We start from the raw sequence: 57671 nt of genomic DNA, 5'->3' as shown, positions 1-57671 counted from the left end.
AGCGGCATTAGACGAGGATATTGATGCGCCTTATTCTTGTCAGGGTGGTATTTGTAGTAGTTGTTTAGCACGGATAAAAGAAGGCGAAGCAACCATGCGACAAAACAATATTTTAACCGAAAGCGAAGTGGCTGAAGGTTTAATATTAACTTGTCAAGCGCAACCTACAACATCAAAAATAGTAATTGATTATGATGATGTTTAAAAGATTCTTCTTTTAAATTTAAATAATAGATTTTATTTTGTCTACAACCGTTTCTGGCGCAATACTTCCTGAAGCCTTTTGATACCCTTCGGGGTATTTGTTTCCGTAAACCGATGTTGGTATTTTTGGGAATTTTGTTCTGTCAGACAGTAATGCATAATCTTCAGGTTGATTAAAGGGTGCAAACCCAGCAAAAGGATGGGTAACGCCCCAAATTGTAACAACCTTCACACCTAACATAGCGGCTATATGGGCATTTCCTGAATCCATGGAAAGCATGACATCTAAATTTGAAATGATGTCTAATTGTTCTTCAAGTGAATAGTTTCCGGCTATATTTTTAACATTTTTAAAGGTTTTTTCAAACTCCGTCAAACTATTTATCTCCTTTTCGCCACCACCAAATAATAGAATTTGATACTCTTGAGAAAGAGTTTCGATAACACGCTTCATAGCATCTAAAGGATACATTTTTCCTTCATGCGCAGCAAACGGAGCAATACCAATAATTTTTAGTTTAGGATTGACTGCATCTTGAAGTTTAGAACTCAGCGTTGCTTTTTTGGGAAACGTCGGGTTTGATAAATCAACAGGAAAGCCCAATTGTTCAAACACCTTAGCATATCGCTGATGTGTTGTTTTAAGTGGTTTGAATATGTTCCCTGACGTTAGTGCCTTTTTTTCGGCTCGACCTTTATCTATTTGAACAAACTTATAGCTTGACAGTAGCCGTTTTAAAATATTTGTCCGCAACACATTATGCAAATCGGCAATCACATCAATCTTTTTAGCCTTTAATTGTTTTGCTAATTTATACAATCCTAAAATGCCTTTATGCTCCTTATTTACACGAGCAGGGAACATAGATACATTGGGTAAATCCCTAAAAAAGGGGCTATACAATTCTCTTGTAAGTACTGTAATTTTTAGGTTTGGATAGCCTACACCTAAAGCTCTTAATACAGGAACTGTCATCGCCACATCTCCCATAGCTGACAATCTAATAACGAGTATGTGGTTGGGTTTAGACATAGAAATTTAAAGCATGACATACAGAACAACACGTCGATATGCTCCGTGTGCGAATTTAGGATGACAGGCTACTATTTTTGAGAACGCAAAACTGGATTTAGTTCATCGTCATTATACATTTTCATTTGCTTGTACACTTTCATGTATTTGTCTCCTTTTTCAATATCAGATAATAACGTGTCAATAGCCGTTGATAAATCTACACGTTGCTCTAATAATATATCTAGCTTAGTTTGACAAGCTTCCCTATGCGCATCAGAAGCATCTGTACGTGTTGCTTCTTCATTCATATGGTATATTTTTAAAGCTAATATTGATAATCTATCAACTCCCCAAGCAGGGCTTTCTGTATTAATCGTTGCTCCCTCTTTGACTGTAACGTCTTTATATTTATTCAAAAAATAACTATCAATATACTCCACCATATCGGTTCTATCTTGATTAGATGCATCAATTTTTCGCTTTAAAGTTAAGGCTTCAACGGGGTCTATTTTCGGGTCGCGAATAATATCTTCATAATGCCACTGAACCGTGTCTATCCAACATTTTCTATATAATAAATGTTCTAATAAATCACTTTCGTCATACTTGTTTGTAAAAGGTTGGTCAACGGTGTTAATAATGTGATATTGATTAATAACGTCCTGAAAAATAGCATTCGCTTTAGTTGTAAACATGATGTATATATTTTAAAGACGTAAAATTACACAAATTATATAAGAAACTTATAAAAACCAAACCTCTTGTTTTACGTTCAACTTTTTTAAAAAATACAATGTATAAACACATATATACTTCAATTTAGTTAACTTTACTATTCAAAAAAAACACGTATCTATTCATGCATATTCATAACTTATCGCAACAAAATTCAGTCTTAAATACCTTTATTTCAGAAATTAGAGACGTTACTATTCAAAAAGATCAAATGCGCTTTAGAAGAAATATAGAACGTATTGGAGAAGTCTTAGGGTATGAATTAAGTAAGTCATTACATTACAAAACATCTGTTATAACCACGCCTTTAAGCGACTGTCGAATGCGTGTTATTGATAATGATATTGTGCTTTGCTCCATTTTAAGAGCCGGTATTCCGCTTCATAATGGATTGCTTAATTATTTTGATATGGCCGAAAATGCCTTTATATCGGCATACAGACATCACCCTGACTCGTCCGATAACTTTGAAATTATTGTGGAATATTTAGCGTGCCCAGATTTAAAAAACAAAACTCTTATTTTGGCAGACCCCATGTTAGCCACTGGCAGATCTATGGTAACTGCTTTTGAAGCGTTAAAACCTTTTGGAACCCCTAAAGACATTCATTTGGTAAGTACAATAGGCGCTCAGGAAGGCGTTGATTACGTAGAAGAATACTTCGATAAACATACGCATTTATGGATAGCTGCTATAGATGAAACCCTTAATGAAAAAGGATATATAGTGCCTGGTCTTGGAGATGCAGGTGATTTGTCTTTTGGTGATAAATTACAGCACTAATAACACTAAAGAAGCCACAATTAATAGAATTAAAAAGCCTTCTTTAAACCATTTTTCTTCTATATTTTCAATATAATTTGTTATCACTATAGATAGCGGCGCAAATAAAAATAAAAACTCACTGCCATCTTTTTGAGGTGCTAAAATCGTTACAACAAACGCAATTATTAGGACAATAAAAATCAGTTTAAAAGAAGGTCTTAACGCTTTTTTCTTATTGTTAGAAATCTTCACATAAAAAAAAGATGCCCATATACCAAACGACAATAATATAGTAATAGCAATTAAAAATTGTGCTGTGTCATAATTAGTATAATTATAACTAACTCCGGTCGTAAAATGAAAAACCTTAAAAAAATCATCATAAAGAATAATAGAAACGCTCGTTGCTATGATAAAAACAGTAGCTAAACCTGCAAAAGGAATAATCCAGTTTTTTATTCTGTTATCTGTATATAAAAGTAGCGCACTAAAGATTAACACGAAAAATAAAATGGCCCAAAAGTAAAATAAGGCGGCAATGGCAAACCAAATAGCTGCATCAAATAATTTACTTTTATTCTGGTTTGGTGTTCTTAAACTTAAGGTTCTTCTTAAACCTAATAAAACAAAAATATTAGAAAAAAGAATATTCTCACCTATTGTAGTTTGTGGAATCATGAGAAAGAACAACCCAAATAATAGAATTTGGTAATGATTATTATTAGTTAGACTGTTTTTACTAACAATAAAATTAAACGCAAGAATGATAAAACAACATAAAAAAAACAACCCTGTTTGTTCAAAAAAAGTTGTGATTGACATTAACTCTTTAAATAACATGATATTAGCCTTGGTAAAAGCTACCATCATGATAAAAAAAACAATGACAAAATTTATTGGTTTAGATTTACTAAAAATACTTGTAATCATTAACTCTTTTTGTATTTTTGCTCCGTAAATATACTAACATTGAAACTCAATTTGAATAAAATAGTTCTTGAAATATCTATTTTATCAATTAAAAGTAACTTGAGATATTAAAAAAATAAACTATGAAAGATTTCTTTTATGCTATACAAGATTTGTTTGTAAATGTATTGTTTGCTCCTTTTGATGCTCTAAGATCATTAGAACTTGATAGCTGGTGGGCTGCAAATTTTATGTCTTGGATATTCATATTAATTGGATGTGCTGCATTTACCTATTGGATGCTACAACTGAAAAAATTTGGTAACGAATAGCCAATTAAGAAGCTAAGCAGTCTTTCAAATTTATAAATCGAAACCGATATCCTTACGATAATACATCTTATCAAACTGTAGTTTTTCTATACTTTGGTAAGATTTTTTTATGGCCTCTTGGTACGTGTTTCCGTAAGATGTAATTGCCATAACACGTCCGCCAGACGTTACAACCTTTCCATTGTTAATAGTTGCCCCCGCATGAAACGGAATAGAATCCACAACGTTTTCTATACCAGTAATTTCTTTTCCTTTTTCGTAGGTTTCAGGATAACCGCCAGACACCAACATAATGGTTGTTGCCGCACGCTCGTCAATTTCAATGTTTATTTTATCAAGAGTTCCGTTAGCCATAGCCTTCAGAATGTCTACAAAATCGTTTTTTAGTCTTGGCAACACCACTTCGGTTTCTGGGTCTCCCATTCGAACGTTATACTCAATCACTTTAGGGTCGTCTCCCACTTTAATCAATCCAATAAACACAAATCCCACATATGGTAAATTATCTTTTTTAAACCCTTTAATGGTTGGTTTTACTATACGTTCTTCAATTTTATTAAGAAATTCATCCGTTGCAAACGGTACTGGAGACACAGCTCCCATACCACCAGTATTTAATCCTGTATCACCTTCACCAATACGCTTGTAATCTTTGGCAGTTGGTAATATTTTGTAATGTTCGCCATCGGTTAACACAAAGCAGCTTAGTTCGATACCATCTAAAAATTCTTCAATCACCACTTTCGTACTTGCTTGTCCAAATTTCGCATCCACTAACATGCTTTTTAATTCCGCTTTGGCTTCTTCTAAATCATTCAGAATCACCACACCTTTTCCTGCAGCTAAACCATCGGCTTTCAACACGTATGGGGAATTCAAAGTTTCTAAAAATGCATAGCCTTTTTCAACCGTTTCTTTTGTGAAACTTTCATAAGCTGCTGTTGGAATATTGTGACGATATAAAAACTCTTTAGCAAATTCTTTACTACCCTCTAATTCCGCAGCCTTTTTTTGTGGCCCGATAACAGCCACACGCTTTAAATCGTCATCATTTAAAAAGAAATCGTGAACACCCAGAACCAATGGGTCTTCGGGCCCAACAACCACCATGGTAATCTCTTTTTCTAAGACTAATTCTTTAATCGCTTTAAAGTCTGTAACACTAATATTGACATTCGTTGCAATATTAGATGTTCCTGAATTTCCAGGAGCAACAAACAGGTTGTCGCATAAAGGGCTTTGTGCAATTTTCCAGGCAAATGTGTGTTCTCTTCCGCCGGAACCAAGAATTAGAATGTTCATTGTATTATGTTTTTCTTTTGAATGGCAAAAATAAAATTAATGACCCTAATTCACGAATAATTTTTATTTACTTTACAAAAAATACACATTATTTTGAAATTGTTTGATCTTTCTTTAAAACTTAACGGATTTCCTATAAAAGAGGCTCGAAAGGCGTTAACATCCATTCAAAATATTGATGAGACCGATTTTGAAACCTACATTAATCAGAAAAAAGAGGAGATTGTAAACCATCATCTAGAGCATAATTCGTTTTATAAATCCTTTGCAAAAAACGCGAATCCTAAAGACTGGAATCGTATTCCCGTGATGACGAAACGGCATTTGCAACAACCTTTAAACCATCGGCTTTCAGAAGGTTTTCATATTAAAAATGTGCATATTCATAAAACCTCGGGCTCTTCTGGCGACCCTTTTATTTTTGCAAAAGATAAATTTTGTCATGCTTTAACTTGGGCTGTTTTTCAAGACCGATTTAGTTGGCTGGATATTGATTTAAACACCTCTAAACAAGCGCGATTTTATGGTATTCCATTACATAAAAAAGGCTATTACAAAGAACGTATTAAAGATGCTTTGGGAAATCGGTTTCGCTTTTCGGTGTTTGATTTAAGCGATAAGCAACTTCAAAAAAACCTCGACAAGTTTAAGACAACGTCCTTCGATTATATAAATGGTTATACGAGTGCAATTGTTCAATTTGCTAAATTTTTAAAAAACGAACATGTTATTTTAAAACATGTTTGTCCGTCGTTAAAATACTGCATTGTGACTTCTGAAATCCTTTTTGAAACCGATAAAACCCTTTTAGAAACCCAATTAGGGATTCCTGTAATTAATGAATATGGTGCCGCCGAATTAGGATTGATAGCCTTTCAAAACAAACACCAGGAATGGATTGTCAATTCAGAAGATTTATTGGTTGAAATACTCGATGATGATGGTTGTATTTTACCCTATGGAGAAGAAGGTCGCGTTGTTATTACCTCGTTGTACAATAAATCACATCCGTTTATTCGCTACGATTTGGGCGATATTGCGATGCTTTCAAAAAAAAGCACCCCTAAAAAACCAATTTTAGAAAAGCTTATTGGACGCACTAATGATATTGCCGAATTGCCTAGCGGAAAAAAAGCGGCGGGTTTAACCTTTTACTACATTACCAAAAGCATTATTGAAGACGATGGAAACGTCAAAGAATTCGTTATCGAGCAACATACACGAAGTAAGTTTAAAATTAAATATACTAGTGATAAAGCACTTTCATCTGAAAACAAAAAACACATTCTAACAGATATAGAAACCTATCTTGAAAAAGGACTTTCTGTGGAATTTGAAAAGCTTGACCAAATTGAACGAACGAAAAGCGGTAAACTACAACAATTTAAGAGTTTTTTGTAGAAACTGTTTGTTTCGATTTCATAAAAAAATGTTCTATTAAAAATTGAACAAGATGATAAACAGACTTCACCGTTGAAAACCCTAAGCCTTTTTTATACACCCAATAGTTGTATTTTAAAAGATCAAACTTATTTGAGGACATAGAATCTTCTCGAACTCGATAATATGCTAACGATTTCAGAAGGCTTTTAGCGGGTTTCCCGGACCTTTTAATAGCTTCTAGCCACAACAACCAATCTTGACGTTTACGAAGGTTAGGCGTTGTTATTTCGCCTAAAACCTCAGCGTTATAGATTCCTGTTAAATTACCAATATAATTACTCTTTAAAAGTTTGTGATATGTTAAAACAGGAAGTGCTTTCACGGTTTTGTGTAATGAATTCCCTTTTTCGTCTATTAACTCGTAGCTTGAAAAACATACATCACACCTATCATCGGTCATAAATGAAATCTGTTTCTCTAATTTTTCTGGTTTCCACAAGTCGTCAGCATCTAAAAACGCAATATAACTACCTTTGGCTTCTAAGATTCCCTTATTCCTAGATAGAGCTGCTCCTAAATTTTTTTCATTCTTAAAAAGAATAATATTTGAATATTTTGAGGTAAGTGTCTGAGCTATTTCTAATGTTCTATCTGTAGAACCATCGTCTATTAAAAGCAATTCCCAATTTGTATACGTTTGATTTAAAACACTGTTTACAGTTTCAGAAAGATACGTCTCTGAATTAAACATGGGTGTTATGATAGAGACTAATGGTTCCATTATAATTGATTAGTATGCTTTTTCTTCTCCCTTAAAAGCATTTAATAGCGTTTGTAATGCGATTTTTAAATCTAATAGGATTGACCAGTTTTCAATATAAAAAATATCATATTTCACCCTATTAATAATATCTTTATCTGTTTCTATTTCACCTCTAAATCCGCTAATCTGCGCTAAACCTGTAATTCCAGGCTTTACAAAATGCCGTACCATAAATTTATCCACTTTTTCAGCATATAAGTTTGTATGTCTTACCATATGTGGCCTAGGACCAACAACAGACATATCTCCAAAGAGCACATTAAAAAATTGAGGTAATTCATCAATGCTTGTTTTACGGATAAATTTACCCACTTTAGTGATTCGCATATCACCTTTAGTAGCTTGGTGTAAATGCGCATCCTTATTCGGTGTCATAGACCTAAATTTATAACAATCAAATTCATTATAATTAAATCCGTTTCGGGTTTGTTTAAAAAATATAGGGCCTTTGCTTTCCAATCTAATTAATATTGCCAGAATAGGTGTTAACCATGATAATAAAAAAACAATAATGGCTGAAGACAATAAAATATCAAATGCTCGTTTTATAAATTTATTAACTGGGACTTGCAACGGAATATCTCGTAATGATATTATTGGAATATAATCATAATACTCATAGGTTAATTTTTTTGCATAGATATCTTTGTTATCAGGAATAAATTTTAACTGCCTTAAATTGTTGTCTGCAAAATAAATTAATTTATTGATTTGCTTATTAGATAGCTCTGCCACTGAAGCATATATTTCATCCACCTCATTTTCGATAATATATGAGAAACATTTTTGAATAGAAAACTCATCGTTAATCACGAATTGCTTTTTAAACTTAAAACCGAAATCTAATCTTTTATTAAAAATACTTATAAGCTGTCTTGTTTTATCGGTATCACCAATAACAACAACGTTTCTTAAATTACCTCCTAAAGCAGCTCTATATCTGTTTAATAAATAAAAAATTAAAAACTTAAAAAATGTTATGGCAAACGCTACATATAGCAAATATTCCGCAAGCGCAAGCCGGCTAATATTAGGTTGTTTAAAAACTCCAATAAAGGCATACAAAATAATAGCAAAAAACACTATTTGTCTTGTAATAAGTGTCATAACTTGAATGATCTTCGTATACCGTTGTACTTCATAAAAGTCATTTTTAAATGAAATAACAATCCATAAAGCAGATATATAAAGACTAAACAAGAGGGTATTTGTCATGTTTATATCAAACAAAAAGACGGCTCCGTTTATTATCCCTAAATCTACGAGATAAGACAACGGTTTTAAATACTTAGAATATCGTCCTTGTTTAAATGTTTTCATCTGTTACTATTTATTGCTTTTTAACGGACAGATGGAATGCCTGCTTATCATGTCGATTGGTTTGCAACTTATTAATGGGCATTTCAAATTACTTTTTTATGTGTTTTTTAAAATCTTTGTGCTCACTCTTATACAAGGCCTCTTTTGACAAGGTTTTAAAATAATCGAACGTTATTTGCATGCCAGTTTCTCTAGTCACATTAGGTTCCCAATGTAATAGTTTTTTAGCCAATGAAATATCTGGCTGACGTTGTAAAGGATCATCTTGGGGAAGCTCTTTATAAATGATTCTTTGAGTTGTTCCCGTTAATTTAATAATCTCTTCAGCAAATTCCTTAATGGTTATTTCATGTGGGTTTCCAATATTAACAGGGTAGGCATAATCACTTAATAATAATCGATAAATCCCTTCCACTTGGTCATCCACATAACAAAAAGAGCGTGTTTGAGAGCCATCACCGAAAATAGTTAAATCCTCTCCTCGTAAGGCCTGCCCCATAAAGGCAGGAATTACACGTCCATCATTCAATCGCATTCTTGGTCCGTATGTATTAAAAATACGTACAATTCGTGTTTCTAAACCATGAAACCGATGATACGCCATAGTAATGGCTTCCTGGAACCGCTTCGCCTCATCATAAACACCGCGAGGACCTATCGTATTTACGTTTCCATAATAATCTTCAGATTGAGGATGCACTAATGGGTCTCCATACACTTCAGATGTTGAAGCAATTAAAATTCGTGCTTTTTTTTCCTTGGCGAGCCCTAATAAATTATGAGTTCCTAAGGATCCCACTTTCAACGTTTGAATAGGTATTTTTAAATAGTCGATAGGACTTGCTGGAGACGCAAAATGTAAAATATAATCTAAACGTCCTTCAACTGAAACAAACTCAGTTACATCATGCTCAATAAACTCAAAATTTGGATGACTGAGTAAATGCACGATATTCCGTTCTTCTCCGGTTATAAAATTATCCATCCCAATAACAAAGTATCCTTCAGAAATAAAACGGTCACATAAATGTGATCCTAAAAACCCAGCGGCACCAGTAATGAGTACTTTTTTCAATAGTTTTACCTTTTGATTATGAATTTTGCTAACAGTACAAATTTAATGGAATAACTTTAAAGTTATATCTTCTTTTGGGTAAACATTTTTTTGTTTCTTTTGTGAAATCCTTTTCTGAGATTCTTCACTTCATTCTGAATGACAATGAAAATCCTGTTGCCATGTCAAATTGGGTGAGACATCTCAAACATACTCCTTAAGAGATTCTTCGCTGCGCTCTGAATGACAATAAACAAGAACGCTGTCATTCAGAAGAAGCATAACGACTGAAGATTCTGAAATATTCTCAATGCTTTAATTTGAGATTCTTCGCTGCGCTCTGAATGACAAAAAGAAAGAACACTGTCATTCAGAAGAAGCATAGCGACTGAAGAATCTCTATATGTCATCATTCAAAAAAATCCAAGATGAATTAAACTCGGTAATTAATGCTTCTTTTTTAGCTCTACTCCATCCTTTAATTTGCTTTTCCCTTTTTATAGCTTCATCTATTTCAAAAAAATGCTCGTGATACACTAAATAATAACATTTATATTTTGCTGTGAATGCTTTAGAAAAAGGAACTGGATTTTTGTGAAAATACAACCTGTCTTTGAGGTCATTGGTAACTCCTGTATAAAGAACTCTCTTTGTTTTATTTGTTAAAATATAAACAAAATAATTATGTGTCCCAATCGTTTTCAAAATTTGAATGTACTGAAATTATACAAAACATAGATTCTTCGCTGCGCTCTGAATGACATGGACGAGATTCTTCGCTGCGCTCTGAATGACAATAAACAAGAACACTGTCATTCAGAAGGAGCATAACGACTGAAGAATCTGAAATATTCTCAATGCTTTAATTTGAGATTCTTCGCTTTGCCGTGAAAGACATTAAGACCCAGTTCCAATTTTATAACACACAAAACCTATTTTTTCTAACGCTTTGATATCTAAAATACCTCTCCCATCAAAAACGAAAGCAGGTTTATTCATGTTGTCATAAATCTTTTGCCAATCATAGGTTTTAAATTCATCCCATTCTGTTAAAACAGCTATGGCATGAGAGTCTTTACTAGCTTTATAAGGATCATTTTGAACTTTTAATAAGGTTCTATTTTCTTTATCACTTCGTGTATTCAAATACTCTAAATCAGCATACATACGTTCCTCCGTTACTTTAGGGTCATACACTTCAATACAAGCCTGTTCACTCAACAAATTATCAGCCACTTTAATGGCTGCCGATTCCCGCGTATCGTTGGTGTCTTTTTTAAACGCCCAGCCAAAAAATGTTATTTTTTTACCTGAAACTGTATTGTAAAGCGTACTCACTATGTTATCTGAAAAACGTTGCTTTTGATGGTCGTTCATTATTATGACTTGCTCCCAATAATCTGCTACTTCATCTAACCCATAGGTTTTGGCAATATACACTAAGTTTAAAATATCTTTTTGAAAACAAGAGCCTCCAAAACCAACAGAGGCTTTTAAAAATTTGTTACCTATTCTGGAGTCCATTCCTATCGCTTTGGAAACTTCGTTAACATCTGCACCCGATTTTTCACAAAGTTGAGACATGGCGTTAATAGAGGATACTCGTTGGGCCAAAAAGGCATTAGCCGTTAGCTTAGACAATTCTGATGACCATACATTGGTGGTTAGAATACGCTCTTTAGGTACCCAATTGGCATATACATCAACCAAAGCCTGTATAGCTTTTTCACCTTCTTCTGTAGTATCACCACCAATTAAAACGCGATCTGGAGCTAATAAATCTTCAACCGCTGTTCCTTCTGCTAAAAATTCAGGATTAGAAAGTATTTGAAATTTGACCCCATTCCCTGTATGTTCTAAAATATTTTTGATGGCCGATGCTGTCCTCACCGGAAGTGTTGATTTCTCTACGACTATTTTATCTTGTTTAGAGACTCTTGCTATCTGACGCGCGCACAATTCAATGTACTTTAAATCGGCGGCCATTCCCTTACCCTTCCCATAGGTTTTGGTGGGTGTGTTAACCGACATAAAAATCATATCGGCTTCGTCAATGGCTTTATCGATATCAGTTGAAAAAAACAGATTTCTTCCTCTAGCTTCTTCAACAATTTTGTCTAAACCGGGTTCGAACACGGGCAGTTTACTTAAGTCTTTATCATTCCAAGCAGCTATTCTAGAAGCATTAATATCAACAATAGTTACTTTTATATGTGGGCATTTTTGGGCAACAACCGCCATGGTTGGGCCTCCTACGTAGCCTGCACCGATGCAGCAGATGGTTTTAATGTGCATTTTATTAAAATTTAAACAAAAATAAGGAAGTTCATTAAATATACTTTGCTACCAACATCAAATTAACTTTATGTTTCATCAATAGCTATAAAATTTAAGTTACTAGACTGCAAGACAGAAGAATTTGTTTCCTATATGTAATGAATAGGTTTAAGTAAGCTTTGGTATTCCTTTACTACGGGTGAACCTGCCCTTATGGTCTAATACATCTTATACCTTTTATAGCACCGCTATACATTGCATACCATAGTGCGATTGCACTGCCTCCTGTTTATTTTGTGTTGTTTCAACTAAACTCATTCCCAACCAAACAGTTAAAGCGACCTTACTATCTATATTCATATTTGTTTTAACCTGAAGTTGGATGCTTTGGGATTGGTCGTTTAAAGATTCTACTTTTGATTCTATAGTGAACCCTAAGCCATTTTGTTCTGCACACATTGGTTCATAGGTTTCTAATGTTTTATTCCAATTTTGGGGTGCTACCAAACCTACTACTGCTGTATAAACAACTTGCCTATCGCTTTTTGTGTATTTTTTTAACTTATCATGAGCATGTCTTTGAATCGTGATGGTTACCATATTGCGTTCTGCATTAGTAGTAACGTCAAGTATTAATGCCCTGATTTGATTAAACGATTTTTCTTTATGTAATTGAAATCCTATAAGGCTTTCTGGATCGTTAAAAAGATTTGCTTCTCTTTGTCCTTTAGTTCCTTCACCTTTTTGAATAATTTTGCGGCAAACACCAGTTAACCGACTGTGCATATAGCTATCCTTAAAAGCTTTGGCAACAGAACCTAAACCGATACTAATAGATTTAGTAAGATATACGGCAGCTGCAAATTCTTGATTATTACCTTTTACTTGAATGAATGCAGGATCGTTATTAATGCGCTCTTTAGAAGGCCCCACTGCTTTTCGGACGATGTCTTCTCCATTTAGTTTGTAGTAACATAACCCGTTAAGCGTTCCCTTAAGTTTTATAATGCCTTTTTGTTTAGCCATTAACACTTTTAAATTTTATAAATATGTCTTTAAATTAGATACCGAAAGCGTCTAACTATTACTTAAGTACTAACCTTGAAACGCATTTATAGATGCCTTAACTCAATCATCGTTTCTTTTATATGTGGTCATTTTTCAGCAAAAACTGCCATGGTTGGGCCTACTTCGTAGCCTGCTCCAATGCCGTAGATGGTTTTAATTATCATATATTTATATTATTTATGCAAGAATAAGTGCTTAAAAATAGTAGAAGAAATCACTTATCAATTTTATTAATTCATTTTTTTAGGTGATTTTCCATGCTTTTCTGGAACTCAGATTATTCCTTTTTAGCGAAATATGATACCTACAACAAGCCTCCTTTCGTTCATCTATTAATGGCTTTAATTCTATGTCCATGAGCAAGTTTACATCAATAGTAAATAACTCTTTCATAAATAGTTATTTTGACACAAACATTTGTTAGACTATGTATGTTAATGAACGTGTAAAAAAAATAAAGGATTAAAAATAACTTATAAATATTTAAATAGCTTAAGATATTTTTTTGAAATGCCTTCCCATTGATAATTCGCCTTGACATGATTATAGCCTTTATTTGCCATTTCATAGACGTATGAAGGATTATTTTCACAATACTCCCACTTTTTTAATAAATCTTGATAATTTAACTTATCAAACGCTATCCCAGACGAATTAATGGTCTGTAAGTTTTCATCAATACCATTTACCAAAGTACAAACTTTAGCTCCCATTGCGGCCAAAAGTGATGGAGAAGTACCCTCTAATTCACTTGCAGAAATATATAAATAAGAATTAGAAAGTAATTCTTCGTACTCATTATTATATAGAAACCCTGTCATGATAATATTATAATTTGCTTCACCTTTCTTAAACAAATCATTCCTATAACTTGTTTCTGTAGTGTCGTCACCAATTATAACAAGTGGCTTATTTGTTTTTAGTTTTAAGTATGCATCTATTAAATGATGTACACCTTTTTCAGGAACTAATCGCCCAATAAAAATATAGTATTCCTGCCGTTTGAGATTATATTTGTTTAAAAATTCTCCTGAAAACTCGTTTTTGTATATAAATTTGGCTCCATACTCAATTATTTCTGATTCTATACCAAATTTTTCTTTATAAAAATTATAAACTTCTTGGTTGTCTGTAATAATTTTATTGGAAAATTTAACAGCTAGATTAGCTCCTAGTTTATGAAAAAATTTTGCTATAAAACCCCATTTTTCTCGTTTCCATTCAATTCCATCAACTGATATTATAACTTTCTTTCCAAATAACTTTAAAAAAGGGATAAATATTCCATTACCCGAGTTATACAAATGAATATATCTATATTCTGAATGGAAGAAGATAAGGTTTATAATAGAAAAAAAAGTATGCGATAAGGTTTCTATTCCTTTTATCGGGATCGAACCTACATAAGTCAATTTTACCCCAGAAACTGCTTCTAATTGATTTTCATAATGAGATTTTCGGCAATATACAAGTACGTCATGACCAATAGCCACCCAATGTTTAGTTGTATGTTCTGCACAGGTTTCAAACCCTCCATAATTAGCTGGAAGACCTCTTATGCCTAAAACGGCTATTCTCATCTAATTATGATTTATTTAAATCCGCTATAAACACTTGGGCATAGTCTTTTAATGCTTCTTTCCAGTGTGGCATAAAATTGATTCCTCTTGCATTAAGCTTCATGTTTACCAGTTTTTCTGATGTTGGCCTAGGCGCAAAATATTCAGTTTTGAAGTAATCTGAACTTACTTTTGTGATTTTTAATTCATCTTTTAATCCTAAAAGGTCAACAAGCTCAACAGCAACCTCATATCTACTACAATCGCCTTCACAAACCTGATTATAAACACCATAAAGTTCAGTTTCAACAACTTTAAATATCCCTTCAGCAAAACTGAGCGTATATGTGGGTGTTCCTAATTTATCATCAACAATAAACAATTCCTTTTGTCCAAACTTAATTTGCTGATAGATTAAATTAATAAATTTTTTGTCTTTATTTGGCCCTCCTCCCATCATCCAGCCTGCTCTGAAAACAAAAAACTTGTCTAGATAGCTTTTTATAAAAACTTCTCCATGATATTTAGATTTAGCATAAATACCTAATGGGTTTGGTGCATCAAAGTCATTGTAAAGATCTTGTTCTCCATCTACAATTCCTGCCGTACTTATATAAACCATAGGAACGTCCAGTTTTTTGGATATTAAAGCTATATTTTCTGCTCCAAGGGCATTCGTTAGCCATGAATTTTCTGCATTTTTTTCACAGAATTCAAGATCAGTAAGCGCAGCTAAATTGATAATTAATTCTGGTTGAAACGCTATTATGGATTCTTCCATTTGTTTGTAATCTCTTACATCTGCATATTCTAGCCATTCAATATTAAGGTCAATATCTGTTGCTTTAACATTACACCTTTCAGAAAAATAAGCATAAACAGCTCTTCCAAGCATTCCTCCACATCCTGCAATATATACTTTAGTACTCTTCTCTAATTTCATAATATTTTAAATTATTGTAGATTTAGCTACAAATATAATTTTAAAAAATATCTATCACTAATTTTTTTACTTACAAATTTTATGCTTTCTCCTATATTTACTAAATCTTTTTGGAGTTTTAAGAAGACAAATGAATTGAGTATAATATTGATTTTGTTTTTTATTTCGGAATTTCTAACAAAATTATTAGACTTTTATGGCGTTGAGCATTATAGAGTAGGTATTGTAATAAAAATGATGTTTTTATGTTACGTTTTTGCTCGAAAATTAATATCATCTTCTCTTTTTGGGGCATTAGTCATATTGGGCTTACTCTTTTTCTTCTCACAACTAGGCATTGATACCGGATTATCTCTAAAAGAAAAACTACTAGAAAACCTATTATACTTTGCAAAATACACCTTTATTTTTGTTATGGCAGACTATATAAGCCAATTGAATTTTAAAGACATTCAAATACATAAAGCACTCACTATAATTCTTTTTTTTTTGAGGATAAACTTTATTGCGATATTAGTAGGTATTCTATTTAAACTAGATTTGTTTCGTACCTACGGACATGATCGATTTGGATATAATGGTATAATTCAAATGAATAGTCATGCATCTTATATCTATTGTTTTGCTACTATTTATGTAGTTTACAACTATCTTAAGATAAAAAAAATCACATTAGATTTTTGGATTATCATCATTAGTGGTTTATTAATTGGTACTAAAACGCTTTACTTTTTCTACGCTTTAGTGGGTGTATATCTAATTTTTCATCTTAAACTTTATAAAAAGTTTACATTTTATATTTTATTCTTACTTCTAGTGGTAGCAATCTTTCTTTCAATTGACATCTTAAGTCTTTTTTTATCAACTCATTTAAAACCTTTTGTGATTCTCTATAATGACTATGGATTTATAACAGCAATTACTTCAACAAGAGATTTGTTATTAATGGAGACTTTAAATTTAGCTTCTCAATATGACTGGTCATTTATCAATTACTTAATAGGTGGTGGATTTTTTAATATATTAAGAACAGAAATGGCCTTTGTTGATCTATTCTTTTTTTGGGGAATTATTGGAATGGTTTTATACTTAAGCCTTTATTATAAATATATCATAAGGCATTACTTGTATAACGCCTTTTTAAAGTATGCCATTTTTAGCGTGTTATTGTCTGCTTTTTTTGGTGGTAACTATTTCACTAATGCTGTAACGGCAATATATATTTTGGTTTTTTCAAACTTTTTTACGCTCGAGAAAATCAAAAACTCAAACAACTAAGGTTTAACCCATATAGTTGTATTTGTTATACCATTTGTGGTTTTAACCATTAGCCAAGATTCAAGTGCTTCATGAAGTGGATTATATCTTTCTCTTTCTGAATTATCAAGAACAAATATCCCTCCACTTTTAAGCTTATCAATTGAGTTTAATCCAGAACGAACTCTCGCTCTACCATCAATTATTACAAAGTCAAAAAAACCATCAGGATAATCATTAACCTTGTTATAATACTTCTCAAAGGTTTTTTTAGATTCTTGTTCATCATGCTCGTTGAGGTAAATATCCAAATCGTCTTTGTTATAATCAACATGCTCTTTTGGAAATAAAAAATAATCCACATTTTCTATGTTGTTTTCTTTTAATCGATTTTGAACTAATTTATACCATTCTTCGTTATGCTCAATGCTTACTAATTTTTTTATTCTTTTAGAAAAATAAAGAGTGCTACGTCCACTACCATACTCTAAACCAACCATATCATCTTTTAAAACTCTATCAAAAAATATTATTGAGGCTGGGCTAGTCCAAGGCCTTTGAGGGTAAAGGAAGTTAAATAGTTTGTAATGTGCTTTTACAAATGGGGTCATTATTTGATAGAATGCATATTTAGCTTTATTTGATTTACTAGTAGGATAATAATTGTTAACCAGTAAAAAATTTGAGGCTATTTTTTTTGCTAATTTTATGTAATCATCAGTCATGCTAAATTATTGTTGTTTTAGATTTTGTGCAACTTGCAAAAAATTTAATTCACAAATTCTTTTTTTGATTTTTCGGTTTTTTTAATGATAATAAGGAATAAATAATTATAATTATTAAGTCTATACCAACAACAAAATAACTAAAAATAAAAATATTTTCAGCGAAAAGAAGAAGTATAACTTTAATAACAAATGAAAAACCTAAAACAAGAACATTGATATTAATTTTATTGTTGTAATTGTTATTTAAAATGAAAAAATATGTGAATGGAGTGCACAGAAGAGATAGTGAAATGATACTTAATATTTTAGAACCTTGAATATAACTGTCTTTGTAAAATATTGAATAAATGACATCTGAAAAAAAATACAAAAACACCACGCTAAAAAAACTAACTGCAGCAATATTAAATAGATTTTTCTGTTTCTCTTTTGAGGTCATTACATAGTGCTTTTTTAATCCAATCAATATCAAGGCAGTAAAAAATAAGTATGCAGAATTATAAAAATTATCTGCTGAAGAATATAGTCCAGAATCAAACTTGCTAAACCTAAAATTAGCAATAATAATCTCTACTCTCTTCAAACCCACCAAAAACAAATACATTAGCAAATAGCTCTTTGTTTCCTTTAAGATATCAATCATCTCCTTGAGCGTAATCGTAGGTCTTATTATTAAAGGAATTTGTTTTTTAAAATACATGAACGACAAGGAAAAACCAAGTAAAGCAGTTATGAGTAATACCACAAAAATGGTGCTTAAGTTAACTTTTGAAATCGAAAAATACAATGCTAACAATATAAGAACTCTAATTAAGGGTTCTAAAACAATGGTAACTATATCTAATTTTACTTTACCTTGTGTTCTTGCTACAATTTTAAAGAATGCCGTTAATAAAATAAATAAAAACGAAATAGAATAGAGTAAAACATAAATGATATCCCCTTGTTTTAATACACCAACAACAAAACAAAGAATAATAATTGTAATCAATGAAAATGTCACTCTACTAACCAGATAATGACCAAGGTTTTCTAACTCATCCTTAATGCTTTTGTTGATTATAAAATAACTTATCCCACCATCCATAAAGACAGAAGCCCAAGCTACAATTGATACCACATAGTAGTATACACCAAACTCTTCAACACTTAAAAGTCTTGTAATTATAATTACACCTATAAAACTTAATGCTTTTGTGAAAAGTTCAATAAAGGGGACTACTTTATTTATATGTTTAAATAGACTTTCTTTTACCATTTATAGGTGACTATTATTACTTAAATCCATTTACAACGCCGATTATTATTTCCGATATTTAATGATTTTAGCAGGTACTCCACCTACAATTGCTAATGGCGGAACATCTTTACTCACTACTGCTCCAGCTGCAATTATTGCGCCATCACCTATTATAACACCAGATAAGATTACTGAGTTTGCGCCAATCCAAACATCATTTCCAATAGTGGTGCTCTTTCTTGTTTCTCCTTGATCTTTAATTGGGATATCAAAACGATCGGAATTATGGTTTTCAGAAAACACACTAACTCTTGGTCCAAAAATAACATTATCTCCAATCTTAACTGGTCCTCTTACTCCAATGAAGCAATAGTGATTTATTCCTACATTATTTCCAATTTGTAAAGACTCACCTATTAATCTTAAAACACCTGTACATTCTATAATTGCATATTCTCCTAAAGAAAAATTATCACCTATTACAATTCCTTTATTTGATAATGCATAAATATGACTGTTCCGTTTTAAAAGTAAATTTTTTCCACACTTTATTTTGTTTTTAAATGATATTTTCGCTCCTTTTTCTTTGAAGATAAGTCCCTTAGAAGATTTTAAAAAGGGCTTGATAAAAATCATTCCTTTTGCTAAAGCAACCGATTTATTGAAGAGAATTAAAATGGTATCCCAAGTCGAAAAACTTTGGTTTACATCATAATTTTCACCTTTAATTTTTGAAACAATTTTTGTAAATAAACTTCGGCTCATACTTAAGTTAGTAATGATTCATAAATCTTAACAACTTTGGTTAAATGTTGTTGTTTAGACAACGTATCAACATAAAATTTATACGCTTGTTGCCTTAAAGCTTCTGTATAGAGCGAATCAACTCTTAATAGTTCGTCTTCTAATGTTTCTTTATTCGTAAAATCAAGTATAAAACCGGTTGCACCATCTTCTATTAACTCTTTAAAACCACTATGGTTTGCACCAATCACTGGAACACCTAGTGAAAATGATTCGACAATTGTCATAGGACAGTTTTCAAACCATTTAGAAGGTTGTATTACATATTTAGCATTGGCTATTATAGAAAACAATTCTTCTCCATATTTAGGACCAAGATATGTAATATATTCAGATTGTTTAATTTGCGATACTTCATCTCCATTACCAACAATATAGAGATTTAGTTTTAACTTTTCTAATATTGGAATGATATCAATAATCCCCTTTTCTTTTGATACTCTTCCGTAGTATAAAAAATACGAATCTTTATTATTAATAAGTTCTTTTTGATTAAGTAATACATCAACAAAATTTGGAATTACTTCAATTGTTTGGTTTACTCTTTTACTTACTAAATTCTTTAAAAACTGACTTGGACTTATATAATGATTAATATATTTATTATAATAATTTAATCCATGATAAAGATAAGACTCTAAGGCTCCTATAGTGCTTTTAAATAATGAATTATCAAAGCATTTGTCTTTAATACAGTTTGAAAAACTTCCTTCTACACACTTAACACATGTAGATTCTCTTTGAAAATTATACAATCTGTGATAAGGGCAAACCATTTGACTATCATGAATAGTTTGTACAACTTTAATGTTTCTTTTGTGAAATACTTTTAAAATTGAAGGTGTAAGTTGAAAATTATAATTATGAATGTGCACAATATCTGGCATCCATTGATCTAAGAAATAATTTATTTTCTTAATATTTTTCTTCGAATAAATTGTATTGTGAGTAGCTGTTATTTTTTGAATACTTGAAAGCTCATAAAACTCTATACAATCTGCAAAACAATCAAATTCATCTTCAATTATATTTTTAGAATGTTTCATTCCCCAAAACTTGACCTCATGACCAAGTTCTTTAAGAGCTTCAGATAGTTTAAACATATAGGTTTCTGCGCCACCCATATTGTATAAAAATTTATTGATTTGTAAAACTCTCATTAGTGCTATATTTATTGATTTGGAAATGCTTTAATTAACTTTTCAATCCAAAATTTTGAAGACACTTTATCTACATAATCCAAATATTCTGTTCTGTCAATAGTTTCAATATGTTTCAAAAACTCATAAATATCTTCTGTCTTCTGTAGTAAAAACTTTTTATCTTGAATATAATCTTCTTCTGTTCCATCAGCTCCATAAAGACAGAGTACAGGTAATCCATACAGTAATGATTGTAATATTGCCAACCCTCCATCTCCTGGTAACACAAATAAATCACTTTTAAAGTAAAACAGCTTTAGCGTTTCTTTATCATAAATTGGCCCATGAAAATTTACTAGACTACTTTGATATTCACTTTTCAACTCTTCCAACTGATTTCCTCCTCCGACAATATCTAAAGTGTACTGACGATTATTATTATCAGAATTTAAGGTGTTGACTTGGTCTATTAATTCTTGTATTCTTTTGCGTTTTTCTACAACACCAACGTATAATAATCTAACTAAATTAGTATTAAAATTATAATTTAAGATTGATGTCTTAACCTCATTCCTAATCTTCTCAAAATACTCCGTATCAATAGTATTTAGGTTTGTAAAGGCATTTTTTCCGCCCATATACTTTCTTAAATATTTCTCACCTTTTGAAGAATATGCCATTTGTTTGTCTGTCAACAAAACCAATGGCTTAATAACAGTGTCAATAAATTTTCTTCGTAGTGTTCTCTTTGATGGAGAGTATCCAGAATCCCACCAAATTATATGCTTATTCAATATTTTAGCAATAGGAATAATATAACTGTTATTAAGAACGTTCGTTGTACCTTCAATAATCAAAAAATCATAAGATTTAATCAATTTAATGATACTTGGATAAACAAACAAACTCGTTGATCTAGATTCGCCAGTATAACCAACTTTCCATGATTTTAATTCATAAATCTTTAAGTTTTCAAAATCGTCAATATTATATTTAGCTTTCTTTAATGTTCCTTTGACCTCTCCAACAGACGTCACTATACCAACTTCTAAAAAGTAATCACAAAGACCTTTTAGGAGTTCTAGCCTATAAGATGTGATTACCCTCTGAACAATTAATACCTTTTTTGATTTAAACATAACTAAATATTACTTTGCTTTCGTGTTGCCAAAACTATTGAAATAGGTAAGAAAAATGCATACAATTGAATTCCAAATTGACGATTAAATATACACTCTGTAAATGAGAATAACGCTATAATAAAAATAATTATAAAAGAATAAAGCAATTTTGCTTTATAACACAGGTATAACAGGAAAAGCATGGCAAATAAATAGAGTAAACCAAAAACTCCATTTGTGATTAAAAACTCCAAATACTGGTTGTGAGGATTATATCCATAAATACCTCTTTGGGAATGCACAAACTTTTTCGGACTTCTCTTTACTCTATAAAAATCTCCAATTCCAGTTCCTATTACTTTATGATTAGAATATTTGAGAATTTTATATGAATTATTCCATAGCCAAGCTCTTGGGGAGTCCCAATAAGTGAGCGTATTTGTAATTTTTGTTTTTAAAACCGTATTCAAAATACTAAAAAGCATAACGACACCCAAACCTCCTATAACAAGAAACCTGTATCCCTTTTTATTCTTGAAACGAGATATGATAACATAAATCCAAAACAAAAATAATAACAACACAGCCATTCTTGAAGTTGATAGTATTACTCCAACACTAAAGAATATCATAAGAAAAACTCTGATTTTTTGTTGCTTTATGGCCCTATCAAAGGTATATAATGTTACAATAGCAATCAGCGTGAAAATGCCATAGTAAGGATGCTGTATGGGAGTTATATATTCGCTAGTTAAATCTGGATCTAACAAAAGACCATATTCAAAATAGATCTTAACGGCATAAAAAAGGGTAATTGTTGTTGCTAAAAGAGAGAATGCTAAATACCCTCTAGCGATATTAGTAATATCTTTTTGTTCTATGCCTCTTATATTTAATATAGCTAGAGGAAGGGCTAAAATTGGCACTCTTAGCCATAAAAAATCTAATGAATCTATAACCTCATATGAGTTAAAAACTGAGATTATAGTCAATAGAAAAGGAGTTCCAATAAGAAGGTATAGTTTAACTTGCCTTTTCGAGAATGAAAAATTAATTTGTTTTGATATTAAGCCAATTACAAAAACAAAAAAGCAAAGGCCTAAGCATATATTTGAGATTGCAAGAGAAAAGTACACAAAACAAACATATAAAGCTGATAGATAGAATACAATTTTATTGTAATTATATTTGTTTTGCATCATCATTTAGTTAGTATCTTCTTTCGAAACTACATTAGGCTTAAAGTTATTTATAAGGTTTACAAACACAAATACTATCATAAAGGTTATTAATACTTTTCCAAAACCAAATTGAATGATAGATTCTGTTCTGTTTAAAAAATACAAGAACAAAAAATAATAACCGTAAGAGTTGTTTCTATGATTAAACAATAGGGTTAATAATAATCCTAAAATAAAGAAATTAATCATAACGCCAACCAATCCATACTCCATAAAACCTTCTCCAATTAAAGACATAGATGCTCCACCAACATTTACGTTTATGGGCGAGTATTCCTTTATCCAAATCTCAAATCCTACTTGGTGTCCTGGCAATAAAATGGCTAAGGCCATCGTTAATGGTTTTAGCCCAAAATACCCTGTTTCTTGAGTCATTTCTATATAATGAGATAAATTCCAAGTATGAATACCTATTTCGTTTCTTAAAATCTCTAAATATCCCCTGTTAATTCCTCGTATTGCCGGAACTATCGAACCAAAAAGTAATACTGTAATAAAACCATATTTTATTAATTTCTTTATAGAAATTGGTTTTTTAAAATCATTATAAATAAATAAATACATTAAGAAAAGTGTAAGTACAGGACCTCTTTGCAACGGAATGATAATTAAAAAGAATGACACTAATAATAAGAAAACATCAAACCAATTTATCTTTATACTTTTGTGAAATTTTACCATAAACAGAAATGGTAACGCATAGGTGTGGAATGAACCTAACATGTTTAAGTATCCTCTTCCGTAAATCATCGTTATTCTATTGCCAAAATAATTACCTTGAAATAATGCTTTTATAATCGGAAAATTATAAATTACTGATGTCACCATAGAAAATAATATGATGCCATATAAAAGTAATGCCCCGCTTTTATAATCTAAATAAAAGTGCGAACGCTTTATTTTAGGTAACCTTATTTTTTTGCCAGTTGCTAAGCCTATTAATAAGATTAGGTAAGAAACAGACACTAATAGTGTTATATCACAATAATGGGTTTTATTAGAATATTTTGTTAAAATTACATTAAGGAAGTTGCCTATGGACATCCAAAAAATAAAAGCCACCGAAGTAAAGAAAATTGGGGAGGTTAATCTATTATCTCTAAACAGTATAACATAAAACTTATAAAGATTAATAATTAAGAGGAAATATATAAAAGTATGTAAATACTCTTTAAAAATCATTATGAGTATAATTTCCAAAGAAGTAATAAGTATCAACTTATTTAATACACTTTTAGGTTTCACCCCTTTTATTTCATCTATATATGATTTCATAAACTTTAAGCCCCCTTAAAATCCTCTTTTTTTAAAACACCACAAAAGTCCAACACAATTTTATTTTTAGGTATAGTTAGGTTTTTAAATTCATTGTGGGCAACTAAAAATACAATAATGTCTGCTTGTGCTACTGCATTTTTATAATTGGTTAATTTAAAGACTTTATGTGATTCGATATTAGGTTCTACTATGTAATACTCCTCGTTATTTGCATTCTGTAAAACTTTTTGTGCAATATATTTTGCTGGAGATTCTCTAAGATCGTCAATATTAGGCTTAAACGCTAAACCCATTAAAGCAATATTAGGTTTATGGCCGTGCTTTATTTCAAACTCCATTTTGACAGTCTGTACTTTTTCAGCACACCAAAAGGATTTATAATTATTAATCTCTCTGGCTTTACCTATTATTTTAGATTCTAATGGATAATCTGAGACAATAAAATAAGGATCAACCGCTATGCAATGACCTCCAACACCACATCCTGGTTGTAAAATATTTACTCTAGGATGTTTATTGGCAAGTTCTATTAGCTCCCAAACATTTATATCAGCTTTATCACAAATTAAAGACAATTCATTCGCGAATGCTATTTGAACATCACGAGAAGAATTTTCAACAAGCTTACACATTTCTGCTGTCCTTGCATTTGTTTTATGTAAGTCTCCTTTAATAAACTGCCGATAAAAGGCAACTGCTTTATCAGTTGATGATTGGTTTACTCCTCCAATAACTCTATCGTTATGAACTAATTCATACATCACGTTTCCAGGTAATACTCGCTCTGGACAGTATGCAATAAAGAGCTTATCTTTTAATTCTGGACGTTGAGAATAAATTAAATGCATCATTTTTTCTGTCGTTCCTATAGGCGAAGTAGATTCAATAATATATAAATCATCTTCTTTCAACAAAGGCAAGATTGCTTTGGTTGCAGAATCAACAAAAGAAATGTCTGGTTCGTTTCTAGCTTTAAAAGGTGTTGGCACCACAATAAGGTAAGTATTCGCAACAATAGGTTTCGTTGTCGCTTTTAAATAGCCTTCTTTAACTGCATTTGCCACAGCTATATCCAATTCTGGCTCAATAATGTGTATTTTTCCTGAATTTATAGTCTCCACTACTTCTGGATTAATATCAACTCCATGTACGTGGGTTTTGCTTTGGGCGATTAAAGCGGCTGTTGGTAAGCCAATATAACCTAAACCAATGATTACTACTTGTGGTTTATTCATCTTTATTTTTTTTAATTTCGATTAATTAGATGAGATAAATTTCATTGAATCCATTATTATATGATTAACGATTTGCTCACAGGCCGTTCCATCACCATATGGATTATGAAGTTTACTCATGTTACAATATGCCGAATCATCCAGTAATAGTTTTCTAGTTTCTTTCACTATTTTATTTTGATCTGTACCTACTAATAAAACAGTGCCTACATCTACTGCTTCTGGCCTTTCTGTGGTGTCTCGCAAAACTAATACTGGTTTTCCAAGACTAGGAGCTTCTTCTTGCACACCACCACTATCTGTTATTATTAAATATGCCTTTTCCATTAACCACACAAAAGCAGGGTACGATAATGGTTTTATAAGCTGAATATTGCTAATATTATTAAGTAACTCATAAACTGGTTTTTGAACATTAGGGTTCAAATGTACTGGATAAACGATTTGAGTATTTGGATGTTCTCTTGCAATTTTTTTAAGGGCTTCGCAAATATTAATAAATCCTTGCCCATGGTTTTCTCTACGGTGCCCTGTTATTAAAATTAATTTTTTATTAGGATTTAGTATTGTTTTTAGGTGCTGAACCTCATTATCATTAAAGCCATTAGAGTTCACTTTTTTAACACTAAATAATAGAGCGTCAATTACAGTATTTCCTGTTATAAAGATACAATCTTGCTTTTTGTTTTCATCTAATAAGTTTTGTTTAGATGTTGGTGTTGGAGAAAAATGTATATCTGCTATTGCCCCTGTTACCGTTCTGTTCATTTCTTCAGGGTAAGGCGATTTCATATTAAAAGTTCTTAGACCAGCTTCAACATGACATATTTTTGCTCCTGAATAAAAAGCCGAAATACTTGCAGCCATTGTTGTTGTTGTATCTCCATGAACAAAAACATAGTCTGGTTGAAACTTTTCCAATACAGGTTTTAAATTAGTAATAATATCTGAAGTTAAAGAATATAGATTTTGATTAGGCTTCATAAGATCTAGGTCAAAATCTGGAATGATTTCAAAAAAAGATAGAACTTGATCTAACATTTCACGATGTTGAGCGGTAATGCAAATTTTTGTTGTGAATTTATCCGAATGTTTTTCAAACTCCTTTACCAGCGGAGCCATCTTTATGGCTTCAGGCCTTGTGCCAAAAATAATAAGGTTTTTTATTTTCATTAAATTATAGCTTTATAAGTTCGGAATCAAATTGAGAAGAACTAACAATATTTGGGTCATAAACACCATCAATCATTTCTAAGCGTAACTCATAGCCATCTAGTGTATATATAAATTTGCTGAAATTAAAATAGTTTACAAAACGTTCTCCTTCTATTTTAAGTATTTTATTATCTCTTGAAAACTGAATCTCATTTAATTTTATTGAATTTTGATCTTTATTATTACTAAAACGTATTTTAATACGTTTAGGAAAAACACCTGAAGGGAATTCAAAAGTAATCCATTGATAGCCCTCTCGTCCTTTTATAGATTTTGTGAGTGCTGTCTCTACAGGAAAGAAATCTTGGGCATAGTCTTCTGTATAAAACAACCAGATTTTATCATTTTTTAAATATTCTATATTTATTTTAACTACTAATTCTTTTTTATACTGTTTAGAGACATTCGCCTCTTTTATCACTTCGTTATTTTCTTTAGATTTAATTTCGCTTTTACAAGATATTACACAAATTAAACATGTTAAAATTATAATATTTTTCATTCATTAATCTATTTAAATTAAATGATCCTTATTAATTTTTAAACTGATTTTTTATTTTACAAATATCAATAATGTCAAGAGTTTTTAAAAAAAATCTATAGCTATATCTCATCCCTTAAACATAAATTTGATATTGCCTTTTTAAGATTATCTCCCCAATAATGTATTTCTATTTTAAAAGCAGTTTTTATTTTGGTTTTATCAAGCACGCTATAAAATGGTCGTTTTGCTGGTGTTGGATATTCTTCCGTTTTTATTGAATTTACCTTTATTTTTGTATTAATCTTCTCAAAAATAGCCTTTGCAAAATCAAACCAACTTACTTCTCCAGAGTTACTAAAATGATAGATTCCATAATTTTTTACTTTTGTTTTTATAATATGGACTACAACTTCCGCTAAATCACCTGCATAAGTAGGCGTTCCTATTTGATCACTAACGACACTAATTTCCTCACGCGTTTCGGCCAATCTCAACATGGTTTTCATAAAATTCTGACCATATTCGGAATATAACCATGAGGTTCTTATAATAAAGTACTCTTTTAAAATTTGTTGTACTTCAACTTCTCCTTGCAATTTAGACGCTCCATAAACACTAATCGGTTTAGCTACATCTGTTTCTACATACGGTTCTCTTTTTTCACCATCAAACACAAAATCGGTTGAAATATGAATTAAAATCACTCCATATTCGTTACAAGCTAATGCTAAGTTTTTTGCGCCTTTTGCATTGATATCAAAAGCTTTTTCAACCTCTGTTTCTGCTTTATCAACAGCTGTATAGGCTGCGCAATTAATGCAATATTCTATTTTTTTATTTGTTTTGAAAAAAGCTTGTACTTGCTTTAAATCACAAATATCAAGTTCTACATAATCTGTATAAATTACATTTAAATCATCATACTGTTTTTCAACATCCTTTATGCATCTTGCTAATTGTCCGTTACCTCCAGTAACTAAAATAGTTGTCATAAAATAGCATCCTTAAAAGTTGGTAATTGTAAATCTTTTTCAGAAATAACAAATTCATTTTCATCTAATTTCCAATCAATATTTAAATCTTTATCATTATAAATAATACCTCCTTCTGACTCTTTATTATAATAATTATCACATTTATAAGAAAAGATAGCGGTCTCACTTAGCACAATAAATCCATGCGCAAAGCCTCGTGGGATAAATAATTGTTTCTTATTTTCTTCTGTTAATTCTATAGCCACATACAGCCCATAGGTTGAAGAATCTTTTCTAATATCTACTGCTATATCAAATACTTTCCCTTTAATAACTCTTACTAATTTAGCTTGAGCATACTCTCCTTTTTGAAAATGTAACCCTCGTAACACCCCTTTTGAAGAAAATGATTCATTGTCTTGTAAAAAATTAACCTCTTGATTAATTAATTGGTTAAACGTAGTTTGATTAAAGCTTTCAAAAAAATATCCTCTACTATCTTTAAAAATTTTAGGTTCTAATATAAAACAGCCTTTTAGTTTGGTTTCTTTTGCAATCATTATTTATTTTTAAGTAAGCCTAACAGGTTTTTACCATACCCACTTTTTAATAGTGGCTGCGCTAAATTTTTAAACTGTTCTTTATTTATATAACCCATTTCGAAAGCCGCTCCTTCAATGGCTCCTATTTTTAAACCTTGGCGTTCTTCAATAACTTCAACAAATTGAGAGGCTTGCATCAAAGATTGAAATGTACCTGTATCTAACCAAGCGGTTCCTCTATCTAATATACTTACGTTAAGTTTCCCTTGTTTAAGATACTCTCTATTAACATCGGTAATTTCCAGTTCTCCTCTATGGCTTGGTTTTATGTTTTTTGCAATGTTTACAACTGAATTGTCATAAAAATAAATACCCGGCACCGCATAGTTCGATTTTGGGTGTTTTGGTTTCTCTTCAATCGATATTGCATGCATGTTATCATCAAACTCCACAACTCCATAGCGTTCAGGGTCATGTACCCGATAGGCATAAATAATGCCGCCTTCTGGATCATTGTTGGCCTGTAAAAGTTTTGCTAAGCCTGTTCCATAAAAAATATTATCTCCTAATATTAAAGCCACCTTATCATCTCCTATAAAATCTTCTCCAATAATAAAAGCCTCCGCTAATCCATTTGGAGCTTCTTGTATGGCGTACTCAAACTTACACCCATACTTTTTGCCATCTCCCAGCAACTCTTGAAATAAGGGTAAGTCTTTAGGAGTTGATATGATTAGCACCTCATTGATTCCTGAATACATTAAAGTAGAAAGCGGATAATATATCATAGGTTTATCATAAATAGGCATGAGTTGCTTACTTACAGATAACGTTAAAGGATGTAATCGTGTTCCAGATCCTCCTGCTAGTATAATTCCCTTCATATTAGTTATATTGCTTTTGATAGTACTTTTGATATTCTCCACTTGTTACATTATTCAACCATTCTTCATTATTCAAATACCAATCTATCGTTATGGAAAGTCCTTCTTCAAAAGTTACTGAAGGTTTCCAATCTAATTCTTTATTTATTTTTGAGGCATCTATGGCGTATCTTAAATCATGTCCGGGTCTATCTTTAACATACGTAATTAGTTTTTCTGAACTTCCTTTTAGTCTATTTAATTTTTCGTCCATTTGTTGACATAGTAACTTAACTAAATCAATATTCTTCCATTCATTAAAGCCCCCGATATTGTATGTTTCTCCTATAGCTCCCTTATGAAAAACTAAATCTATGGCTCTAGCATGATCAATCACATATAACCAATCCCTAGTATAATTACCATCTCCATAGACAGGTAATGGTTTATTATTGATAATGTTATTGATAAATAAAGGAATTAACTTTTCTGGAAATTGGTTCTGCCCATAATTATTTGAACAATTTGTAATAACATACGGTATTCCATAAGTCTCACCATAAGCCCTTACAAAATGATCTGAACTTGCTTTTGAAGCAGAATATGGTGAATTCGGATCATAGGATGTGGTTTCAGTAAACAACCCTTTTTCACCTAAAGTTCCATAAACCTCATCGGTGCTGATATGATAAAATAATTTATTGTTAAAATTATCTTTCCAAGCGTTTTTAAAGGCATTTAATAAAACCATGGTACCAATAACATTCGTTTTAACAAATGCTAAAGGATCTGTAATAGAGCGATCTACATGTGACTCTGCTGCTAAGTGAATCACACTATCGAATCTGTGCTCTTTAAACAATCCGTCTATAAAGACCTCATCGGTGATATCTCCCTTTATAAACGTATAATTGGATTTAGATTCAATGTCTTTTAAATTTTCGAGGTTTCCTGCATAGGTAAGATTATCTAAATTAAAAATATTGTAATTGGGATAGCTTTCAACAAAAAGCCTAACTACGTGAGACCCTATAAAACCCGCTCCTCCTGTTATTAAAATAGTCATATCGTTTACTCTTTTCTGTAATTCTTAAGATAGGTGTTCAGTGATAACAAACTTAAAATTAAAAGCGTTAATACTAACAACGAAGCAGGAACCAAAAACTTATAACTTTTTAAAATTCCTTTTACTTTAACACCTTTTCTAGGAAAATCTGAGATTACATTTAAAATACTCGATTTATTGGCGCGTTCTTCATTAAGTTCAACTAAGCCATTTTTAAGTTGTTCCATTTTATTAATTAACGCCAGTTCTTTATTTTCCTTACCGCCGTTCTCCCCTAAACTAATACTAGTGCCTTCCATTGGGCGATCTGCTTCTTTAAGCATCACCTTTTTATAGAGTAATTGTAAGGAGTCTATTTCTGTAATTTGTTTTCTGTAAAGACTATCTTCTAGTTTTATATTCGTATCACTAATCTCTTTCTGCAAGTTAAAATAACCGTTTCTTGAAATAGAGTTGATAATGGTTGGTTGAATTTTTTTGGCTATTCCATTATCCGTCGCAATAACAGATACTGTATGAAATCTTGCATCAAACGAGTTGAAATTTTCAAGATATGATTTCATATCTATGGTCTTTTGAGTCGTTGTATCTAAACTTCTAACAAACTTATCAAATAACTGTACTTTTTGATTTTCATCGGAATAAGATTCTACCTTAAACTCTTTTATAGTAGCCGCTTCTTTTTTAGAAATATTCAAAGCTTCCGCCAATGCCGTGGAATCTCCCGCATTAGCTAATTCATTATAAAAATTAACGTTATTATAGAGCTGTTGAACACTATTAAAGTTGGGTTCCACTACCATTGTAGATATATATACGGGCGTTTTATTACTATCTAAATAAAATCCTATAGCCAAGCCTATAAAACCAACAATTGCTAATTTTATAATATGCTTTTGAATGAATAATAAAAACAGAATGATCGTATGAAAAATTCCTTTGAAAATACTAGCTATAAACTGAAAGAATCGGTTGAAAGCATTTCCGATAAGCTTAAATAACTGTCCTAAATCAACTTCTTCAGACTGTTGTGGTTGTGGCACTTCGTTACTCATGTTGTTTATGTGTATTAGTTAAATAGTTGTTCTAATATTTTTCTTGTAATTAAATATGTGGGTTTAACACCAGAGGTTCCTAAGCCTCCTGAAGCCAATGTTCCTCCGGTTTCTAAAGGATTATCACTGGCGTAATACGCATATCTTACTTTAACATCTGGACTGATACTGCCCCGTACTTTGGAGGCCGATTGAATCGCTTTTTGATAATGCGCTCCTTCCATTTCTAATCCAATCACACTCCAAGTGGAATTGTGAAAGAATTTTAAAATATCTTTATTCTGAAGTGAGGTTCCTAAAACCGTAATCATGGCGCCTTCATATACATTAACACCTTGACCATCTAAATCTTTTTTAGATAATTCGTTTTTAAAAGGGTAGTTGTCTGCCGTTCCTTCAAAAATATGAGCCGACGGAATCATAATATCGCCTTTCCCACCTTCTAATATTCCTGCTTTACCCATTATAGACAAGGATTCTACATTTAAAAATTGCTTCTTCCCTTTTGCTTTGTAGGGTTTTAATAATTCGTCTATGGTTTCATAGGCTTGTTCGCCAAAGGCATAGTCCATAACCAATATAACTGGTTTATTCGATTTTAAAACCGTTTCATTAGTTGGAATGTCAATTTTTGAACTGTCTATTTTACTTGTATCGAAAATCTGAACATCTATATTAGTACCCGACGTATCTGGAATAAAAATCATTCCTTTTTGTAAGGCTTCCTTCGTAACTTTATTACGAAGCTCACTATTTCCAGCAATACTTAAGTCTTCATATACTTGAAACGCTGTCTTCTTAGATATCAATGTTTTTAAAGCATTGGGGGCAAATAAGGTGTTCATAACACTATGCATATTGGCACTTATAATATGAATAGGCCTTTCTAATAATCCGTTTTTGTGTAATACCTCTTTAATGTTGTTTGCCCAAATTTCACCATGGATATGGTGTCCCAATCGTTCCCTTAACACCGGACTAAAGGTTACCGTGCGTTTGTTATTGTTTATTTGTTCTTCAATGGCTAATTTTCCTAACCAATACACAATTTGCAACAACCTCTCAGGCTGAGAAGGGGTTGCAAAATCATCATAAATACTTTGTAACTCACTAAAGGTTCTTCCTAAAATATTAGCCATGTGTGTAATGGCGATCTCTCTTTCGGGTTGTGTTAATTTTTTTCTTGATAAGGCTGCATTTTCAAGCTTTATCCAGTCTCTAGTCGTAGATCCTATGTCATCAATAAGAACACGTTTACTTATTTTATGCGATTCAATAAAAAGAAACGTAAGATGTGTTAAAATATCGTAAATCTCCGATCGTCCTCTTGTGATTTCAATATTCATTTGTTCAGAATCAATTCTGTAACAATTACGACGACGCTTTTCTGGAATTATTGGTTTGAAATGAGAGTTTGAATATCCCTCATCACTTGTTAAGTTGATAAATGTACATTCTTCAATCCCTTGCGGAAGTCTGTCAATCACATACAATAAACCTTCTAATTCTGCCTTTTCATCGCCAATAGATCCATAAATTTCTGGTCGTAACAGCAATAATGATTGCCTTAAGGTTTCCCCAGAAACACCCATGGGTTTGTAAAAGCCTCTATTAAACAAATGACGCATAGTAATATACATGCGTTCAATAGCATTTGTGCTTTCCTGTGCCCTCGTTCTTTCATGATGCTTTTTATCTTTCATACTTATTTTTTATCTCGGCAAAGATACTATTATTTGGGTTAATTTATGTACGGAAAACCCTCAACAATTTTTCTATCGTTGGATAAGCGAGGTAATTTATTTTGCCCGCCTAACTTCCCTATTGATTTCATATAATCTTGAAATCCGTCTTTCTTAACTTTAGTAATTTTTAGGGGTTGTAACACCTTTCCTTGTATCAAATCAAAATAATAACTGTTTTGTTTTTGAAGCGATTGGTCTATTTTTTTTGCTAATTCATCCATGTCTTCAGGTTCATTTTCAAATTCAATAAACCATTCGTGATACGGCAATCCTTTTTCTGGATGTATCTGCGGTGCAACTGTAAATTCCGATACTCTTATATTTGTTCGATGTGTTGCTTCCTTCAAAGCTTCTTCTACCTCTTTACCAATAACATGCTCCCCGAAGGCTGAAATAAAATGTTTTATTCTACCAGAAACAATCACTCTGTAAGGTTTTAATGAGGTGAATTCAACCGTGTCTCCAATATTGTAAGCCCAAAGTCCCGCGTTTGTTGAAATAATCATCACATAGTTAACACCTAATTCTACATCTTTAATAGTAATACGTTTGGGGTTCTCACTGAAAAAATCATCCGCTTTTACAAACTCATAAAAAATGCCTGAGTTTAGCTGTAACAACATGCCTTTTTCATTCTGTTTATCTTGAAATGCAAAAAATCCTTCACTCGCTGGATACAGTTCAATACTATCCACTTTTCTACCTATAAGATTTTCAAATTTAGCTCTATATGGTTCGTAATTAACCCCTCCAAAAATGAATAAATTAAAATTTTTAAAAATGTCTCCTACTTTTTTGCCTGTCTTTTGTTGCAATTTTTCAAAGTACATTTGCACCCATGACGGAATACCCGAAATAATCGTCATGTTTTCTGGCAATGTTTCCTCAACAATCGCATCTACTTTAGTTTCCCAATCTTCAATACAATTAGTTTTATAAGAAGGCATTCTGTTTTTTTGAAGATACTTTGGCACATAATGCGCCACAATTCCAGAAAGTCTCCCCAACTGAATCCCGTTTTTTGTTTCAAGGATGGGACTTCCTTGTAAAAAAATCATTTTACCATCGACAAACCTACTGTTGCCCGTTTCGTGAATATACAGAAGAATGGCATTTCTTGCCGCCTCAATATGATACGGCATACTGTCTTTGGTAATAGGAATGTATTTTGAACCCGAGGTTGTTCCTGATGTTTTTGCAAAATAAATAGGCTTTCCTTTCCAAAGAACATCTTCTTTTCCTGCAACCACTTGCTCTACATAAGGTTTTAAATCTTCATAATCTCTTATAGGAACACGTTTAACAAACTCATCATAAGAATTGATGCTTATAAAGTCATGGTCTTTACCGAATGTTGTTTCTGAAGCCTTCTTTATGAGTTCTTCAAAAACCTTTTGCTGCGTCTCAACAGGATTATTAGCCCATTTTTGAATATGGCTATAAATTAATTTTGCAAACGGTTTTGCTAAAGCAGATTTTAATGATATCATTATTTGAAATCTATAAAATTGGTTGGGTTAATAGGATAGCCATCATTCCATAATTCGAAATGCAGATGAGGGCCTGTAGAAAGTTCTCCTGAACTTCCTGCTGTTGCAATGACTTCGCCGGCTTTCACCAAGTCACCCTGTGATTTCGTTAAAGTAGAATTGTGTTTATATACCGAAATTAAACCATAACTATGCTCTATAATAATAACATAACCCGTGCTTGCTGTCCATTCTGCAAAAATGACAACACCATCAGCTGTTGCCTTTACAGGAGTGTCTTTGGCTACCACAATATCAACCGCATAATGCTTTTCTTTTAAATTGTAAGGCGCGCTAATAGGACCATTAACTGGAGGAAATAATACAAAATTTGAAGCCGATGTGGCCGATTCAAATAAATTGTACTTATCTTCTTTATCTACTTTTTCTCTTAAAATAGAATCTTCTTCAATAGGATTTAAATCTACATCACTAGCCTCTAATTTTACAGCTTGAATAATAGAATCTCTGTTAAAATCTACGGCACTTACATCGCCCTGTAATACTTTTTTTATAGAGCTATAATAACGTTTGTTTGTTGAAATAATTTGTTGCAACGAATCAGTCTTATAGTATAATTCTGTTGCTTTTCTTTTAAGAGCTGTTGAAGAATACCCTGGAATATATTCTCTTAACGGTGTAAATGCTATTAAAACAGTAGTTAAAGCTATCAAAACTATTGTAGATATAGAGGCTATTACAAACACATTTAACCGCGTTAGTTTAAAGGAAAGACGTTCTTCAAAAGTCTCTTCATTAAGAATAACCAAACGATACTTGTCAAGTAGTTTTCTGGCTATTTTTTTTTGCTTTTCTTTTTTATCACTCATGTTGAAAACAAAATTAAATAAAATAATCTCATAAGGTCATCCTCTTATGCTAAACTTATGTTTAAAAACGATATTATTAAACTTAAATTACTAACTTTGCACATTAAAAACATACATTATGAACTTATATATGTTACCGTTAGTAATTGGTGCGCCACAAATTATTTTAATTGTTGTGATTGTTTTATTATTATTTGGAGGAAAAAAAATCCCGGAATTAATGAGAGGTCTTGGTAGTGGTATTAAAGAATTTAAAGATGCTAGCAAAGAAGACGATAAAAAAGACGACAAAAAAGAATAATAATATTCATTAACAAAAAAAGCCAATACAGTGTATTGGCTTTTTTTTATGTTTAAAACTAATCTGCCTTATTTAATTTTATGGATTGAATAATGGCTTCAAGTTCAAACATATAATCTCGTTTATTAACTGATGGTGCAAAAACAAACCCTTCAACAACCACCCATCTGTTATGAGCTTTATCATCTATAAAATAATTTATAAATGGTCCAGCCATAAAGGCATTTTTAACCTCCCACATCCCTTTGGTTTCTAAAGTAGGTTTATTATCTAAAGTTGTTTTAAAATGAAAGGGTGTATAGGCGTTTTCTGTAATCATATAAGTTCCATCACTTGGTCCAGGAATATACTCTTTACCAATTGAATCTCTAATTTTAATGATTTGATTTACCACACTATCACTTTGTTGTACGCTATCATACGGTAATTCGTATAACATTAAATTCATGGTTCCATTTTTAATGTCTTTACGAATCCAAAAGAACGACTTGTCTTGTTTGGCAATTCTGTAAGCAGTTGGGAATTTTATGCTCAGTCCCAGGCTTTCTTCTATAGGTTTAATATCGTGAAGCGATTTACTGATTTGTCGCTGTTTTTCTTTTAATTCTTCGCTTTTAAAAGCCTTAATTATTTGTTCTGAATTCGTATTAATTTCATTAATAATATCCTTTTTTGAGGGCCCAGAAATCACAACTACACGTTGCGGTTTAGCATATACATCATTAAGAATTTTGATAGATGCTTTGTTACCTTGTTCAATTTTTAAAACGGTTCTGTTGTAAGTAACAAAACCTGAAAATACACTTGGCGGAATCTGGTTCACGTTAAACATGGGCTCGTCTTGTGGCAAGCCATCTACAACAGTTGCAAGAACGCCTCTTATAGCTTCTCCTACGCTTCCCTCCCACAAATCGTTATCAACTACAACAGATACATTATTAATGTTTCCGTTAGAATCTGAAAGGTATTTTTGTTTCTTGGTTTTGTTGTCTCCGCAAGCAGTAATTAACAAAGATGCTACAGCAATTAAAAAAACTTTTTTCATCTGTTTAAATTTATTTGTTTTTTAAAATTCAGATGGAATGCCTAATTCATCTTATCGATTTTTATCTAAGAGTATTGATAAGCATTTCATATTTATTTCAGTTAAAAGGAATTTATCCTTTGGATATTTTGAGTTTCATTCCTGGTTTCAAATGAGTACCACTAATATCGTTCCAATCTTTAATATTTTGAACAGAAACTCCAGAAAATTTTTGAGCGATGCTCCATAATGAGTCTCCTTCCTTAACTGTATAAATAGTTACATTACCTGTAGGTGTACTTTTTGTTACTGTTTTCGCTGCCGTTGAACTTGGCGGTATATAAGGCTTTCTTGGGTAAATAGTTAAACGTTGGCCAATACTAATATTATTGCTTCTAAGTCCATTCCACTGTTTTATTTGGCTTACCCTTACTCCATATTGTCTAGCAATCTTTCCTAAAAAATCTCCAGACCTCACCCTATATCTCGTTCTACTTTCTGCTTCAAAAAACTGAGGTAGTGGTTTTTCACGTTTATCAAACTCTGCTTTTACATAGGCATAAATTTGGTCTTCGTTGTTTACAAACGTTCCCATGGCTGCTCTAGGCAAACGCAATGCATAGTTTTCATCTTTAATATAAGGGATGATATCTAATTTATAAGATGGGTTTAAAAATTCAAGTTCTTCTATATCTACCCCTGTAACTTCTGAAACCTGATCGAGTGTAATCATGTGTTTTACTCGTATGGTATCTGTCTCATAATAGGCAAACTCTGGCTTTGCTTTTTTAAAACCGTGTTCCTCGGCATATTCAAAAATATACATGGTCGCTAAAAATGCTGGTAAATACCCTGCAGTTTCACGAGGTAAATTATGTCTTATATTCCAATAGTTTTGATAGCCACCAGAACGCCTAATAGCTTTGGTAACGTTGCCTGGTCCAGAATTATATGCTGCTAAAGCCAAATCCCAATCGCCAAAAATTTCATATAATTTTGATAAATATTTTGCCGCAGCTTCGGTTGATTTTATAGGATCGCATCGTTCGTCTACATAACTACTTACATCCAATCCGTAAATTTTACCTGTTCCATACATAAACTGCCATAAACCCGTGGCACCAACTCTTGATTTAACTCTAGGTTTTAATGCAGATTCTACAATGGATAAATATTTAATTTCTAGAGGAAGATCATAACTATCTAATTCGCGTTCAAACATGGGGAAATAGAATGAACTTAATGCTATGAGTCTTTGTATAGACCCTCGCCTATGCTTTAAATACGATTTTATAACACTTTCTAAACCAGGGTTATACTCTACGTTAAACGGTGTTTTAGCGTCTAGTCTTTTTAGTCTTGCTTTTAAAGTATCTGTAGAGAGTTCTGGGTAATCAACGTCTTCATAAGTCTGTTCTGCAATAGATTTATAAATGGTATCATACAAATCGTTACTGGTTAACTCTAGCAACCACTTTTTGTCCATTAAAGCAGTGTCGCCGTTATCTGATAACTTTTTTATAGTAAGACTATCAAGGGCTTTAATTGGTTGACTCGTGTTTATATGTCCATCTACCAAAGAGTCATTAGTCCCCATTTTTTGTGAGGGAATAGAGTCTTTAGTTTGCCCGAAAGAAACTCCAATATTCGCAATCAAAAAAATAATAAAAATTCGCAATACCATATGGTAAATTTAGTTTATTAATGAACGAAGGTATTGCGAAAATCGTATTTTTTAATTTAAATAGAAAACTTTAATTGTTTTATTCTAAAATAGCAGCAATTCCTGGTAATGTTTTTCCTTCAAGGCTTTCTAGCATTGCGCCTCCACCAGTGCTTACATAACTTACTTTATCTTCAAAACCAAATTGTTTTACAGCCGCTACCGAGTCGCCTCCTCCTACTAAAGAAAACGCGCCGTTTTTTGTTGCTTCCGCAATAGAATTTCCTAATTCTATGGTTCCTTTTGCAAATTTTTCCATTTCAAAAACACCTAACGGTCCATTCCATAAAATGGTTTTGCTTTGCATGACAACGTCATGAAACATCGCTATAGATTTTGGCCCGGCATCAACACCTTCCCAGCCATCAGGAATATTAGTTATGTCAACTATTTGAGTATTCGCATCGTTACTAAATGCATCAGCAGCAACTACATCTACAGGAATATGTACCTGTACGTTTTTCGCTTTAGCTTGTTTTAAAATTTCTAAGGCCAATTCTTGTTTGTCATCTTCACAAATAGAATTTCCAATTTTTCCTCCTTGCGCTTTTATAAAGGTAAACGACATACCGCCTCCGATAATTAAGTGATCTACTTTATCAAGAATGTTTTCAATAATGGTGATTTTTGAAGACACTTTTGCACCTCCAAGCACTGCTAAAACGGGTTTTTCGCCTGTTTTCATTACTTTTTCAATACTTTCAATTTCTTGAGCCAATAAATATCCAAAGCATTTTTTTTCTGGAAAAAACTGAGCGATAATAGTTGTAGAAGCGTGTGCTCTATGCGCAGTTCCAAAGGCATCATTCACATAAATATCGCCTAATTTAGAAAGCTGTTTAGAAAACTCTAGGTCTCCAGCTGTTTCTTCCTTATGAAAACGTAGATTTTCAAGTAGTAAAATTTCACCTGGTTTTAAATCTGCCGCTGCTGCTTCAGCTTTTTCACCAACACAAGCATCTACAAATTTAACTTCAACACCTAAAATATCTTCAACTTTATCAACAATATGGCGTAATGAAAACTCATCTTGTACTCCTTTTGGGCGCCCCAAATGCGACATTAAAATACAGCTACCACCATCTTCCAATATTTTTATAATGGTTGGTTTTGCTGATACAATTCTTGTTGCATCTGTCACTTCAAACTTTTCGTTTAAAGGCACATTAAAGTCAACTCTTATAAGAGCTTTTTTGTTTTCAAAATTAAAATCGTTAAGCGTTTTCATGTGTTTATATTTATTATTTTTTATCCTTTAATACATCATAGTTTTATTGCCTTTTATACTGTTAAACACTATTTTAGGCACTATTTGTTCTACAAATGTAACTAATTAAAAACAGCAAAAAAACGTCTTTTTTCACGAAAACGATTGAAGTGATAAAGAATGTTATAAAAACCATTTAAAATAGTGGTTTAAAGGTAAGTAGAGTTCAAATTATTTCATATTAAATTTAAAAAACAAAATGGAAAAAATTATGTAGGTTTGTTTTATGCTTTTTGAAGATATATTAGGTCAGGAATACATAAAAAAACATCTTACACAAAGTGTAGATAATAACCGGATTTCTCATGCTCAATTATTTGTTGGTCCAGAAGGAAGCGGAACGCTGCCAATGGCTATTGCCTATGCTCAATATATTTTATGCTCTAATAGCCAAGGCGAAAACAACACGGGAAACGCTTCTTGTAATTTAAAATTTAAGAATTTTTCTCACCCAGATTTACATTTTGCTTTTCCTGTTACTACGAGTGATAAAGTTAAAAGTCGTCCTGTTTCCAATAATTATTTAGAAGAATGGCGGAAACTTTTGAATGATCAACCTTACGGAAATTTGTTTGATTGGTATAAATTACTTGGAGTTGACAATAAACAAGGCCAAATTGGAGTAGATGAAGCTATTGAAATAGTGAAATCTTTGTCGTTAAAATCTTACGAAGGTGGTTATAAAGTGATGTTGATTTGGATGGCTGAAAAAATGAATACAGCTTGCGCTAATAAACTATTAAAACTCATTGAAGAACCGCCCAATAAAACAATTTTTATTTTGGTTGCTGAAGATGAAGAGCAGATTATAAACACGATTAAATCTCGATGTCAAATTCTTAACTTTCCTCCATTAGCTGAAAATGTTATCAAACAAAGTTTGATAACAAATTATGCTTTAGAGGACTCTGTGGCGACTAAAATAGCTCATCAATCTAGTGGAAATTACAATAAAGCTTGCGATCTTATATATCACGACACAGAGGATTTACAATTTGAAGAATGGTTTGTGTTCTGGATTCGAAGTGCCTTTAAAGCCAAAGGAAATAAAGCTGCTATTCACGATTTAATTAACTGGAGCGAAGATATTGCTAAAACTGGAAGAGAAACCCAAAAACAATTTCTGTTGTTCTGTTTGAACTTTTTTAGGCAAGCTTTGTTATTAAATTATAATGCTTCAAGCTTAGTTTATATGGAGCCAAAAACAGAGTCTTTTAAGTTAGAAAAATTTGCTCCTTTTATTCACAACGCTAATATTATTGAGATAACTAATGAAATACAAGATGCTGTATATCATATTGAAAGAAATGGAAGCGCAAAAATAATTTTAACAGATTTATCTATTAAGCTGACGCGTTTACTTCATAAAAAATCAAATTAACACTCCTTTTTAAAATTTTTTAAATAAAAAAGCATCAAACTGTGTTTAATGCTTTTCTATTTTCCTATAAAATTTGTATTTATTTTTTATACTCCTTATTTAAAGCATCTAAAATAGTTTGTGTTAAATTATTTTCATCTTTACCGTATAATACAGTTGCTGATGCATCACTGGTTCCTAAAATATAGTCATATCCATTCTTTTCACCATAGTTCTTCACAAAATCTTTTACTTTAGCAATTATAGAATCTATTTCTGTTTGAAATTGCTGTTGAAATTTTTGTGCTTCTACTTGTTTTTGTTGATTATTAGATTGTTTTAGCTTAGTTAATTCTTCGTATTTAGCCTGCGCAATATTTTTTGACATCTTTTGGGCATTGGATTGAAATTTTTGAGCCTCAACTTGAAATGCACTTTCAATGCTATCATATTTTTTTATAAAAGCAGCTTCCTTATCTTGGAATTTTACTTCGAGATCCTTTTTTTGTTGATACTCATTAATAACCTTTCCATTATCAACAAATCCTATTTTTTGTTGTTTTTGACAAGAGGTAAAAGCAATCATAAATATCGCTATGTAAAATACGTGTTTCATTTCATTAATTTTATAATTCGGGTAAATGTAAGAAAGTAAAGTATAATTGATATAAAATTTTATTTGATTTTAACATATAATAAAAACTTATACCAAAACTTAAAATGAATAATTTTTAACTATTTAAAACAGCTTCATTAAACGCGATTTAAAGCCTTTAAATAAAATGGCCTAGTATTTCATTGTTTGAGCCCATAAAACCGTTTTTAAACTTCTTAAATTTGATTTTTAGTATTTTTAATGATATAAATGATAGAAGAATATTCTTTTGTCGTGATCGCTTTAAAATTTGATTGTAATCCCACCCAAAATCCTCTAAAAAAATTCATCTTACCTGTTTTATATTTTTCAGAAAGTAGACTCACATAAAAGGCATCAAAAATCATAGGGTGTGTTTTTACGACTTCCATATTTTCCAAAGACATTAATTTATTAATAGCTGTTTTTGAAAAATGCCAAAGATGTCTAGGCACATCAAAAGCTGCCCAATATTTTTTATAATACTTTGCATCGTAACTTTTAAAATTTGGAACGGCAATGATTAAGGTTCCGTTTGGTTTTAAAAGCTTTCTAAAAATTGAAATGTGATTGTTTAAATTAGGTAAATGTTCAAATACGTGCCAAAGTGTTATAACATCAAAACTATTAGGTTTTAATTTAGACAGATGCTCTGAATTAAAAACCGAATTATTTGTTTTTTTATTTGCAATGTTCCTAGCTTGTTCGTTTGGTTCAATTCCCGTAACGTTCCAATTATTATTTTTAGCAACTCCTAAAAAATCCCCTGTTCCGCAACCCATATCTAAAAGACACTGCCCTTCTTTTGAATACGAATTAATTAAATTTAATTTTCTCTTAAGAGCTATGCTTTTTATAAAATGATATGTTTTTTCAAAAAGATTTCTTTTTGAATCGGTATGTGAAATGTAGTCTTCACTTTTATAATACTCTGGTAATTTTTCAGCCGACGGTTGTGGTATTGTTTCTAGATAATCAAAATTTTTATCATGAATTAAATTAAATTCCTCGCCTGAAACAGAAAAATCCTTTACTGTTAAATATGTATTTTTTAACTGATGCTTATCCAAAACCTAACGCTTATTTTTATTTTTTTCTAAAAAATTAAATACGTTCCACGTGGAACAATAAAAATCATCTTCCCATATAAACCAACAATACCGAAATATCATTTGGAGATACACCGCTAATTCTTGATGCTTGAGACACGGTTGTTGGTTGTATTTTTTTAAGTTTTTCGCGTGCTTCGTAACTCATAGATTTGATTTGAGAATAATCAAAATTAGCTGGAATTTTTACGTACTCTAATCTGCTTAATTTATCAGCATTATTTTTTTCCTTAGAAATATAACCTGAATATTTTACCTGAATTTCTGCTTGCTCAATCACTTCATTATCCAAATTATTCTCTTGGATATATTCCTCAACCGCTTCAAATTTTCTAACATCATCAATTGTAATATTAGGTCGAGAAAATATTTTAAACATCTTATCAGATTGTTTTACCAAAGCAGATCCTTTAGACTCTAATACCGGATTTGCCTCTTCTGGTTTTACACTAGTTTCAGCAAAAAACTTAACAAACTTTTCTGCTTCATTATGTTTTTCTTCCATTCGTTTAAGCCTCTTTTCAGAAGCCAAACCTAAATCATAAGCTTTAGGGGTTAACCTTAAATCAGCATTATCTTGTCTTAAAAGTGTTCTATATTCAGCACGAGACGTAAACATTCTATAAGGCTCTTCAGTACCTTTTGTAATTAAATCATCTATCAAAACACCTATATAAGCTTCGTCTCTTTTTAAAGTAAAAGCCTCTTTTTCTTGAACTTTTAGACTGGCATTAATGCCTGCAATGAGTCCTTGAGAAGCTGCTTCTTCATAACCAGTAGTTCCATTTATTTGTCCAGCAAAATATAAACCATCTACCAATTTAGTTTCTAACGTATGCCTTAATTGTGTTGGCGGAAAATAATCATACTCAATAGCGTAACCTGGTCTAAAAAATTTGACGTTTTCGAAACCAACAACAGATTTTAAAGCTTTGAATTGGACATCTTCAGGTAGTGATGTTGAAAAGCCATTGACATACACTTCGCATGTTTTCCATCCTTCAGGTTCAACAAATAATTGATGTCTATCCTTATCTGCAAATCGATTTATTTTGTCTTCAATAGAAGGACAATAACGAGGACCTAAACTTTTAATTCGTCCGTTAAACATAGGAGACCTATCAAACCCTTCACGAAGCAAATCGTGTACTTCAGGACTAGTATAAGTCATATGACAAGACCTCTGATGTTCCAGGGGTTTTGTAATATCTAAATAAGAAAACTTTTCAGGATTTTTATCTCCTGGTTGTTCAATCATTTTTGAATAATCCAGAGATCTTCCATCAACACGTGGAGGTGTTCCTGTTTTCATTCTTCCAGAATCAAAACCTAAATTAACAAGCTGTTCTGTGATTCCTGTAGCGGCTCTTTCTCCGGCTCTTCCACCTCCAAAGTTTTTATCTCCAATATGAATAAGTCCGTTTAAAAAGGTTCCATTTGTTAATACAACTGTTTTAGATTGTATCTCAACCCCAAGAGAAGTTTTAACACCAATAACTTTATTCTTATTCATCAATAAACCAGAAACCATTTCTTGATAAAAATCTAAATTAGGGGTTTTTTCAAGCATCAATCTCCAGTCTTCCGCAAACCTCATTCTATCGCTTTGAACTCTTGGACTCCACATAGCAGGCCCTTTAGATTTGTTTAGCATCTTGAATTGAATAGCCGATGTATCACTTACAATACCACTATAGCCACCCATAGCATCTATTTCTCTAACAATTTGTCCCTTTGCAATTCCCCCCATAGCAGGATTACAAGACATTTGAGCAATGTTCTGTAAGTTCATTGTAATCAGTAATGTCTTGCTTCCCATGTTTGCAGCAGCAGCAGCAGCCTCACTTCCAGCGTGGCCAGCTCCAACAACTATAACATCATAAATATCATTAAACATAAACTAATATAATTTTTGATTTTTCTAACTTAGAACGTGATATGTTCCACGTGGAACATATCACGTTCTAATTATTTTTTTAAAATAATTTAGCGATTATAAATTTAATTAAGCATCAACCTAACATTGCTAAATAGTGATTTTCTTTGTCTCGCATCTCACTTGCATCTTGGGTGGTTTTGTCTTTATAACCACAATAATGCAATACACCATGAATCATTACTCTGTAGACTTCTTCCAAAAAAGAAACATTGAAATCGTTTGCATTATCACGAACTCTTTCAATAGAAATATAGATATCCCCTTGTATAATTTTTCCGATAGTATAATCGAAGCTAATAATGTCTGTTAGGGTATCATGATTAAGAAATTCAACATTCAACTTATGTAGATATTCATCATCACAAAAGATATAATTTATATCTCCTTCTTTTAAATTTTCTGATTCTATCGCCTTAGATATCCAATCTGATAGCATATTCTCATTTGCCAATGAAAAATCTGTCTCGTAATTAAAACTAATCATTCGTGCTTTTAAAATACTCTTGAACTTTCTTTTTATATAAATGCTGCAAAGGTAGTGTTTGCTTATTTAAAATTTCAGTAGTTTTAAAATATTCTTTAGCAGTAGGTAATTGATTATTTGTAGTATTACTATAACTTTCTTGATTAGTTTTAGACTCCCTTTTATCATCCTCCCCTTGTTGGAATGTAGCATTATCCAGTTTTAATAATTGATGCTCTAATTCCATCATTTTTTGAAGCGTTTGGTTCGTGAAACCTTTATTTAATAAATCAAGTTGTACATCATCCATTTCACGTAACAAGTTATCCCCTTCACCTTGTTTCTTACCTTCTTTTGAAAGTTGTTCCTGTAAAGCTTGTTTTAATTCGTCCTGCTTTTGATAAATTTGATATAACAATTCGTTATTATTTTCATCATTTCCATCGCCTCCTTGTGAACCTTTATTTCCTGACTTTTTATCAGCGTCCGGTTGTCCTTCATCCCCACTCTTTTTCATACCCTCTTTCATCATCTTATTTAATTCTTTTTGACCCATAATTATGTCTGGCAATTGCATTTCAATACCTCCTTGTCCTTGTCCCGGTGATGGATTCAATTGGGCATTCATGTTATCCAAAATATCACTTAGAAAATTAGATAGATTATTAGTTGCAGTTATAGTGAATTGTTGATTTGAAACTCCTTGCGAAATCTGATTTTCTGCCAACTGTGATAACGATTTATCAATATTAAAATAAACTTCTGTTATTTCCTTATTGACGGTTTCAGACAACTTTGGTTCTCTTAATGATAACGCAAACAAACTGTCATCTATATGTTTAAAATTTTCTTTGAGGCTATTCTGCTTTTTTAAATACGTAGCAAATTCATTATTGTTGACTTCAATAGATTTAAAGGTATTCATAAGCGCTTCCTGCTCAAAAGAAAAAATAAGTATATTATCTAAAATTTGCCTCAACATGTCAGCATCTTCTTGCAATTGTTCGCCACTACTCATCTGCATTGCTTTTTGCATTTTGCTACTCATATTCATCATTTTTTGGGCAGCCCGTTTTTGACTTTGTTTAGCCTTAGTATCGTTTGTAGATTCTTGAGATTTTGGACTACTATCTGATTGAGCACTTTTATTTTCCTCTTTTTCTAATTCATTAGATGCCTTATTTTGTTCTTCTTCGATGGACATTTCTTCGGACTTATCACGAGGAATTTCAACCGGTTTTCTAAGTTGTTTATTATCTTTTTCAAGACTGTCTAATTGTTTTTCAAAATCTTTAAATTGTTTGTTTAAAGAATCTTGTTTATCCACCGTATTTTCCTCTTTAGGTTTGTTGGACAATTTTTCTTGATCAATACCAAGCTTTGATAATTTTTCCTGAAGTTTTTCCAACTTTTTACCAACATAAAACCGTTTTGTTAATTCTAGTAATTGCTCTAAACTTCTTTTTTTATTTTTGTTTTGCTTAGCTAATTCGTCAAGTTTCTGAGTAAATTCTTCTCTATTAATTTTCTGTTGAAGCTTTTGTAATTCCTTTAGCAACTGTTCATCTTCTTTTAATTGATCTTCATTTTCTTGCAGTCTCTTTTCTAAGTCTTTTTTATATTGATCTTCTTTAGGATTATCCTTTTGAAATTTTTCCAGATTATCTTTTAGCTGTTTATTAAAATTTTTCATTAAATCATCTTGCTGCTTCTGACGATTAAAAAAAGATTCTAATTTCTTTCTATCATTAAAATTAAGGGTCTTTTTTTCTTTTTGAGTTTTTGATAATTCTTCTAATTGCTTTTCTTGTTCATCAAACTTTTTTAATGATTTATTCAAATCCTTGATAGTCTCACCTTGCTCTTTCAACATTCTTTGTTGTTCTTCTTCTTTGGTTCTCCTTCTAAAAAGATAAACGGGGCTTTTAGTGCTTTTAAAACTATGTAACTTATCATTGTCAAACACTTGAAAATAGAAACTATAACTTATGCCTTCTTGAATATCTAAATCGTTTGGAAATGCGGTGATAAATTCGGTAATGTTAGACTTAGAAATAGGAATTTGTTTATATTGCTTTTGATCTATATCATCCGAAGGATAGTACACCAATTGCAGTTTGCTCAACCCATAATCATCGCTAACTTGACCATAAAAATAAAGTGATTGTAAATCTAATGTATCTTTTTCCTTTTTTAAGTTGAGTTCTGGATACTCGTCTTTAATCACATTGATATTAAAAGCTAAATTTTCGTAATTCTTAAGATGAGCATTACTAGTACTTAAACTATAATATAAATCATTATAAACCTGTTTAGTTAATTCGAATTCATTATTACGATTTTTGGTAAATTGAAGTGTGTCCTTTGAAAATAACTGAACATTATCTGTAGATTTAGTATGCAGTTGCCAAGTTACTTTGGTTCCTTCAGGTATACTAGCATTACCGGTGCTTTTTAAAACATCGGGCTTTTTATTAATATAACTTGGATAGTTTAAAAACATATCAAAGCTTACTAAAGAAGGCGCTTGAATAACGGTTAATTCATATGGTTTAGATGTAACATCGTTAGCAGATAATTGGAACGTAATATTATTATTTGCTTTAGAAAATACATATTCAAACTCTCCCACATTTTTTTGCTGTAAGAAATACGATTGATTGTTATAATGAATTTTTACACTCTCAGGTATAACGGAACCTGATACTGAAACATACAATTTAAAATCCGTGTTTTCTATGGTGTTTAAATCATCGTTTAAAACATAAAATTGAAAAGGTGCAGGAGCTTCATATGCCGTTTTATAATGCACTACTCTATCAAAACTATCACTAAACAAATTAAAATGTCCAGTTATAAAAGTTAATAATATGATAATCAATGGAATAGATGCGTATTTTAAATATTTTAGGTTGGTTTTGAAATTTATAGCCAACCTAAATGGAATTGGAGTAAGTTCTAAAGATTTCTGGTTAATACTTGCCAGTAATAATTCCGTTTTTTCAGTATCTTTTTGTAGTTGTAAAACATTTAAAAGTTTATCATTTACTTGCGGAAAATGTTTGCCAATGAGTTTGGAGGCATCTTCGTAATTGATGCCTTCTTGCAACTTTAATAGTTTAGCAATAGGAATAGCTATAAATTTAATAATCAACGCAACTTCTACAGCAATAAAAATCCAAAATAAGATAGTTCTCGAAGTAGAACCTAGCCATAAAATCGATTCAATAAAAAGCGTAAACAAAAAATATAACAGGCCAATAGCAAAAAATAAAATAGCGCCTTTAATAAGTTCATTAGTATAATACTTCCTAATAAAACCCTCAAGTTTTGTCTGTATATTTTTAAATGCTTCCACGTATATTTTAAACTCTGTAATTAATATTAGAATACCTTAGCTATAACATACGAAATTACAATTTTATTTTAAGCTATAATTGACTAAATTTGATATAATTAGCATTTTAAACGCATTACAACTTTAACTAGCGACATTATTAAATGAAAGATTTAAAATATCTAGCCGCCTTAACAATTCCGTTAGTTGCGTTTACAGGTCTTTATTATAAAGGAGTATTTTCATTTTTAACGCCTGTTTATGCCTTTGTTATCATTCCTGTTTTAGAACTAATTTTCCCTATTGATAATTCAAATGTTACAGACGTAGAATCAAAAAACAGACTAAAAAATAGACTTTTTGATTGGTTACTATATCTTAATTTACCCATTGTTTACGGACTCCTAATCTATGCCCTAATGATAATAAAACAGACTCCATTAGAAACCTATGAGTTTGTTGGATTGATTATTTCTGTTGGAATCGTTCTGGGTGTTAATGGCATTAATGTAGCACATGAACTTGGTCATAGACAGACTACCAACGAACGCTTTTTAGGAAAACTTTTATTATTACCATCATTGTATATGCATTTTTACATTGAACATAATTATGGCCATCATTTGCATGCAGCAACAAAAGAAGATCCAGCAACCGCACGTTATAATCAAACCGTATATTCGTTTTGGATTACTTCAATTTTTAGGCAATATTTAAGCGCTTGGAGCATTCAAAAAAAACTTTTAAAAAACAATAAGCTATCATTCTTATCATTGAAGAATGATATGTTATGGTATGTGTGTTTACAAACTATGTATCTACTCATTGTCTATCTCGTATTTGGTTACTCAGGTTTTCTATTTGCTTTATTATCGGCTATAACTGGTTTTATATTATTAGAGACTGTAAATTATATTGAGCATTACGGCTTACTGCGTTTAAAAACAGAATCTGGTCGGTACGAGCGCGTCAAGGAAATTCATTCATGGAATTCAAACCATGTGATTGGAAGAATAGTTCTTTACGAATTAACAAGACATAGCGACCATCATTACAAAACATCTAAAAAATATCAAATCTTAGATTGTCATGACGAGAGTCCGCAAATGCCTTATGGCTATCCAACGTCTATGGTGTTAGCAATGGTGCCTCCTATTTGGTTTAGAGTTATGAATAAACGTGTTCCACGTGAAATGATTGTTGATTAGAAACAAGATTGTCGCTGTGTCTCGCTCATATTTATCTTGTCAATCCTCTTTCTTTCGTCTTTTAGCTTTTATCTTTTATCTTATCAATCTATCTTTGCACCAAAATTATAAGCATGAGTAACAATGTTCGTGTGCGTTTTGCACCCAGCCCAACAGGACCCTTACACATAGGTGGTGTTCGTACGGCTCTATTCAACTATTTATTTGCGAAAAAACATAATGGTACGTTTATCTTAAGAATTGAAGATACCGACCAAAACAGATATGTTGAAGGTGCAGAACAATATATTGTTGATGCCTTAAACTGGTGCAACATCCCTTTTGATGAAGGTCCTGGTAAAAACGAAACATTTGGCCCTTACAGACAAAGCGAACGTAAACATTTATACAAACAATATGCTGATGATTTAATTGTATCTGGTCATGCTTACTATGCCTTTGATACGGCTGAAGAATTAGATGTTCAAAGAAAAGAAAGTGAAGCTAAAGGAGAAACGTTTATTTATAATTGGCACAACAGACAACAATTAAATAACTCTATATCACTTTCAAAAGAAGAGGTTGAAAAACGCCTTGCCAATGGCGATGAGTATGTGATTCGATTTAAGATGTTGGATTTAAAAAACGAGGGGACGCATGGAACTATTTCAACAACAGATATTGTTCGAGGTCACGTTTCATTTCAAAAAGAAGTTCTTGATGATAAAGTCTTGTTTAAAAGTGACGGCATGCCCACCTACCACCTAGCCAATATTGTGGATGACCATTTAATGGAAATCACGCATGTTATTCGTGGTGAAGAATGGTTACCTTCACTTCCCCTCCACATAGCCTTATATCAAGCTTTTAAATGGAGAACTCCAGAATTTGCACACTTGCCATTAATATTAAAACCAACCGGAAAAGGAAAACTAAGCAAGCGCGATGGTGATAAATTAGGTTTTCCTGTGTTTCCTTTAGAGTGGACCGATCCAAAAACTAATGAACTATCCAGAGGTTATAAAGAAGATGGTTATTTTCCTGAAGCTATGATTAATTTCCTAGCATTTCTAGGATGGAATCCAGGAACCGAACAAGAAATTTTCACGCTAGAAGAGCTTATTAAAGCATTTGATTTAAGTAAAGTAAATAAATCAGGCGCGCGCTTTGACCCAGATAAAATTAAGTGGTTTAATCATCATTATATGCAGGAGCAACATAATGTTGAATTAGCTGAAATTTTTAAATCTCAAAGAAGCGAATTAAGTACAATTGATCCCGAATATATTGCCCTAGTTATTGGTTTAATAAAAGAACGAGCAACATTTGTTAATGATTTTTGGGAGTTAAGTCATTACTTTTTTGTTACACCAACAACGTATGACGAAAAAGCTTCTAAAAAAGCGTTTAAAGAGGATACACCAGAACTAATGAAATCGCTTATTAGCGTTATAGAATCAGTTTCCGACTTTACAGTAGAGAATCTACAAACAGACATTAAAGGCTGGATTACCAGTAACGACATTGGCTTCGGAAAAGTAATGATGCCACTTCGTCTATCGCTGGTTGGTGCCTTGCAAGGTCCTGATGTATTTGATATTATATTTATGATTGGAAAAACTGAAACGATTAAGCGTATTGAAAAGGCACAAAATAATATCTAACAGCCACTAAACATTATAAATCTTGGTGTTTAAAAGCTTATCTTAAAACTCTTTGTCTGTATCAATAAAAAAAGATAACTTCGTTTGGCTTCAGATATGATGCATTAATACAACTTCAAATCATTAAATTTGAGGTAATTTTAAGATGAAAATACAGGAAATAGATAACGGTCTTTCCAAGATTCTACAATATATGGTCGATAATGAAAAGACCATAAATGGAGAGGTTACTGATGTACATAAAGATTACCGAATAAGCGCAAAAAACTTGTATCGGTATCTAATACTTCGAGGTTTCGACCTACGGAAATATCACGATACACTATCCGATCTCGGAATTTCTTCTCTAAGAACAGCAGAAGGTTATGTTTTCAGCAATCTTTATAACGTCGTAAAGAATTTAAGACTTATACAAAACAGACCCTTTGATACCATTTCAGACATTGAAATAGTTGGTTATAAAAAGAGCAAGAAGTTATTAAAAAAACATGCCAATGATTTATTTAATAAAGCACGAAAAAAGCATTTTACCGAAATAATGGTTACTATTCCAAATGAAGCCGCTCAAGATAAGGAGATTATTAGAGGCATGGTTTTGAATGGAATGGAAATAGCTAGAATAAATCTTAGCCATGGTAACTTCGATACATGGAGCAAAATAGTAAGTCTTATTTATGAAGTTGAAAACGAAACACAACAAAAAATAAAAATTTATATGGACTTATCGGGTCCTAAAATTCGAACATCCACCATCGAAATTACTAGTAAAAAAGGTAAACTAAAAAACCGAATACCCATTATAAAAGGGGAGCATATTATCCTAACTAAACGCAAAACCTTAGGTAAAAAATCGAAATTTGGAAAAGCTAATGAGCAGCTCGAAAAAGCAGAAGTTGGTGTTTCGTTAAATGAAATTATTGAAGACGCAAAAATAGGCGATATCATACTCTTTGATGACGGAATGATAAAATCTAAAGTTATTTCAAAAAAAGAAGATGAATTAGAATTAATAATCACAGATTGTTATAAAACGAAATTATCCTCTCATAAAGGCATTAATCTCCCCAACACCATTTTAAATTTACCAGCTTTAACAGAAAAAGATATTGAATACCTCCCGTTTATTTGCAAACATGCAGATATCGTAGGATATTCGTTTGTAAGAACAGGTAACGATGTTAAAAAACTATACGCTGAACTAGAAAAAAATAAGGCAGAAAATATAGGTGTTGTTTTTAAAATTGAAAATAAAGAAGCCTTTGAAAATCTTCCAGAGATTTTAATTGAAGGCATGAAACGCAATAAAATTGGAGTCATGATAGCCAGAGGTGATTTAGCTGTAGAAATTGGGTTTGAGCGCATTTCGGAAGTTCAAAATCAAATTTTATGGCTTTGTGAAGCGGCTCATGTTCCTATTATCTGGGCCACTCAAGTACTTGAAAATCTTGCTAAAACAGGCATGCCCACAAGAGCCGAAATAAGTGATGCAGCTTTAGGAGCTCAAGCAGAATGCGTCATGCTTAATAAAGGACCATACATAAATGATGCGATAAAAATTCTTAAAGATATACTCATTAGAATGGAAGGACATTCCTTTAAGAAAAAAAATGAACTAAGAGCGCTCAATGTTTCAAAACTATTTTTTCAAAAGAAAGAAAAACTATAACATAGCTTCTAAACCAATATAAATCGGTTTCACATTCAGGAAAATTTTTGTAACAAAACACTTGGTATTAGCTACTAATAATTTAAGTTCTTTGTTTGTTATAACAACGTGTTTGTAACAAATAAAACTTAAATTAGTGTCTTATATTTTAACCATTTAAAATTACCGTTATGAACTTCTATTTAATACCTATTGTTTTCTTTGGACTAATAATATTGGTCTCTTCCTTCTTTACAGTAAAACAACAAACTGCAGCCATTATTGAGCGTTTTGGAAAGTTTTTAAGTATTCGTAAATCTGGCCTTCAATTAAAAATTCCTTTAATTGATAAAGTTGCTGGACGATTAAGTTTAAAAATTCAACAATTGGATGTTATTGTAGAAACAAAAACATTAGACGATGTGTTTGTAAAACTTAAAGTTTCTGTACAATATAAAGTGCTTCCAGACAAAGTGTATGATGCTTTTTATAAGCTAGACTATCCTCATGAACAAATTACTAGTTATGTATTCGATGTTGTTAGAGCCGAAGTTCCTAAAATGAAACTAGATGATGTATTTGTTAAAAAAGACGATATCGCCATCGCTGTAAAAACAGAGCTCAACGATGCTATGATGGAATATGGGTATGATATTATTAGAACCCTAGTTACCGATATTGACCCAGACGCGCAGGTAAAATTAGCCATGAACAGAATTAATGCAGCCGATAGAGAAAAAACAGCTGCTCAATACGAAGGCGATGCAGCCCGTATTTTAATTGTTGAAAAAGCCAAAGCGGAAGCAGAAAGTAAACGTTTACAAGGTCAAGGTATTGCAGACCAACGTCGAGAAATTGCACGTGGATTAGAAGAATCTGTCGATGTGTTAAACAGAGTTGGTATTAACTCACAAGAAGCATCGGCATTAATTGTGGTTACTCAACATTACGATACCTTACAAGCAATTGGTAGTGAAACCAATAGTAACTTAATTTTACTGCCTAACTCACCACAAGCAGGAAGTAATATGCTTAATGATATGGTCGCTAGTTTTACAGCTAGCAATCAAATTGGTGAGGCTATGAAAAATGCTAAAAAGAAAGAGAAATAATCCATTTACTTAGGCTTATACATCACAATTATTTGAATAATAATTGCCAAAATAATTAATAAACAGATTTCAATTTGTGTAAATAATTCAACTGAACTCACAGCTCGTTTACCAATTGACATCTGTTTGTTGCCCTCGTTTAATTGTATTGTAGATAAATCATCAAGGTTTTTATTAATATTTATAATAATATTTTCTTGATTACTTTTCTCTGTAAAATTTGATGCTATAAAATTTCTTTCAACACTTTTAAGCGTTTCAAAATTACTTTTTAAATTTTTAAAAATAGTTTGTTCTTCAGGCGTAAGCTTTGTTAACTCAAACCTTGAAATAAGATTATGGATATCGTCGTTAACCGCTTGATTCTTTTGGTGAAAAAAGCTTGTGTCTAATAGTTTCAGAGCAACTTCCTTTTTATTTACTGATTTAAATATTTTAAATACTAAATCGCTCGCTATAAGTCTATCTTCATAAATCGTAACAACGGAATCCTTAACTCTAATAAAATTATTCCTATCGATTAAGTTTGTGGCTAATATTAAAATAAATACCATCAAAATTCCTAAAACCCACTTAATTTTATTGTAAAGCTTCATAACTTTTTAATCTAATTAATAATAAAAAAAGCTGTTAGCCAATAAGTGGCTAGCAGCCTTTTTCCTTTTACACTTCACTTTAATGGTAATTAATTATTGTTTTTACGCCATGGTTTATAGTTTTTATATTCGGGACCTTTTAGTTTTGACCGTTCTGAACCAAAAACAATAGGCACATATTTTTTTTCTGATGTATTTTGCCATGGTTTTTGGTTTTTATATGCGGGTCCTGTTAGCTTCGTTTTTTTAATTACTGTGTAAACCGTAATAGGTTCGGTTTTATGAAGCCATGGTTTATAATTTTTATATGCAGGTCCTTTAAAATCACTTCTTTTTTGTGCATAAGCACCTATTGAAAATAAAAATAGTAATAGTATTAAAGTTGTGTTTTTCATAACGCTTATTTTTAATTTTATGTAAAATTAAACACAAGAATAAGCGTTACGAGCTACAAGAAATCACCCAATTTATATCCGTATTTATACGGATATATTAAATTAAATAAGATTTATTTTAGAGGCCTTTTTAATTAGTTCTGCAGTATTTTTTACCTCTAGTTTTTTTATAATATTGGCGCGATGTGTTTCAATAGTTCGAGAACTTACAAATAATTTTAAAGCTATTTCTTTGGTTGTTAAACCTTTAGATAATAATTCTAAAACTTCTTGTTCTTTTTTGGAAAGTATATGTTCGCTAACAGTTTGCTCGGACATATAGTTAATCATCTTTTCAGAAATTTTTGGGCTGAAGTATTTTTTCCCTCCACTCACTATTCTTATAATCTTAATTAATTCGTCTTGATCGGTATTTTTTAACAAATAACTATAGGCACCATTTTTAGCACATTTTGCAATGTAATTCCCTTCATCATGCATCGATATAATAATAGGTTTTACAGACTTGTTTAAACTTTTTATTTCATTTAAAACTTCAAACCCGTCCATATTTGGCATTGTAATGTCAAGTAAAACAACATCTAGTTCAGAGTTGTTTTTTAATACATCTATAAACTCTTTACCATCGGCAACACAATCGACTACGTCGATATCGCTATACTTTTTAAGTAATTCTTTTAAACCGTTTCTAAACAGTTCGTGGTCGTCGGCTATTATTAATTTAATGGTCTTCATGGTCTTCTATTGGTAATTCAATTTCAAAAGTTGTATTTCCTGATTTTGAAGTAATTTGTATCTCGCCCTTACAAATTTCAACACGCTCTTTCATGTTTATAATTCCTGAGCCTAGTTTTACAGTGTCTAAATTAAAACCATTACCATCATCAAAATAGAAAAGAGATATAAAATCGTCAAATTCAGAAAGCGTTATTTTGATGTTTTTAGGATTACCATGTTTTAACGCATTATTGATTAATTCCTGACTAATTCTAAAAATATTAATTTCTTGATTTTTGGTGAGTTTCGTATTGTTTTTATTGGTTAAATCTTCAAAATCAATATGAATGCTTGATGATTTATTGATGCTTTCAATAAAATTAGTGAGTGCAGCGCCAATCCCAAAATCGTCTAATGTTGAGGGCATTAATGCGTTAGACATGAGTCGTATTTCTGATATCGTATTATCAACAATAGTCTTCATTTCCTGCTGCTGTGTTTTACTCTCAATGTTGTTTTCTATATAAAATTTTAAAGATGTTAACAAAGGGCCAATACCATCGTGAAGCTCACGCGACAATCTTCGTCTTTCGTTTTCTAGACCATCAACTAATTGTCGTTTTGTATTAATTCGGTGTTTATTTTCGTTATTTCTAAACTCGATTAACTTATTCCTCATTTTTATAAGGCTTTTACCTAACAAATCACTATTACTTTTTGGAAGATAAAGAGCATTAAGGTTCATCTCGCCTATTTCATTTGAAAAATTTACAGCGCCTTGTAGCGATTTTTTAAGGTTATCGAGTGCCAGAAACATTTCTTTAATTTCGTTTGAGTTTTTAACAAATTCGTTAGTTTGGGTGTAATCACCGTCTGCCATAATTTTTAAACTATTTTTCATATTAATTATGGGGTTTGCTATTATCCTACTAAGAAATAAGGACAGTACAATAGCAACAAGCATGATAATGCCTATTAACCCTAAAAGACGCGATTTAAGCGCTTCTAATGGCGCTTTAACTTCACTTTTATCGATTTCAGACAGTATAACTAATTTCAGGTTAGACAGGTTTACAGTGCTGTAAACACCATATACATCAATGCCTCTATAATCTTTATATATTCCACGACCAGATTCGCTAGATAGTCCATTTAAGAC

At 31.6% G+C, this 57671-nt stretch carries 53 protein-coding genes and 1 pseudogene (2 of these 54 cut by a window edge); 11 read left to right on the top strand and 43 right to left on the bottom strand.

Going from position 1 to position 57671, the window contains the following annotated elements; genetic code table 11:
* Positions 1-205, top strand: partial view of a ferredoxin--NADP reductase gene (locus G5V56_RS01195; RefSeq protein ID WP_166960040.1) — the end only. It extends 854 nt beyond the left edge of the window; the window shows 205 of its 1059 coding nt (coding positions 855-1059); its start codon lies off the left edge, out of view; the stop codon is at positions 203-205.
* An 18-nt stretch (positions 206-223) separates the two neighbouring features.
* On the opposite strand, the gene G5V56_RS01190 is transcribed toward G5V56_RS01195, so the two are convergent.
* A complete protein-coding gene (locus G5V56_RS01190) occupies positions 224-1237 on the bottom strand; it encodes a glycosyltransferase family 9 protein (RefSeq protein WP_240911189.1) in 1014 nt (337 codons plus the stop codon).
* A 71-nt stretch (positions 1238-1308) separates the two neighbouring features.
* Positions 1309-1914: a DUF4254 domain-containing protein gene (locus tag G5V56_RS01185; protein WP_166960037.1), complete on the bottom strand. Its 606-nt coding sequence runs from the start codon at positions 1912-1914 to the stop codon at positions 1309-1311.
* 164 nt (positions 1915-2078) lie between these two features.
* Between G5V56_RS01185 and upp the strand changes: the two genes are divergently transcribed.
* A complete protein-coding gene (gene upp / locus G5V56_RS01180; protein WP_166960034.1) occupies positions 2079-2738 on the top strand; it encodes a uracil phosphoribosyltransferase in 660 nt (219 codons plus the stop codon).
* Here upp and G5V56_RS01175 read toward each other — a convergent pair.
* Positions 2727-3650 carry a DUF6427 family protein gene (locus tag G5V56_RS01175; protein ID WP_166960031.1) on the bottom strand — a complete coding sequence of 308 codons (924 nt, stop codon included), beginning with the start codon at positions 3648-3650 and terminating at the stop codon, positions 2727-2729. The genes upp and G5V56_RS01175 overlap by 12 nt on opposite strands.
* A gap of 122 nt (positions 3651-3772) precedes the next feature.
* Here G5V56_RS01175 and G5V56_RS01170 point away from each other — a divergent pair, with 122 nt between their 5' ends.
* Positions 3773-3961, top strand: a complete 189-nt coding sequence (locus G5V56_RS01170; RefSeq protein WP_166960028.1) for a DUF6341 family protein — start codon at positions 3773-3775, stop codon at positions 3959-3961.
* 30 nt (positions 3962-3991) lie between these two features.
* Here the strand turns inward: G5V56_RS01170 and purD are convergent, their stop codons facing one another.
* On the bottom strand, positions 3992-5263 hold the full coding sequence (gene purD, locus G5V56_RS01165; RefSeq protein ID WP_166960025.1) for a phosphoribosylamine--glycine ligase: 1272 nt from the start codon (positions 5261-5263) through the stop codon (positions 3992-3994).
* A 93-nt stretch (positions 5264-5356) separates the two neighbouring features.
* On the opposite strand from purD, the gene G5V56_RS01160 reads away from it, so the two are divergent.
* Positions 5357-6664 carry a phenylacetate--CoA ligase family protein gene (locus G5V56_RS01160; RefSeq protein ID WP_166960021.1) on the top strand — a complete coding sequence of 436 codons (1308 nt, stop codon included), beginning with the start codon at positions 5357-5359 and terminating at the stop codon, positions 6662-6664.
* Here G5V56_RS01160 and G5V56_RS01155 read toward each other — a convergent pair.
* The 9 genes from G5V56_RS01155 to G5V56_RS01115 all read right to left on the bottom strand — a co-directional run bounded on the left by G5V56_RS01155 (position 6648) and on the right by G5V56_RS01115 (position 15690).
* Positions 6648-7427: a glycosyltransferase family 2 protein gene (locus tag G5V56_RS01155; RefSeq protein WP_166960019.1), complete on the bottom strand. Its 780-nt coding sequence runs from the start codon at positions 7425-7427 to the stop codon at positions 6648-6650. The two genes, G5V56_RS01160 and G5V56_RS01155, sit on opposite strands and share 17 nt — an antisense overlap.
* A gap of 9 nt (positions 7428-7436) precedes the next feature.
* Complete coding sequence (locus G5V56_RS01150) at positions 7437-8789, bottom strand: undecaprenyl-phosphate glucose phosphotransferase (protein ID WP_166960017.1); 1353 nt, start codon at positions 8787-8789, stop codon at positions 7437-7439.
* Positions 8790-8877: 88 nt separating this feature from the next.
* Positions 8878-9864 carry a UDP-glucuronic acid decarboxylase family protein gene (locus G5V56_RS01145; RefSeq protein ID WP_166960015.1) on the bottom strand — a complete coding sequence of 329 codons (987 nt, stop codon included), beginning with the start codon at positions 9862-9864 and terminating at the stop codon, positions 8878-8880.
* Between the two features lie 378 nt (positions 9865-10242).
* On the bottom strand, positions 10243-10548 hold the full coding sequence (locus G5V56_RS01140) for a GIY-YIG nuclease family protein (protein ID WP_166960013.1): 306 nt from the start codon (positions 10546-10548) through the stop codon (positions 10243-10245).
* Positions 10549-10740: 192 nt separating this feature from the next.
* Positions 10741-12138 carry a UDP-glucose 6-dehydrogenase gene (locus tag G5V56_RS01135; protein WP_166960011.1) on the bottom strand — a complete coding sequence of 466 codons (1398 nt, stop codon included), beginning with the start codon at positions 12136-12138 and terminating at the stop codon, positions 10741-10743.
* Between the two features lie 219 nt (positions 12139-12357).
* A complete protein-coding gene (locus tag G5V56_RS01130) occupies positions 12358-13146 on the bottom strand; it encodes a hypothetical protein (protein WP_166960009.1) in 789 nt (262 codons plus the stop codon).
* A gap of 285 nt (positions 13147-13431) precedes the next feature.
* Complete coding sequence (locus G5V56_RS01125; protein WP_166960007.1) at positions 13432-13581, bottom strand: hypothetical protein; 150 nt, start codon at positions 13579-13581, stop codon at positions 13432-13434.
* Between the two features lie 80 nt (positions 13582-13661).
* A complete protein-coding gene (locus G5V56_RS01120; RefSeq protein ID WP_166960005.1) occupies positions 13662-14768 on the bottom strand; it encodes a glycosyltransferase in 1107 nt (368 codons plus the stop codon).
* A 4-nt stretch (positions 14769-14772) separates the two neighbouring features.
* Entirely contained in the window at positions 14773-15690 is a 918-nt protein-coding gene (locus tag G5V56_RS01115; RefSeq protein ID WP_166960003.1) for an SDR family oxidoreductase, read from the bottom strand.
* Between the two features lie 135 nt (positions 15691-15825).
* Between G5V56_RS01115 and G5V56_RS01110 the strand changes: the two genes are divergently transcribed.
* Positions 15826-16968 (top strand): hypothetical protein, encoded by a 1143-nt coding sequence (locus tag G5V56_RS01110; RefSeq protein WP_166960001.1) that lies wholly within the window; start codon positions 15826-15828, stop codon positions 16966-16968.
* Here G5V56_RS01110 and G5V56_RS01105 read toward each other — a convergent pair.
* The 18 genes and pseudogenes from G5V56_RS01105 to G5V56_RS01020 all read right to left on the bottom strand — a co-directional run bounded on the left by G5V56_RS01105 (position 16965) and on the right by G5V56_RS01020 (position 36039).
* Positions 16965-17672 carry a hypothetical protein gene (locus G5V56_RS01105; protein ID WP_166959999.1) on the bottom strand — a complete coding sequence of 236 codons (708 nt, stop codon included), beginning with the start codon at positions 17670-17672 and terminating at the stop codon, positions 16965-16967. The genes G5V56_RS01110 and G5V56_RS01105 overlap by 4 nt on opposite strands.
* A 49-nt stretch (positions 17673-17721) precedes the next feature.
* Positions 17722-18933, bottom strand: coding sequence for an oligosaccharide flippase family protein (locus G5V56_RS01100; RefSeq protein WP_166959997.1), 1212 nt, complete (start codon positions 18931-18933; stop codon positions 17722-17724).
* A gap of 51 nt (positions 18934-18984) precedes the next feature.
* Positions 18985-19185 (bottom strand): annotated as a pseudogene (locus tag G5V56_RS19245) (DapH/DapD/GlmU-related protein); the annotation flags it as partial.
* A gap of 497 nt (positions 19186-19682) precedes the next feature.
* Entirely contained in the window at positions 19683-20879 is a 1197-nt protein-coding gene (locus G5V56_RS01090) for a glycosyltransferase family 4 protein (protein WP_166959995.1), read from the bottom strand.
* Between the two features lie 11 nt (positions 20880-20890).
* Complete coding sequence (locus tag G5V56_RS01085; protein ID WP_166959993.1) at positions 20891-22000, bottom strand: glycosyltransferase; 1110 nt, start codon at positions 21998-22000, stop codon at positions 20891-20893.
* Between the two features lie 2 nt (positions 22001-22002).
* Complete coding sequence (locus G5V56_RS01080) at positions 22003-22974, bottom strand: O-antigen ligase family protein (protein WP_166959991.1); 972 nt, start codon at positions 22972-22974, stop codon at positions 22003-22005.
* 213 nt (positions 22975-23187) lie between these two features.
* Entirely contained in the window at positions 23188-24498 is a 1311-nt protein-coding gene (locus tag G5V56_RS01075; RefSeq protein WP_166959989.1) for an O-antigen polymerase, read from the bottom strand.
* 5 nt (positions 24499-24503) lie between these two features.
* Complete coding sequence (gene wecC / locus G5V56_RS01070; RefSeq protein WP_166959987.1) at positions 24504-25736, bottom strand: UDP-N-acetyl-D-mannosamine dehydrogenase; 1233 nt, start codon at positions 25734-25736, stop codon at positions 24504-24506.
* A 21-nt stretch (positions 25737-25757) separates the two neighbouring features.
* Positions 25758-26909, bottom strand: a complete 1152-nt coding sequence (gene wecB, locus G5V56_RS01065; RefSeq protein WP_166959985.1) for a non-hydrolyzing UDP-N-acetylglucosamine 2-epimerase — start codon at positions 26907-26909, stop codon at positions 25758-25760.
* A 4-nt stretch (positions 26910-26913) separates the two neighbouring features.
* The gene (locus G5V56_RS01060; protein WP_166959982.1) at positions 26914-27453 is read right to left on the bottom strand and encodes a hypothetical protein; all 540 of its coding nucleotides are present in this window, start codon (positions 27451-27453) and stop codon (positions 26914-26916) included.
* A gap of 101 nt (positions 27454-27554) precedes the next feature.
* Positions 27555-28427 (bottom strand): dTDP-4-dehydrorhamnose reductase, encoded by an 873-nt coding sequence (gene rfbD / locus G5V56_RS01055; RefSeq protein ID WP_166959979.1) that lies wholly within the window; start codon positions 28425-28427, stop codon positions 27555-27557.
* Positions 28424-28969 carry a dTDP-4-dehydrorhamnose 3,5-epimerase gene (gene rfbC, locus G5V56_RS01050; protein WP_166959976.1) on the bottom strand — a complete coding sequence of 182 codons (546 nt, stop codon included), beginning with the start codon at positions 28967-28969 and terminating at the stop codon, positions 28424-28426. The genes rfbD and rfbC overlap by 4 nt, the downstream gene beginning before the upstream one ends.
* Positions 28969-29835 (bottom strand): glucose-1-phosphate thymidylyltransferase RfbA, encoded by an 867-nt coding sequence (gene rfbA / locus G5V56_RS01045; protein ID WP_166959974.1) that lies wholly within the window; start codon positions 29833-29835, stop codon positions 28969-28971. The genes rfbC and rfbA overlap by 1 nt, the downstream gene beginning before the upstream one ends.
* A gap of 1 nt (position 29836) precedes the next feature.
* Positions 29837-30880 carry a dTDP-glucose 4,6-dehydratase gene (rfbB, locus tag G5V56_RS01040; RefSeq protein ID WP_166959971.1) on the bottom strand — a complete coding sequence of 348 codons (1044 nt, stop codon included), beginning with the start codon at positions 30878-30880 and terminating at the stop codon, positions 29837-29839.
* 5 nt (positions 30881-30885) lie between these two features.
* Positions 30886-31935: a hypothetical protein gene (locus G5V56_RS01035; RefSeq protein WP_166959968.1), complete on the bottom strand. Its 1050-nt coding sequence runs from the start codon at positions 31933-31935 to the stop codon at positions 30886-30888.
* A gap of 14 nt (positions 31936-31949) precedes the next feature.
* Positions 31950-33638: a DUF6909 family protein gene (locus G5V56_RS01030; RefSeq protein WP_166959965.1), complete on the bottom strand. Its 1689-nt coding sequence runs from the start codon at positions 33636-33638 to the stop codon at positions 31950-31952.
* Between the two features lie 38 nt (positions 33639-33676).
* The gene (locus G5V56_RS01025; protein ID WP_166959962.1) at positions 33677-35170 is read right to left on the bottom strand and encodes a GH3 auxin-responsive promoter family protein; all 1494 of its coding nucleotides are present in this window, start codon (positions 35168-35170) and stop codon (positions 33677-33679) included.
* Entirely contained in the window at positions 35170-36039 is an 870-nt protein-coding gene (locus G5V56_RS01020) for a M23 family metallopeptidase (protein WP_166959959.1), read from the bottom strand. The genes G5V56_RS01025 and G5V56_RS01020 overlap by 1 nt, the downstream gene beginning before the upstream one ends.
* Before the next feature lie 118 nt (positions 36040-36157).
* On the opposite strand from G5V56_RS01020, the gene tatA reads away from it, so the two are divergent.
* Complete coding sequence (tatA, locus tag G5V56_RS01015) at positions 36158-36340, top strand: twin-arginine translocase TatA/TatE family subunit (RefSeq protein WP_166959956.1); 183 nt, start codon at positions 36158-36160, stop codon at positions 36338-36340.
* Positions 36341-36398: 58 nt separating this feature from the next.
* Here the strand turns inward: tatA and G5V56_RS01010 are convergent, their stop codons facing one another.
* From G5V56_RS01010 to G5V56_RS01000, 3 genes are all read right to left on the bottom strand, one after another.
* Complete coding sequence (locus G5V56_RS01010) at positions 36399-37385, bottom strand: DUF4837 family protein (protein ID WP_166959953.1); 987 nt, start codon at positions 37383-37385, stop codon at positions 36399-36401.
* Between the two features lie 112 nt (positions 37386-37497).
* A complete protein-coding gene (locus G5V56_RS01005; protein ID WP_166959950.1) occupies positions 37498-39048 on the bottom strand; it encodes a lytic transglycosylase domain-containing protein in 1551 nt (516 codons plus the stop codon).
* Positions 39049-39127: 79 nt separating this feature from the next.
* Complete coding sequence (locus tag G5V56_RS01000; RefSeq protein WP_166959948.1) at positions 39128-40315, bottom strand: phosphoglycerate kinase; 1188 nt, start codon at positions 40313-40315, stop codon at positions 39128-39130.
* A 265-nt stretch (positions 40316-40580) separates the two neighbouring features.
* On the opposite strand from G5V56_RS01000, the gene G5V56_RS00995 reads away from it, so the two are divergent.
* On the top strand, positions 40581-41735 hold the full coding sequence (locus G5V56_RS00995; protein WP_166959946.1) for a DNA polymerase III subunit: 1155 nt from the start codon (positions 40581-40583) through the stop codon (positions 41733-41735).
* Between the two features lie 79 nt (positions 41736-41814).
* Here G5V56_RS00995 and G5V56_RS00990 read toward each other — a convergent pair whose 3' ends face one another.
* From G5V56_RS00990 to G5V56_RS00970, 5 genes are all read right to left on the bottom strand, one after another.
* Entirely contained in the window at positions 41815-42330 is a 516-nt protein-coding gene (locus tag G5V56_RS00990) for an OmpH family outer membrane protein (RefSeq protein ID WP_166959944.1), read from the bottom strand.
* A 215-nt stretch (positions 42331-42545) separates the two neighbouring features.
* Positions 42546-43418 carry a class I SAM-dependent methyltransferase gene (locus G5V56_RS00985; protein WP_166959941.1) on the bottom strand — a complete coding sequence of 291 codons (873 nt, stop codon included), beginning with the start codon at positions 43416-43418 and terminating at the stop codon, positions 42546-42548.
* A 64-nt stretch (positions 43419-43482) separates the two neighbouring features.
* Positions 43483-45354, bottom strand: coding sequence for a tRNA uridine-5-carboxymethylaminomethyl(34) synthesis enzyme MnmG (gene mnmG / locus G5V56_RS00980; protein ID WP_166959938.1), 1872 nt, complete (start codon positions 45352-45354; stop codon positions 43483-43485).
* 115 nt (positions 45355-45469) lie between these two features.
* The gene (gene ybeY / locus G5V56_RS00975) at positions 45470-45880 is read right to left on the bottom strand and encodes an rRNA maturation RNase YbeY (protein ID WP_166959935.1); all 411 of its coding nucleotides are present in this window, start codon (positions 45878-45880) and stop codon (positions 45470-45472) included.
* A complete protein-coding gene (locus tag G5V56_RS00970; RefSeq protein WP_166959932.1) occupies positions 45873-49217 on the bottom strand; it encodes a DUF4175 family protein in 3345 nt (1114 codons plus the stop codon). The genes ybeY and G5V56_RS00970 overlap by 8 nt, the downstream gene beginning before the upstream one ends.
* 143 nt (positions 49218-49360) lie before the next feature.
* Here G5V56_RS00970 and G5V56_RS00965 point away from each other — a divergent pair, with 143 nt between their 5' ends.
* The 4 genes from G5V56_RS00965 to G5V56_RS00950 all read left to right on the top strand — a co-directional run bounded on the left by G5V56_RS00965 (position 49361) and on the right by G5V56_RS00950 (position 54804).
* Positions 49361-50404 carry an alkane 1-monooxygenase gene (locus G5V56_RS00965; protein ID WP_166959929.1) on the top strand — a complete coding sequence of 348 codons (1044 nt, stop codon included), beginning with the start codon at positions 49361-49363 and terminating at the stop codon, positions 50402-50404.
* A 113-nt stretch (positions 50405-50517) separates the two neighbouring features.
* A complete protein-coding gene (gene gltX, locus G5V56_RS00960; RefSeq protein WP_166959926.1) occupies positions 50518-52047 on the top strand; it encodes a glutamate--tRNA ligase in 1530 nt (509 codons plus the stop codon).
* 145 nt (positions 52048-52192) lie between these two features.
* Entirely contained in the window at positions 52193-53713 is a 1521-nt protein-coding gene (locus G5V56_RS00955) for a pyruvate kinase (protein ID WP_166959923.1), read from the top strand.
* A gap of 170 nt (positions 53714-53883) precedes the next feature.
* Positions 53884-54804, top strand: a complete 921-nt coding sequence (locus G5V56_RS00950) for an SPFH domain-containing protein (protein WP_166959920.1) — start codon at positions 53884-53886, stop codon at positions 54802-54804.
* 5 nt (positions 54805-54809) lie between these two features.
* On the opposite strand, the gene G5V56_RS00945 is transcribed toward G5V56_RS00950, so the two are convergent.
* The 4 genes from G5V56_RS00945 to G5V56_RS00930 form a co-directional block, all read right to left on the bottom strand.
* Positions 54810-55400, bottom strand: a complete 591-nt coding sequence (locus G5V56_RS00945; protein ID WP_166959917.1) for an MCP four helix bundle domain-containing protein — start codon at positions 55398-55400, stop codon at positions 54810-54812.
* Positions 55401-55489: 89 nt separating this feature from the next.
* Positions 55490-55795: a hypothetical protein gene (locus G5V56_RS00940; protein ID WP_166959914.1), complete on the bottom strand. Its 306-nt coding sequence runs from the start codon at positions 55793-55795 to the stop codon at positions 55490-55492.
* A 102-nt stretch (positions 55796-55897) separates the two neighbouring features.
* Entirely contained in the window at positions 55898-56530 is a 633-nt protein-coding gene (locus tag G5V56_RS00935) for a response regulator (RefSeq protein ID WP_166959911.1), read from the bottom strand.
* A protein-coding gene (locus tag G5V56_RS00930) for an ATP-binding protein (protein ID WP_166959908.1) crosses the window boundary here: on the bottom strand, positions 56517-57671 show its 3' portion. Its footprint extends 513 nt past the window's final position; the window shows 1155 of its 1668 coding nt (coding positions 514-1668); the start codon falls outside the window, past its right edge — the gene reads right to left on this strand; it ends in the stop codon at positions 56517-56519. Before G5V56_RS00930 ends, G5V56_RS00935 begins: the two co-directional genes overlap by 14 nt.

The sequence above is a fragment of the Yeosuana marina genome, assembly GCF_011762485.1.
Classification (GTDB): Bacteria; Bacteroidota; Bacteroidia; order Flavobacteriales; family Flavobacteriaceae; genus Yeosuana; species Yeosuana marina.
Note: the sequence above shows the minus strand (reverse complement) of the source record. Positions and strands in the feature narration are given on the sequence as shown.

Bases quoted from the DNA above. Each gene is read 5' to 3' on its own strand.
- G5V56_RS01090 (WP_166959995.1), bottom strand. From the start codon at position 20,879: ATGAGAGTTTTACAAATCAATAAATTTTTATACAATATGGGTGGCGCA.
- tatA (WP_166959956.1), top strand. From the start codon at position 36,158: ATGAACTTATATATGTTACCGTTAGTAATTGGTGCGCCACAAATTATT.
- G5V56_RS01020 (WP_166959959.1), bottom strand. From the start codon at position 36,039: ATGAGTGATAAAAAAGAAAAGCAAAAAAAAATAGCCAGAAAACTACTT.
- G5V56_RS00935 (WP_166959911.1), bottom strand. From the start codon at position 56,530: ATGAAGACCATTAAATTAATAATAGCCGACGACCACGAACTGTTTAGA.
- G5V56_RS01000 (WP_166959948.1), bottom strand. From the start codon at position 40,315: ATGAAAACGCTTAACGATTTTAATTTTGAAAACAAAAAAGCTCTTATA.
- purD (WP_166960025.1), bottom strand. From the start codon at position 5,263: ATGAACATTCTAATTCTTGGTTCCGGCGGAAGAGAACACACATTTGCC.
- wecB (WP_166959985.1), bottom strand. From the start codon at position 26,909: ATGAAAATAAAAAACCTTATTATTTTTGGCACAAGGCCTGAAGCCATA.
- rfbC (WP_166959976.1), bottom strand. From the start codon at position 28,969: ATGATTGCAAAAGAAACCAAACTAAAAGGCTGTTTTATATTAGAACCT.
- G5V56_RS01060 (WP_166959982.1), bottom strand. From the start codon at position 27,453: ATGAAAAATATTATAATTTTAACATGTTTAATTTGTGTAATATCTTGT.
- G5V56_RS01030 (WP_166959965.1), bottom strand. From the start codon at position 33,638: ATGAAAGATAAAAAGCATCATGAAAGAACGAGGGCACAGGAAAGCACA.
- G5V56_RS00995 (WP_166959946.1), top strand. From the start codon at position 40,581: ATGCTTTTTGAAGATATATTAGGTCAGGAATACATAAAAAAACATCTT.
- upp (WP_166960034.1), top strand. From the start codon at position 2,079: ATGCATATTCATAACTTATCGCAACAAAATTCAGTCTTAAATACCTTT.
- G5V56_RS00945 (WP_166959917.1), bottom strand. From the start codon at position 55,400: ATGAAGCTTTACAATAAAATTAAGTGGGTTTTAGGAATTTTGATGGTA.
- G5V56_RS01135 (WP_166960011.1), bottom strand. From the start codon at position 12,138: ATGCACATTAAAACCATCTGCTGCATCGGTGCAGGCTACGTAGGAGGC.
- G5V56_RS00950 (WP_166959920.1), top strand. From the start codon at position 53,884: ATGAACTTCTATTTAATACCTATTGTTTTCTTTGGACTAATAATATTG.
- rfbD (WP_166959979.1), bottom strand. From the start codon at position 28,427: ATGACAACTATTTTAGTTACTGGAGGTAACGGACAATTAGCAAGATGC.
- G5V56_RS01120 (WP_166960005.1), bottom strand. From the start codon at position 14,768: ATGAGAATAGCCGTTTTAGGCATAAGAGGTCTTCCAGCTAATTATGGA.
- G5V56_RS01175 (WP_166960031.1), bottom strand. From the start codon at position 3,650: ATGATTACAAGTATTTTTAGTAAATCTAAACCAATAAATTTTGTCATT.
- G5V56_RS01025 (WP_166959962.1), bottom strand. From the start codon at position 35,170: ATGATATCATTAAAATCTGCTTTAGCAAAACCGTTTGCAAAATTAATT.
- gltX (WP_166959926.1), top strand. From the start codon at position 50,518: ATGAGTAACAATGTTCGTGTGCGTTTTGCACCCAGCCCAACAGGACCC.
- wecC (WP_166959987.1), bottom strand. From the start codon at position 25,736: ATGAATAAACCACAAGTAGTAATCATTGGTTTAGGTTATATTGGCTTA.
- G5V56_RS01010 (WP_166959953.1), bottom strand. From the start codon at position 37,385: ATGAAAAAAGTTTTTTTAATTGCTGTAGCATCTTTGTTAATTACTGCT.
- G5V56_RS01185 (WP_166960037.1), bottom strand. From the start codon at position 1,914: ATGTTTACAACTAAAGCGAATGCTATTTTTCAGGACGTTATTAATCAA.
- G5V56_RS01155 (WP_166960019.1), bottom strand. From the start codon at position 7,427: ATGGAACCATTAGTCTCTATCATAACACCCATGTTTAATTCAGAGACG.
- G5V56_RS00955 (WP_166959923.1), top strand. From the start codon at position 52,193: ATGAAAATACAGGAAATAGATAACGGTCTTTCCAAGATTCTACAATAT.
- G5V56_RS01130 (WP_166960009.1), bottom strand. From the start codon at position 13,146: ATGGCTAAACAAAAAGGCATTATAAAACTTAAGGGAACGCTTAACGGG.
- ybeY (WP_166959935.1), bottom strand. From the start codon at position 45,880: ATGATTAGTTTTAATTACGAGACAGATTTTTCATTGGCAAATGAGAAT.
- rfbB (WP_166959971.1), bottom strand. From the start codon at position 30,880: ATGACTATTTTAATAACAGGAGGAGCGGGTTTTATAGGGTCTCACGTA.
- G5V56_RS01170 (WP_166960028.1), top strand. From the start codon at position 3,773: ATGAAAGATTTCTTTTATGCTATACAAGATTTGTTTGTAAATGTATTG.
- G5V56_RS01150 (WP_166960017.1), bottom strand. From the start codon at position 8,789: ATGAAAACATTTAAACAAGGACGATATTCTAAGTATTTAAAACCGTTG.
- G5V56_RS01125 (WP_166960007.1), bottom strand. From the start codon at position 13,581: ATGAAAGAGTTATTTACTATTGATGTAAACTTGCTCATGGACATAGAA.
- G5V56_RS01100 (WP_166959997.1), bottom strand. From the start codon at position 18,933: ATGGTAAAAGAAAGTCTATTTAAACATATAAATAAAGTAGTCCCCTTT.
- rfbA (WP_166959974.1), bottom strand. From the start codon at position 29,835: ATGAAGGGAATTATACTAGCAGGAGGATCTGGAACACGATTACATCCT.
- G5V56_RS01115 (WP_166960003.1), bottom strand. From the start codon at position 15,690: ATGAAATTAGAGAAGAGTACTAAAGTATATATTGCAGGATGTGGAGGA.
- G5V56_RS01035 (WP_166959968.1), bottom strand. From the start codon at position 31,935: ATGAGTAACGAAGTGCCACAACCACAACAGTCTGAAGAAGTTGATTTA.
- G5V56_RS00940 (WP_166959914.1), bottom strand. From the start codon at position 55,795: ATGAAAAACACAACTTTAATACTATTACTATTTTTATTTTCAATAGGT.
- G5V56_RS01005 (WP_166959950.1), bottom strand. From the start codon at position 39,048: ATGGTATTGCGAATTTTTATTATTTTTTTGATTGCGAATATTGGAGTT.
- G5V56_RS00990 (WP_166959944.1), bottom strand. From the start codon at position 42,330: ATGAAACACGTATTTTACATAGCGATATTTATGATTGCTTTTACCTCT.
- G5V56_RS01075 (WP_166959989.1), bottom strand. From the start codon at position 24,498: ATGAAATCATATATAGATGAAATAAAAGGGGTGAAACCTAAAAGTGTA.
- mnmG (WP_166959938.1), bottom strand. From the start codon at position 45,354: ATGTTTAATGATATTTATGATGTTATAGTTGTTGGAGCTGGCCACGCT.
- G5V56_RS00965 (WP_166959929.1), top strand. From the start codon at position 49,361: ATGAAAGATTTAAAATATCTAGCCGCCTTAACAATTCCGTTAGTTGCG.
- G5V56_RS01190 (WP_240911189.1), bottom strand. From the start codon at position 1,237: ATGTCTAAACCCAACCACATACTCGTTATTAGATTGTCAGCTATGGGA.
- G5V56_RS01105 (WP_166959999.1), bottom strand. From the start codon at position 17,672: ATGACTGATGATTACATAAAATTAGCAAAAAAAATAGCCTCAAATTTT.
- G5V56_RS01085 (WP_166959993.1), bottom strand. From the start codon at position 22,000: ATGTTTAAATCAAAAAAGGTATTAATTGTTCAGAGGGTAATCACATCT.